General features: G+C 62.9%; 51 protein-coding genes and 1 tRNA gene (1 of these 52 running past the window's edge). 41 read left to right on the forward strand and 11 right to left on the reverse strand.

All coding sequences use genetic code 11. The features are described 5' to 3' along the window. The 15 genes from BGC09_RS13365 to BGC09_RS23545 all read left to right on the forward strand — a co-directional run. Positions 1–283, forward strand: a 283-nt coding sequence (locus tag BGC09_RS13365) for a hypothetical protein (RefSeq protein ID WP_218104048.1), incomplete at its 5' end; no start/stop codon positions are given. A 15-nt stretch (positions 284–298) separates the two neighbouring features. Continuing rightward, the gene (locus tag BGC09_RS13370) at positions 299–805 is read left to right on the forward strand and encodes a hypothetical protein (RefSeq protein ID WP_069804494.1); all 507 of its coding nucleotides are present in this window, start codon (positions 299–301) and stop codon (positions 803–805) included. Between the two features lie 206 nt (positions 806–1,011). Further along, the gene (locus tag BGC09_RS13375) at positions 1,012–1,227 is read left to right on the forward strand and encodes a hypothetical protein (RefSeq protein WP_141727780.1); all 216 of its coding nucleotides are present in this window, start codon (positions 1,012–1,014) and stop codon (positions 1,225–1,227) included. A gap of 40 nt (positions 1,228–1,267) precedes the next feature. After that, positions 1,268–1,867, forward strand: coding sequence for a glucosaminidase domain-containing protein (locus BGC09_RS13380; RefSeq protein ID WP_069804496.1), 600 nt, complete (start codon positions 1,268–1,270; stop codon positions 1,865–1,867). After that, complete coding sequence (locus BGC09_RS13385; protein ID WP_069804497.1) at positions 1,864–2,283, forward strand: hypothetical protein; 420 nt, start codon at positions 1,864–1,866, stop codon at positions 2,281–2,283. Before BGC09_RS13380 ends, BGC09_RS13385 begins: the two co-directional genes overlap by 4 nt. An 81-nt stretch (positions 2,284–2,364) precedes the next feature. Then, on the forward strand, positions 2,365–3,168 hold the full coding sequence (locus BGC09_RS13390) for a 3'-5' exonuclease (protein ID WP_069804498.1): 804 nt from the start codon (positions 2,365–2,367) through the stop codon (positions 3,166–3,168). Positions 3,169–3,251: 83 nt separating this feature from the next. Then, on the forward strand, positions 3,252–4,199 hold the full coding sequence (locus BGC09_RS13395) for a hypothetical protein (protein ID WP_069804499.1): 948 nt from the start codon (positions 3,252–3,254) through the stop codon (positions 4,197–4,199). Next, positions 4,183–5,955, forward strand: coding sequence for a DUF3987 domain-containing protein (locus BGC09_RS13400; RefSeq protein WP_069804500.1), 1,773 nt, complete (start codon positions 4,183–4,185; stop codon positions 5,953–5,955). Before BGC09_RS13395 ends, BGC09_RS13400 begins: the two co-directional genes overlap by 17 nt. Positions 5,956–6,477: 522 nt before the next feature. Then, positions 6,478–9,987, forward strand: a complete 3,510-nt coding sequence (locus BGC09_RS13405) for a DNA polymerase (protein ID WP_069804501.1) — start codon at positions 6,478–6,480, stop codon at positions 9,985–9,987. 123 nt (positions 9,988–10,110) lie between these two features. Beyond that, on the forward strand, positions 10,111–10,386 hold the full coding sequence (locus BGC09_RS13410; protein ID WP_069804502.1) for a hypothetical protein: 276 nt from the start codon (positions 10,111–10,113) through the stop codon (positions 10,384–10,386). Beyond that, positions 10,383–12,380, forward strand: coding sequence for a tRNA-guanine transglycosylase (locus BGC09_RS13415; protein WP_069804503.1), 1,998 nt, complete (start codon positions 10,383–10,385; stop codon positions 12,378–12,380). Before BGC09_RS13410 ends, BGC09_RS13415 begins: the two co-directional genes overlap by 4 nt. 849 nt (positions 12,381–13,229) lie before the next feature. After that, positions 13,230–13,730, forward strand: coding sequence for a DUF488 family protein (locus BGC09_RS13420; protein ID WP_069804504.1), 501 nt, complete (start codon positions 13,230–13,232; stop codon positions 13,728–13,730). Positions 13,731–13,835: 105 nt separating this feature from the next. Further along, positions 13,836–14,270 carry a hypothetical protein gene (locus tag BGC09_RS13425; RefSeq protein ID WP_069804505.1) on the forward strand — a complete coding sequence of 145 codons (435 nt, stop codon included), beginning with the start codon at positions 13,836–13,838 and terminating at the stop codon, positions 14,268–14,270. A 111-nt stretch (positions 14,271–14,381) separates the two neighbouring features. After that, entirely contained in the window at positions 14,382–14,705 is a 324-nt protein-coding gene (locus BGC09_RS13430; RefSeq protein WP_069804506.1) for a hypothetical protein, read from the forward strand. 426 nt (positions 14,706–15,131) lie between these two features. After that, entirely contained in the window at positions 15,132–16,694 is a 1,563-nt protein-coding gene (locus BGC09_RS23545) for a recombinase family protein (protein ID WP_369695688.1), read from the forward strand. Here BGC09_RS23545 and BGC09_RS13450 read toward each other — a convergent pair. The 4 genes from BGC09_RS13450 to BGC09_RS13465 all read right to left on the reverse strand — a co-directional run bounded on the left by BGC09_RS13450 (position 16,656) and on the right by BGC09_RS13465 (position 20,375). Then, positions 16,656–16,729, reverse strand: a tRNA-Asp gene (locus BGC09_RS13450). The two genes, BGC09_RS23545 and BGC09_RS13450, sit on opposite strands and share 39 nt — an antisense overlap. Before the next feature lie 587 nt (positions 16,730–17,316). Next, on the reverse strand, positions 17,317–18,177 hold the full coding sequence (gene panB / locus BGC09_RS13455) for a 3-methyl-2-oxobutanoate hydroxymethyltransferase (protein ID WP_069804510.1): 861 nt from the start codon (positions 18,175–18,177) through the stop codon (positions 17,317–17,319). A gap of 52 nt (positions 18,178–18,229) precedes the next feature. Then, entirely contained in the window at positions 18,230–19,123 is an 894-nt protein-coding gene (gene panC, locus BGC09_RS13460; protein WP_069804511.1) for a pantoate--beta-alanine ligase, read from the reverse strand. A 265-nt stretch (positions 19,124–19,388) separates the two neighbouring features. After that, entirely contained in the window at positions 19,389–20,375 is a 987-nt protein-coding gene (locus BGC09_RS13465; protein ID WP_069804512.1) for an aldo/keto reductase, read from the reverse strand. A 369-nt stretch (positions 20,376–20,744) separates the two neighbouring features. Between BGC09_RS13465 and BGC09_RS13470 the strand changes: the two genes are divergently transcribed. Together BGC09_RS13470 and BGC09_RS13475 are read left to right on the forward strand one after the other, a co-directional pair. Continuing rightward, complete coding sequence (locus BGC09_RS13470) at positions 20,745–21,521, forward strand: mechanosensitive ion channel family protein (protein ID WP_069804513.1); 777 nt, start codon at positions 20,745–20,747, stop codon at positions 21,519–21,521. A 318-nt stretch (positions 21,522–21,839) separates the two neighbouring features. Then, positions 21,840–24,005, forward strand: a complete 2,166-nt coding sequence (locus tag BGC09_RS13475; protein ID WP_069804514.1) for an SGNH/GDSL hydrolase family protein — start codon at positions 21,840–21,842, stop codon at positions 24,003–24,005. A gap of 234 nt (positions 24,006–24,239) precedes the next feature. Here BGC09_RS13475 and BGC09_RS13480 read toward each other — a convergent pair whose 3' ends face one another. Next, a complete protein-coding gene (locus BGC09_RS13480; RefSeq protein ID WP_069804515.1) occupies positions 24,240–26,054 on the reverse strand; it encodes a flippase in 1,815 nt (604 codons plus the stop codon). A gap of 510 nt (positions 26,055–26,564) precedes the next feature. On the opposite strand from BGC09_RS13480, the gene BGC09_RS13490 reads away from it, so the two are divergent. From BGC09_RS13490 to BGC09_RS13520, 7 genes are all read left to right on the forward strand, one after another. Next, positions 26,565–27,257: an RNA polymerase sigma factor gene (locus tag BGC09_RS13490; RefSeq protein ID WP_176728924.1), complete on the forward strand. Its 693-nt coding sequence runs from the start codon at positions 26,565–26,567 to the stop codon at positions 27,255–27,257. 8 nt (positions 27,258–27,265) lie between these two features. Continuing rightward, positions 27,266–27,628, forward strand: a complete 363-nt coding sequence (locus tag BGC09_RS13495) for an anti-sigma factor family protein (protein ID WP_069804518.1) — start codon at positions 27,266–27,268, stop codon at positions 27,626–27,628. 28 nt (positions 27,629–27,656) lie between these two features. Beyond that, the gene (locus BGC09_RS13500; protein ID WP_069804519.1) at positions 27,657–28,622 is read left to right on the forward strand and encodes a mechanosensitive ion channel family protein; all 966 of its coding nucleotides are present in this window, start codon (positions 27,657–27,659) and stop codon (positions 28,620–28,622) included. 114 nt (positions 28,623–28,736) lie between these two features. Next, positions 28,737–29,687, forward strand: coding sequence for an LLM class F420-dependent oxidoreductase (locus tag BGC09_RS13505; protein ID WP_069804520.1), 951 nt, complete (start codon positions 28,737–28,739; stop codon positions 29,685–29,687). Positions 29,688–30,138: 451 nt separating this feature from the next. After that, positions 30,139–30,651, forward strand: coding sequence for a hypothetical protein (locus BGC09_RS13510; RefSeq protein WP_069804521.1), 513 nt, complete (start codon positions 30,139–30,141; stop codon positions 30,649–30,651). Next, complete coding sequence (locus tag BGC09_RS13515) at positions 30,648–31,091, forward strand: hypothetical protein (RefSeq protein ID WP_069804522.1); 444 nt, start codon at positions 30,648–30,650, stop codon at positions 31,089–31,091. The genes BGC09_RS13510 and BGC09_RS13515 overlap by 4 nt, the downstream gene beginning before the upstream one ends. A gap of 107 nt (positions 31,092–31,198) precedes the next feature. Continuing rightward, a complete protein-coding gene (locus tag BGC09_RS13520; RefSeq protein WP_069804523.1) occupies positions 31,199–32,059 on the forward strand; it encodes a zinc ribbon domain-containing protein in 861 nt (286 codons plus the stop codon). A 62-nt stretch (positions 32,060–32,121) separates the two neighbouring features. Here BGC09_RS13520 and BGC09_RS13525 read toward each other — a convergent pair whose 3' ends face one another. Next, a complete protein-coding gene (locus tag BGC09_RS13525; protein ID WP_069804524.1) occupies positions 32,122–33,243 on the reverse strand; it encodes a winged helix DNA-binding domain-containing protein in 1,122 nt (373 codons plus the stop codon). 279 nt (positions 33,244–33,522) lie between these two features. On the opposite strand from BGC09_RS13525, the gene BGC09_RS13530 reads away from it, so the two are divergent. From BGC09_RS13530 to crcB (BGC09_RS13545), 4 genes are read left to right on the forward strand one after another with little or no spacing between them, the layout of a single operon-like run. After that, positions 33,523–34,890, forward strand: coding sequence for a DUF190 domain-containing protein (locus BGC09_RS13530; protein ID WP_069804525.1), 1,368 nt, complete (start codon positions 33,523–33,525; stop codon positions 34,888–34,890). Further along, positions 34,874–35,266 carry a DUF190 domain-containing protein gene (locus tag BGC09_RS13535; protein ID WP_176728925.1) on the forward strand — a complete coding sequence of 131 codons (393 nt, stop codon included), beginning with the start codon at positions 34,874–34,876 and terminating at the stop codon, positions 35,264–35,266. Before BGC09_RS13530 ends, BGC09_RS13535 begins: the two co-directional genes overlap by 17 nt. Next, the gene (crcB, locus tag BGC09_RS13540; RefSeq protein ID WP_069804526.1) at positions 35,263–35,649 is read left to right on the forward strand and encodes a fluoride efflux transporter CrcB; all 387 of its coding nucleotides are present in this window, start codon (positions 35,263–35,265) and stop codon (positions 35,647–35,649) included. The genes BGC09_RS13535 and crcB (BGC09_RS13540) overlap by 4 nt, the downstream gene beginning before the upstream one ends. Continuing rightward, the gene (crcB, locus tag BGC09_RS13545) at positions 35,649–36,233 is read left to right on the forward strand and encodes a fluoride efflux transporter CrcB (protein WP_069804527.1); all 585 of its coding nucleotides are present in this window, start codon (positions 35,649–35,651) and stop codon (positions 36,231–36,233) included. The genes crcB (BGC09_RS13540) and crcB (BGC09_RS13545) overlap by 1 nt, the downstream gene beginning before the upstream one ends. An 11-nt stretch (positions 36,234–36,244) precedes the next feature. On the opposite strand, the gene BGC09_RS13550 is transcribed toward crcB (BGC09_RS13545), so the two are convergent. Then, positions 36,245–38,089: a copper resistance CopC/CopD family protein gene (locus BGC09_RS13550; protein WP_069804528.1), complete on the reverse strand. Its 1,845-nt coding sequence runs from the start codon at positions 38,087–38,089 to the stop codon at positions 36,245–36,247. Positions 38,090–38,310: 221 nt separating this feature from the next. Continuing rightward, positions 38,311–39,057: a hypothetical protein gene (locus BGC09_RS13555; protein ID WP_069804529.1), complete on the reverse strand. Its 747-nt coding sequence runs from the start codon at positions 39,055–39,057 to the stop codon at positions 38,311–38,313. Between the two features lie 615 nt (positions 39,058–39,672). On the opposite strand from BGC09_RS13555, the gene BGC09_RS13560 reads away from it, so the two are divergent. From BGC09_RS13560 to BGC09_RS13575, 4 genes are all read left to right on the forward strand, one after another. Continuing rightward, a complete protein-coding gene (locus tag BGC09_RS13560; protein ID WP_069804556.1) occupies positions 39,673–40,140 on the forward strand; it encodes a Zn-ribbon domain-containing OB-fold protein in 468 nt (155 codons plus the stop codon). Positions 40,141–40,204: 64 nt separating this feature from the next. After that, positions 40,205–41,011: an enoyl-CoA hydratase-related protein gene (locus BGC09_RS13565; protein ID WP_069804530.1), complete on the forward strand. Its 807-nt coding sequence runs from the start codon at positions 40,205–40,207 to the stop codon at positions 41,009–41,011. A 79-nt stretch (positions 41,012–41,090) separates the two neighbouring features. Further along, positions 41,091–42,257, forward strand: a complete 1,167-nt coding sequence (locus BGC09_RS13570) for a thiolase family protein (protein ID WP_069804531.1) — start codon at positions 41,091–41,093, stop codon at positions 42,255–42,257. 246 nt (positions 42,258–42,503) lie between these two features. Beyond that, a complete protein-coding gene (locus BGC09_RS13575) occupies positions 42,504–43,493 on the forward strand; it encodes an alpha/beta hydrolase (protein WP_069804532.1) in 990 nt (329 codons plus the stop codon). Positions 43,494–43,514: 21 nt separating this feature from the next. Here BGC09_RS13575 and BGC09_RS13580 read toward each other — a convergent pair whose 3' ends face one another. Genes BGC09_RS13580 through BGC09_RS13590 form a run of 3 tightly spaced genes read right to left on the reverse strand, consistent with a single transcriptional unit; the run spans position 43,515 to position 45,973 of the window. Beyond that, on the reverse strand, positions 43,515–44,651 hold the full coding sequence (locus BGC09_RS13580) for a methyltransferase domain-containing protein (RefSeq protein ID WP_069804533.1): 1,137 nt from the start codon (positions 44,649–44,651) through the stop codon (positions 43,515–43,517). A 41-nt stretch (positions 44,652–44,692) separates the two neighbouring features. After that, entirely contained in the window at positions 44,693–45,709 is a 1,017-nt protein-coding gene (locus BGC09_RS22585; protein WP_069804534.1) for an MvdC/MvdD family ATP grasp protein, read from the reverse strand. Continuing rightward, entirely contained in the window at positions 45,710–45,973 is a 264-nt protein-coding gene (locus BGC09_RS13590) for a hypothetical protein (protein WP_069804535.1), read from the reverse strand. A 534-nt stretch (positions 45,974–46,507) separates the two neighbouring features. Here BGC09_RS13590 and BGC09_RS13595 point away from each other — a divergent pair. The 9 genes from BGC09_RS13595 to ureG form a co-directional block, all read left to right on the forward strand. Next, positions 46,508–48,844: a hypothetical protein gene (locus BGC09_RS13595; protein ID WP_069804536.1), complete on the forward strand. Its 2,337-nt coding sequence runs from the start codon at positions 46,508–46,510 to the stop codon at positions 48,842–48,844. Positions 48,845–49,440: 596 nt separating this feature from the next. Further along, on the forward strand, positions 49,441–50,367 hold the full coding sequence (locus tag BGC09_RS13600; RefSeq protein ID WP_084658788.1) for a class I SAM-dependent methyltransferase: 927 nt from the start codon (positions 49,441–49,443) through the stop codon (positions 50,365–50,367). A 538-nt stretch (positions 50,368–50,905) separates the two neighbouring features. Next, on the forward strand, positions 50,906–52,570 hold the full coding sequence (locus BGC09_RS13605) for a hypothetical protein (RefSeq protein ID WP_069804538.1): 1,665 nt from the start codon (positions 50,906–50,908) through the stop codon (positions 52,568–52,570). Positions 52,571–52,911: 341 nt separating this feature from the next. Then, positions 52,912–53,676 carry an urease accessory protein UreF gene (locus BGC09_RS13610; protein ID WP_069804539.1) on the forward strand — a complete coding sequence of 255 codons (765 nt, stop codon included), beginning with the start codon at positions 52,912–52,914 and terminating at the stop codon, positions 53,674–53,676. 122 nt (positions 53,677–53,798) lie between these two features. Beyond that, the gene (locus tag BGC09_RS13615) at positions 53,799–54,758 is read left to right on the forward strand and encodes an urease accessory protein UreD (protein WP_069804540.1); all 960 of its coding nucleotides are present in this window, start codon (positions 53,799–53,801) and stop codon (positions 54,756–54,758) included. Between the two features lie 89 nt (positions 54,759–54,847). Continuing rightward, positions 54,848–55,150 carry an urease subunit gamma gene (locus BGC09_RS13620; protein ID WP_069804541.1) on the forward strand — a complete coding sequence of 101 codons (303 nt, stop codon included), beginning with the start codon at positions 54,848–54,850 and terminating at the stop codon, positions 55,148–55,150. A 35-nt stretch (positions 55,151–55,185) separates the two neighbouring features. Then, positions 55,186–55,611: an urease subunit beta gene (locus tag BGC09_RS23615; protein WP_245688590.1), complete on the forward strand. Its 426-nt coding sequence runs from the start codon at positions 55,186–55,188 to the stop codon at positions 55,609–55,611. Then, positions 55,608–57,341: an urease subunit alpha gene (gene ureC / locus BGC09_RS13630; protein WP_069804542.1), complete on the forward strand. Its 1,734-nt coding sequence runs from the start codon at positions 55,608–55,610 to the stop codon at positions 57,339–57,341. Before BGC09_RS23615 ends, ureC begins: the two co-directional genes overlap by 4 nt. Before the next feature lie 101 nt (positions 57,342–57,442). Beyond that, a protein-coding gene (ureG, locus tag BGC09_RS13635) for an urease accessory protein UreG (protein WP_069804543.1) crosses the window boundary here: on the forward strand, positions 57,443–57,671 show its start. The gene runs 437 nt beyond the window's last position; 229 of the gene's 666 nt are visible here — the first part of the coding sequence; it begins with the start codon at positions 57,443–57,445; its stop codon lies off the right edge, out of view.

Genomic DNA, 57,671 nt, shown 5'->3' on the forward strand with positions numbered 1-57,671 from the left:
CAATCGCCAACGGGAGTATGAGGAGTACAGGCAGATGCGTGCGCGGAATGAGGAAGTGCTTCTGAAAATGCTGGAGATCCAGAGCCGCGGAGCTTTGGCAGCCATGGAGCGGCAGGTGAGAGTAATTGAGAGCGAAGCGTTCCAGCAGCCGACGCTCCCACCGGCTCAGATGCAGCAGACCGAGACGGAGGAGGTACCGCCGGTGAAAGCAGCGCCGTCCTGGCACCTGCTTACGAACCAGCAGGCCTGGAGAAGTCCGCATGGGCACCAGGCCCGCACCTAGGAGGGAGGCGAGAGGATGCAGGAGCGCACTCTTCGACGGCTGCTGGAGGCCCAGGAGCCGCGGCTCCCGTATACGCTCCTGGGGCAAGAGGAAATCCTCACCCCTCAGTGGGGACGTCGTCTCCTGCTCTTTCTGGCCACCTCTACCGAGTACTGGACGCTTCGCGCACGTCCCAACCCTGCCAGCAGCCTGGTGGTCTGTTGGGAGCATAATTCCTGCCTTCCCTGCCCGACCCTCTCTTTGCAAGAGGGGTACTGCTACGATGCCTATGAGCTTCCGAAGTGGTTTTCTCTGGAAGGGAAACTGACGCGCAAGAGCGCGCCGGTCTTCCGCGGCGCGCTTCTCGCAGGTCTCCAAGAGGCCTATCAACGGTTATCCGCACTCCCTCGATCGACCCGCCGCCGCTATGAGCGTGAGGTACAGACCATGCTCAGAGGGCGGGGCAGACCGCGGCGCTGCCCCAAGATGTGGCCAGAAGAGAGCCAAAAGTGGGCAGAAGTGGAGAGCCGCGGGCAGAAGTGAGCCTGGCCGTTGCAGGTACGGCAGCGTTTTTGCCCCGTTTTCGCCCAGATCTGGGAGTTCTTTTTCATTGCGATGCGAACAGAGGTGAAACGATGGCACTGCACACCTCGAGCCATGCCCCCATGCAGGGAGATCTCCAAGACCCCTCGAGCGCCCTCCCGCGGTACCGGTGGAACCAAGAGATCAGCATCAGCGGGAGCTGGTGCGTGGGCCTGTGGATGCTGGGGCTGCTCCTCAACGGGCTGGTGCTGACCAGGGGCTGGCAGCCGCCCCCGTCGTGGCTGGCCTGGGGTCTGGATGAACTGGTCGCCGGTGCCTTGCTGGGAGGCTGGCTGCTGCTGACCTGGTGGCGGCAGCAGCGGCTCTGGCTGATCGGAGCGCTGCTGTTGGTCGGGGCGCTCTGGCTCGCCTCCTGGCTGTGAGCCGGCGAGGCTCCCTCCAGCCCAAGGAAGGAGGCGTCCGATGAGACGTGTGATGCTGCTTTTGGGAAGCTTTGCCCTGCTGTGGGGGCTGCTGGCGCTGGCCATCTGTGCCGGGGCCAGCGTGCCGGCAGCGGGAACGCCATCGCCCGGGCCAGATCAGGTGCCGGGCCACCGAGCGCCCGCCGCCGGTGGCGGGCTGGATCGGGTCCAGGGGCCGCCCACCATCGACCGCGCACTGATCGATCGGCTGCTGTGTCAGGCGCACAGCCCGGCCTGCGGCACAGGGGAGGCCCTCTCTGCCGACATGGTACAGGCCGGCATCAATCCGGCCTTTGCCCTGGCGGTGTTCTGGCACGAGTCGCAGTTTGGCCGCCTGGGGGTGGCCCGCCTGACCCATTCTCTCGGCAATATTCGATGTACGCCAGGCTGGCAGCGTTGCCTGGGCGGGTACCGCTGGTATCCTGACTGGCCAGCCAGCTACGCGGATTTCGCCGCCTTACTGACGCGGGAGTATTTCCCGCGGGGGCTGCTGACCGTCGAGCAGATCCTGCCGGTGTATGCGCCGGCGGCAGACGGCAACGACCCGGCGGCCTACATCCATGATGTCCTGTCCCATATGAGGCAATGGAGGCTCGTATGACCGCTCGACACGAGGCCCAGCGGCCTCAGCAGCAGCAGCCTGCCGCCGAGGTGGGCTGGACGGCCTACGTACAGATGCGTCTCGTCAGCTCGCAGGTGAGCACGCTCCTGGAGCGGGAAGGCTTTCGGCTCACCTTCCGCCTGCCAGCCTGCCGGCGCCGCTGGGGATGGCTGCCGGCTCAGTATCATTACACGGACGCGGCAGGCACGGAAGTGATCTGGCTCTCGGGCCAGGACCCGGAGGCGCGCGAGCAGGACCCGACGGCCCCGGAGCACCGCAGTCGGTTCTGGGTGTATGCCGCCCGACGGGCGCCGGAGCGGGCTGAGCAGATCCGGGCGCGCCTGCGCCAGGTCTGGGGCCTGGACTGGTACCCCTTGCCGGCGCAGCAGGTCAATCCGCTGCGCCCCATCTTCTGAGGGCTTCCTCAGCCCACATCAAGTCACCCTTCTGCCACAGCGGACCATCGTGCCCATGCGATGGGTCGAGAAAGGAGCTCTATGGACCACCTCCAACACCTCACGACACTCCTGCGCCAGATCGAGCAGCTGGGTGCGACCGTCATGGAACCGCTGCCTCACCCGCTCTCCCTCGCCGAGGTGGAGCGTCGTCTAGCGCAGCGGCGCCACTTGCAAACCCTCCTGCAGACGCTCGAACAGACCATCAACGAGCTGCCGGCCTTGCCCGATCCCGAGCGCATGGCCTGGGCCCAGGCGCTGCTGGCTCTCCCCAGCAGCCGCATCTTGGAAGTAGACACGACGCGCCTGGGAAGCACCGCGGAGCTGCTCCGGCTGGTGCTGGTACGCCCCAGCGACGGACAGACGGTCTTCGACCAGCTGATCCGTCCCCAACAGGGGTACGACCAGGCGGCGCTGACCTACAATGGACTGACGCCCGCCCAGCTAGAGCAGGCCCCCGAGCTGGCAACGGTCTGGCCTGCCTTCGAGCAGCAGGTCCGGGGGCAGCTCCTGATCAGTTGGAACTGGGCATGGGATGAGGAGCAGCTGCGCCGGGCGAGCCGCCGGCTCGGGTTGGGGGTACCGGTCCTGTTGGGGATCGATCTGCAGGAACCGGCGCGGACCTTCTTCTCTCAGTCCTATGCGGGCTTGCCCACCCTCTGCCGGCTCATCGGTGCTCCCCTCCCGCAGCCAGCCACAGCCGTGGATCGCGCCCGGGGGCAGCGAGCCATCCTGCGCGCGATGGCGGAAGGGCGCCTCGGTCCCCTCCACGAGCGCGAGCAGGAGGAAGTAGACGAGGGCGACCTGGATGCGCTGGACGACCTGGACGATACCCAGCCGTTCTAGTCCTGGCCAGGTGAGGGGATGCGAAGAGCATCCCCTCGCTCTGGGGCACACGACGATCCTCATCAGCAGGAAAGGAGCATCCCATGAACATGAATGAGGAGCTAGAGGCGCTGGCCCAACGTGCCAGCGAGGTCTACGAAGAAGAGCAGCGCTCCTTCCGCGCCAGGCAAGCCGCCCAGGCTGCTGAGGAAGAAGCGGAGCGCCGCCAGGCCGAGCACCAGGCCCAGGAGCGCTTCGAGCAGGCGCTCACCCTCTTGGAGCGCAGTGGTCTCCCGTCTGTGATGCGTCCCTGGATGCGCAGGCTTCGTACGTATCCAGACTCCCTGACCATCCAGCTGCGGCTGCCCGAGCCTTTTGGCTGCAGCCAGTGTGACTGGCAGATCACTCTTCGTGATGAAGGCTGGTATGGGATCGCTGGCTGCGAGCGGGTCAATGCCGCCACTGCCCGCTCCGGCTGGCTCCCCCCCGAGTCTTTCGTCCGCTGGCTGCTCTTTGGACTCGAAGCGTCGCGCCGGGAACATGCCCGGTGGCAGGCACTGAAGGCCGAAGACGAGGTGGCCCGTGCCGAACTGGCAGAGCGGCAGGCAGAGGTCCTGGCGCGCGCCTGTCCCTGGCCCAAGGAGGCAACAGTCACGCTCTACCAGGTCCACTATGTCCGGGGCATGGTGGCGACAGAGGAAGGGGAGCTGCGCTGGTTGGAAGAGACGGGCTGGAGCCGGAGCGATCAGCCGGATGCGGAAGGGTACCTGACGTTGGAGCCGACGGCCACCTGTCCAGAGCGGCGCCTGCTCAAACTCGATCCCCTCCTGCATCGACCGCTCTTCCGCAAGCACGTGCTCTCGCTCAAGGAGTTGCCCCGGGAATTGACCGAGGAGCGCGAGGAGCAGATCCGTGGGTTCCGGCGGCAGAGGTGGGAAGAGGGGGGCTGGCTAGTCCGTGACCCGTCGGGGTCTGTCTCCTTCTCCTTCCGCGTCCCGTCTTTCTGGCTCCAAGAGCTGCTGCGGAACATCTCCTATGAGTCACCATCCTGAGCTTCCGTCTGCGGACCAGGTCATGCAGCGCTTCGTCCAGCAGCTGTGGGAGGGCCGGCACCCTGCCCTCCCACCGGCAGACCAGCTAGGTTCCTGGCAGCCACTGGCCTCCCTGCTGGCAGAGCAGGCCGTCCGCTTCCGTCAGCACCCTACCGTCCTCCAAACCACCCTGCGAGCGCTGGCAGTCCGCGAGCCGGCTTTGCAGCGCTGGCTTGGTCTGTCTGCTGCACCTTTGTCAGAGCCAGGGGCCGCGCCGTCTTCCCTGGCGCCCGAAGCGGAAGAAGCGGAAGAAGAAGAAGGCATGCCTCCGTTGCCGGAGGACCTCTCCTTTCCGCCAGAAGTGAGTGCAGGAGTCTGGCCCACGTTGGATGCGTATGTGGCCTACAGTCGGCAAGCCTCCCCCGAGGCATACGAGGACTTCCATGTGCTCGTCGGGCTGTGGGTCTTTTCCACCGTGGCCGCACGGCGGATCTATCTGCCGTTGCAGCACAAGCGGGTCTATCCCACTCTCCTGCTGGTGTTGGTCGCACGCCCGTCATTGTTTGCCAAGACCACCACCGCGCAGGCAGGCCGTGCGCTGTTACAGGCGGCGGGCCTGGACTGGTTGCTGCTCCCGGACCGGATCACGCCGCAGAAACTCCTGTCGGATCTGGCCCTGACGACCGTCCCCCCAGGCTATGATGAGCTCCCGCCCGAGCAACAAGCGCGCCTGCAGCACCGGCTGGCCATGCCTGGGCAACGCGGCTGGTACCTGGATGAATTCGGCAAATTCGTCCGGGCGGCGCTGCAACCGCGCAGCACGATGGCCGATTTTATTGAGCTGTTGCTGGTGCTCGAAAGCTGCCCGCCGTATTTCGAGCACGCGACCCTGTTGCGTGGGGGAGAGGTCATCGAGCGTCCTTCCCTGGCGGTGCTGGGGAGCATGACGCCGGCCAGTCTCCGACTCGTGGCCCAACCGGGGGCGGAGCTCTGGCATGATGGCTTTCTAGCGCGCTTCGCCTTCGCCGTAGCCCCCCTGCGTGAGGTTCAGCAACAGACCTTCACCCCAGGGGAGGCGGAGCCGCCGCGAGCACTGCTCGAGCGCCTGCGGTCCTGGCACGAGCGGCTGGGACTCCCAGAGCTGCGCCTGGAGCCGCAGGAAGGGGGCACCGGAGGAGGACCGAATCGCTACCGGCTCCAACGCGGGCCCCTGCCGGAGCGAGCCTGTCAGATCAGCCAGGAGGCGTATGTGGGCTATGACCGCTATCGCCGGGCGCTGCGGACCCTGTTGGCGAGCAGCCCCCTGGAAGATTTGGACGGGGCCTACGGGCGCCTGCCGGAGTTGGCGCTGAAACTAGCCCTGCTCAATGCCAGCCTCGAACAGCAGGATCGCCGGGAGCCGGCTCGCATCGAGCTGGCGCACTGGGCCAAAGCCCAGGAGCTGGCGGAACGCTTTCGGCTCCATCTTCATCGCCTCCATGCCCAGATGCGAGCCACGAGCAGCGAAGAGAGTATTGAAGATCACCTGGCCCGCTTCCTGCAGCGTCTCCCGCCAGGGGAGGCGGTGACCATTCGCGATATCCAGCGGAGAGCGCCGGCGATCCTGCGCCAGGTCCCCGCTGCCCGCTTGCGCGAGGCACTGCACCTGTTGCTGCAGGCTGGGGAAGTCGAGCAGCTGCAAAGTGGAAGCCGGCTGCTCTACCGCTTCCGTGGTCGGTCGGAAGAGGGCACGGGGCCGCTCACCAATTCATTCCAATCCCTAAGCGGGCTGACGTGACGTTTCGACGGCCCCCTCTCTAGAGGAGCATCAGGAGCGGCGTCCGTCAAGCGGGTTCGAGCATCCCAAAAACGCCTCGGGGTGAGCAGGTGTCACGAGTGTCGCATGACTGTCGCATCGATTTCGTGACACCTCTCAGTCCGCATGGCAAGCCGGATCAAGGGCATTTTTTGAGGGGGTGTCGCATGTGTCACGAGTGTCATAGAAGAGAAGGGGGAATGCTTTCCTCCGAAGTGTCGCCAGTCATACCCCCGTCTAAGTACCATAAGCTCAACAATATATGATAAAAATAGAGTCCCCCTTTTATCAGTATAGAATATATATAGTCCTCTGTCAACCCTGAAGGGGTTGAAGAGGGGATTGCTTCCCCCTCTCCTCTTATGACACTCGTGACACATGCGACACCCCCCCAAAAAAGGGCCTTCAGCCCGCTTCACAAGCCAGCGCAGGGGTGTCACGAACGTGATGCGACAGTCATGCGACACTCGTGACACCCTGCACAGGAGAGAGAAAGGAGACCCTATGTCTGCATCACCTGCAACTTTTGTCAGATCGACCTTTATGCGCTCATTGGCGGAGATTGACCTGGTGCACCTGATCCAGCAGGAAACAGGACTGCAGTTCTCGCACCCGGTGGGCAAGGATCGCGTCGCCAAGGGACCCTGTCCCTGGTGCGGGGGGCGTGATCGGTTCGGCATTGTGACGGCCACGCAGCCCCAGCGCTTCTACTGCGGCTGGCATGGGCAGGGATGCCTGCGCCACGGCGATGCCCTGACGTTTCTCGCTCTCTGGAAGGGCTGGAGTCGGGCAGAAGCGCGGGCCTGGCTGGGATGCTGGGAGGAAGAGAGAGGACTGCTGGCTGCTGCAGGGGCGGCGTCACAGGGGTCGGTAGCGGCGGACGCCCCCCCGCCCCAGCAGTGGCAGGAGGCAGGCCGGGCCTTGCTGGAGCAGGCGCAGCGATGGCTGTGGACAGAGCAGGGTGCCGTTGCACGGGCCTATCTGGCTCGACGCGGCTTGCGGGAGGAGACGGTGCGTCGACTCGGGTGGGGGTACCTTCCTGCCGGCGTGCCGCTTGGCCAGCTGGCACGTCCAGAGACCTGGGGGCTGACCGATCGCGAGCCAGATCGCCCACTGCGGCTGCCGGTGGGCCTGGTGATCCCGTGGGAAAGCGCGGGGGCGCTCTGGAAACTGGTCTTCCGCCGGGTGGAGCAAGGGCAGGTGGAGCACAGGCGGGTAGCCTCGGCCAGAGCTGGAAGATCCTGGCGCTACTGGACGCTGCCAGGGAGTCGACCCTGCCTGTATCGGCTGGACCGTCTGCAGGCAGGCCAGCCCGTGGTGCTGGTCGAGGGGGAGATAGATGTGGCGACGCTGGAGCAAGAGGTCGGGGAGCTAGTGGTCTGCGTGGGCACGGGAGGAGCGGCAGGGGCACGAAGCCCGACCTGGGTGGAGCGTCTGCACCAGGCCGCGTGCGTGCTGGTGGCCTTTGATCAGGACCCGCAGGGACAAGGCGCCATTGCAGCACGCTACTGGTTGGAAGCCCTGGGAGCGCGCGCCTGGCTGTGGCAGCCTATCAGCAAGGACGTCAATGAGATGCTTCAAGCGGGGCAGGATCTCCGCGCCTGGGTTCAGGCGGGTCTGGTACTCGCGCAGGCAGCGACAGCACTCCCAGCCGCTTCTGAACTGCAGCCATCGGAACAGGAGCCAGAGCAGGATCACCTGACCCGGGCGACTCGAGCGCCCGAAGACATGCCGGCCCTCGCCGCAGACGAAGAGAGGTCCGGGTCGCCTGTGGACAGCATGCCGCCACCGTTGCCCGAGGAAGAGGGCTGCCAGTGCTGTGGGAAACCGGCCCACTGGGTTGACCCTGATGATCGTCCCTGTTGTGAGGAGCATGTCCTCCCCTGGGATCTGACTCCGCTTGTGAGCAGGGGGCTGTTTGAGCGCCTCCGCAGCGCGGCATGGACCTGGGAACACCTGGTGCGTGCAGTCGCTCCTTCGGCTGCCCCCGAGGGGGCGGATGGGCACGGCCAGCCCGCCACGTCGCTGCCGGAGCAGGAGAGCAGCGCTGAGGACGCGGAGCAGTTGGAATACACCGCGCTGCTCCTCTACGAATTGGTGCTGCGTATCCGGTCAGGCTCGGCCTGGGTGGGCCTCGACTGTGAGACGACCGGGCTTTCCCCGCGACGCGACCGGTTGATCACCGTGACCTTTGGCCAGCCCGGCCTGGTCTTCCTGCTGGATCTGCGCTTGTTCTGGACCATCCCCGCCGAGGAGCAAGCGCGCTGGAAACGAGAGATCCAGGCGCTCTTTGCGCTGCTCGGGCAAGCGGCAGCGGAGGCGCAGACAGTGCTCACCTGGGTTGGGCATCACCTGAAGTTTGACTGGCAATTTCTGGCCCAGCAGCTGGGGGTCTTCCTGGTCCCGCCCGGTCCTTCCGTCTCCACGCGCCTCTACGATACCATGCTGGTGGAGCAGGTTCTCCGGAATGGAGACGACTGCTCCTGGTCGCTGGAAGCGACCGCGCAGCGCTACGGGGTGGCAGTGAGCAAAGTCGAGCGGCCCTGGTTTGTGGGCCTGGATCACCGCATGGCCTGGCAGGAGTCATTGCCGGAGCCACAGCTGCGCTACCTGGTGCAGGATGTTCTGGTGCCGCTCGCGATTGCCGCGCAGCAACAGGAGCGCATCCGTCGGGTGGGCGTCGAACGCATCGTTCAGCTGGAACACGATGCCCTGCCGATAGTGGCCGAGATGGAACGGCATGGGGTGCTCATTGACCAGGTCTCCTGGCAGCGGCTTGCCAGGCGCCAGCAGGAGCGACTGGAACGCATCGAGGCAGACCTGACAGCCACGCTGGGAACCATCTGGGCCGAGTGGAAGGAGCGTCAGGAGCCTCTCAGACAGCTGCACCTGCTGGAGGGATCGGCAGCCTCTCCAGCAGCCGTGCGCTTCTCTCTGCATATCCTCCAGCAGGTGCGGGAAGCATTAGAGGTCGTCTGTGGCGCGCCGCTGTCGGGCCTCAGTGAGGAAGCGCTGGCCCCCTTTGCAGACCGGGCAGAGGTGCAAGCCTATCTGGAATGGCGCAAGCTGCAGCATTGGTGCACGACCTTTGGGGAGTCCTTCTTGCGCTATGTGGAAGAGGATGGCCGCATCCATGCCGACTTTCGGCAGGTGGGGGCCCGGTCGGGCCGCATCATTTGCCAGACCCCGAACCTCCAGCAGATCCCGCGCCGCTCTGTGGGGGAGCCAGGCGACGCCGGGCCAGAGGAGGAGGACGAGATCCTGGTCGCAGGAGCACTGCGCCGCTGCTTCGTCGCCCCGCCGGGAGCGAAGCTGCTGACAGTGGATCTCGCCAATATTGAGTTACGCATCCTGGCCGAGTGCGCACACGATGAGCGCATGCTGACGGCCTTCGCTGCCGGTAAAGACCTGCATAGCGAAACGGCTCGCCTGGTATTTGGGCTGCCAGAGGAGGCTGATCCGCGGCGAGAGCGCTGGGGAATGCTCTCCATGCGCGAGGTGGCCAAGGCAGTCAACTTTGGCCTGCTCTATGGCATGGGACCGGCCAGCCTGGCGCGGCGGATCGGAGTCTCGCTAGAGGAAGCCCGACTGCTGATGGAACGCTTCTTTGCCGCCTACCCGCGGGTCAGCTCCTGGTTGCAGCGGGCCAGCCGGCAAGCCTTGCGGCGGGGAGAAGCGCGCACCCTGGGCGGGCGCGTGCGTTGGTTCAAACGGCAGCAGGCAGGAGCAGAGCCACCGGGCCTACTGGAGCGGGCAGCGCGTAATCATCCCATCCAGGGCACCAATGCCGATATCCTCAAGCAGGCGCTGGCCCTGCTCTGGCAACGGCTGCCCGTGGAGGTCCACGTGGTGCTGGTGGTCCATGACGAACTTGTGCTGGAATGCCCGAACGAGCGGGTGGAAGAGGCCATCTGTATGCTCCAGCAGTCCTTGATGGATGCGTGCCGGGAATGGTTACCGACAGTCGCCTTACCGGAGCCAGAGGTGTGCTGTGCTCCCTGGTGGAGGAAATGAGACCGGAGCCTCTCTGCGTCCATGCACCTTCCCAGCCGCTTCCCGCCTGCCTCCCATGCACTTCCCCCGTTCGTTCGTGCTGCGAAGCAAATGAAAGAGCCTATCAGGACGAAAGGAGCCAACATGCACGACGCTTTTTCCTTCACCATCCTTTGGGGACTGCTCGCGCTCTCCCTGGGCGTTTTCATCTGGTACGTGCTGGCCGCCTGGCGCCACTGGCGCCAGGTCGAGCAGGACTTTCAGGAAAGAGAGGAGCGGTATCGGCAGTGGGTGGAGGAGGACCGAGAAGCGGGGTTCCTTGATGATAACGATGCAGAGTTGCTCTTAGACAACTCTGCTCGGGCCTCTCGCTGGGTCGCGCGCCACTGGCGCCAGCGCCAGCAGGAGCAGCAGCCATGATGGTTCCTCCGATGTTTACCAGGGGTGCCCGGGGAGGTGGGCAGATCCTGACTCGAGAGGGGGTGGAGATCTCCACCCCGGCGCTCTTTCCCGTTGCCTCCCTGATCACGGGAGGCACGCCACGCGGAGGTGGGATCTGGAAATGGGTGCTCCATGCCCATCCACAGGGGCTGCTGCGCCAGCAGAGGCCCATCATGACCCAGGTCCTCCACTTCCTGGATTTCCCCCTCAGTCCTGGCGAACTTGCCCGGTGGCGGCAGCGTCCCTTGCGCGAGCACTATCAGGCCGCCTTTCCTGAGCTGCACTATCGGGCGCCTCTCTTCTGTGACTCTGGAGGCTTCCGGCTGCTGTGGAATAGTCAGCTCGACCTTTCGCGCTATGGACTGGAAGCCACGCCGCAGACCATTCTGCGCTTACAGCAGGATTTCGGGGCCAGTCTCCTTGCCACCCTCGATTATCCGCTCCCATCCGGGCTGGTGCGCGCAGAGGCCGAGGCGCGTATGGCGCGCAGTCTGGCCAATGTGGGGATCACCCTGCGCCTGCTGGCGGAGCAGTCTGGCCCTCCCCCGTTCGTGTATGCGGCGGTCCATGGGCAGACCCCCGACGACCTGCGCCACGCGGTGCAGCGCGTCTTTGCGCTGCGCGAGGCCGAGGGGCTGCAGCGCATCCCGCTGGGGATTGCCATCGGTTCGCTGGTGCCGTTGCGCCTGCGGGGGGCCGAGAAGCTGCTGACCATCATCGACCTGGTGCAGGCCGCCATCGAGGGCATTCCGGCAGCCGAGCGGCCCACGACCCCGGTGCACCTGTTTGGGGTCACAGGCACGCTCATCCCGCTGCTCGCCTATCTTGGAGTGGATACCTTTGACTCCAGTACCTACGTGCAGATGGCGCGGAGCTTCCGCTATCTCGATCCAGTCAGGCACCGCTTTGTGCCGGTGCTCGAACTCCAAGAGCTGGCCTGTAACTGCCCGGTGTGTCAGACCAGCTCGCTCGCGGAGCTGCAGGCGGGGCTGACGTCCCTCACCCCGGCGGGCCGCCCGTTAGAGACTGGCACCCAGAAGAGTCGGTATTATGCCGAGGTGGCGCTGCACAATCTCGAGCAAGATCTTCGCCTGGTGGAGGAGGTGCGCCAGGCGGTGGCAGCAGACGCCCTGGCGGACTTTCTGCTGCGCTGGGTGGAGGGGCATGAGCGCCTCCGAGAGGCTCTGGCCCGGCTTCAGCAGCGAGACGAGCGCTTGCGCCGGCTCGGCTCGAGGCGTTCGTTTGGTGGGACCAGTCAGCCCAGCTTGCCAGCGGGGACCGGTGGCCGTCGGGCCGTCTCCCTGGCCTACACCCCCGAGGCATTCAACATCGAAAGCCGGGGCTATGCTCCCCCGGCGGACAAGCGGGTGTTGCTGGTGTTGCCCTGCTCGGGAGAGAAACCCTATTCGCAGTCGCGCACGCACCGCTACGTCAGAGAGCGGCTGCAGGCGGCACTCGGTGACCGACTGCACAGCATTCACTGGGTGACGCTCTCGGGCCTGTATGGGCCGGTGCCCGAGGAGTGGGAGCAGGTCCCCGAGGTGCTGGGCTACGACTTCCGGTTGGAGGGAAGCAACCAGCAGCACATCGAGCTGGTGGCCGGGCGGCTGACCCGCTATCTGGAGCGCTGGGGAGAGCACTACGTGGCCTGCCTGGGGTATGCGACCAGTCGAGCCTACCGGCAGGCGATGGAGCTGGCGGCGCGCCGCACGGGCCGGCTGGAGGTGTTGCCCTGCAAACCGAAAGCCCGTCGACTGACCGCCTTCTTTCGCCAGGAGCATCTGGAGGAGCTGGTGGCACGTCTCCGACTTGAAACGAAAGGAAGGAAACAGGATGGCAGACCACGAGCGCCACATGGAGCCGCCGTCTCCCGAGCAGCTGGCGCGCGAGAGGACCCTCTTTGCCTCCTTGAGCGCCATCGAGCGCGGCGACTTCGCCACGATGGACGAGATCTTGCAAGAGGCCATGAATGATGCGCTCTTGGAACAGATGATTATTGATGCTCATGAATATTCCCTTGAAGAAGGGAACAAGTCCCCTTGCATGAGGCCGAGCTGGAGAGACTGCGCCAGCTCGTCTGGCAGGCGCTGGAAAAGGCCGGTCTGTCTCGATCTCTTTTGCGGAGCCGGGGGAGCCGCATGGGGCTATGCGCTGGCCGGGTTCGAGGTCATCGGGGTGGATTGCCGTCCGCAACCGCGCTATCCGTTTCGCTTCCTCCTGGGAGATGCCTTGACCTGGCTAGAACAGGTGCAGGACCAGGTGGATTTGATCCATGCGTCCCCTCCCTGTCAACGGTGGAGTCCACGGACCCCGGACCGGACCCGCCACCCGGATTGGGTCCATCCCACCCTGGCGCGACTGCAGGCGCTGGACAAGCCGTTCGTCCTGGAGAATGTGCCGGGTGCACACCCGGTGCTTCGCTCCGCCCTCCTGCTCTGTGGCTCCATGTTCGGTCTTCCCCTTCGGCGTCATCGACTTTTCCAGAGTAATCTCCTCCTCTTTGCGCCAGGTCCCTGCCACCACGAGGTCTGCCGATATGGCGTCTATGGGCATTCAGTGTGGGTGCTGCAGCGGCAGCGGCAGCGAGAGGAACGGGCCACCACCAGCGTGGCCCAGGGGCGGCGGGCGATGGGGCTTCCCTGGATGAGCCAGGCCGAGCTGGCGCAGGCCATTCCGCCGCACTACACCTGGTGGCTCGGCTGGCAGGTGCGCGCCGTGTTGGAAGGGGGTCGCTGCCCTAACCTGGCGCCTGACCTCGCTTCCCTGGTCACAGACAGGCCAGGGTTTCCAGACCCTGGGAGAGCAGATCAGGGAGGAGCTTCATGAAGCGAGAAACCCCACAGGAGAGCGTCCCCCTTCCCCTGGCACGGGTCCTGCTCCCCGTAGGCTATGGCGCCCCGCTGCATCGCACCTGCATCGACCAGGCGCTGGTATGCCTGCCCCGCGCGCTGCTGGTGGAGGTGCGCTGGTCATCGCGCTCGCGCCTCCCTGGGTGGGGAGGCGCGGCCCTCCGCCGGCGCTATGGAGCGCGCTATCTGGATGTGGGTCCCTTGCTGGGGAACAGCGCCTACCGGGAGCCGGGGCAGATCCGCATCGCCGCCCTGCCCCAAGGGGTAGAGGTCCTGCTCCAGCTCATGGAGCAGGGCCACACGCCCTTGCTGCTCCTGTGCGGCTGCGCGGAGTATCTGCGCTGTCACCGCCGCCAGATCTGTGAGGCCGTGCAGGCAGCCGATCCGTCAGTGACCATCTGGCAGCCGGAGCAGGTGCTGCTCTGGCTGGCGAGCCTGCCTCGACAGGAGGGACCTCACACATGTTCTGTGTGAGAAAGGAGCGCTGATACACCTGAGCATTCCTGGACCTGCAGGGAACAGCCTCCGTGTGTCCGGCAGGCCCCGTCAGCAGCAGGTAACCGAAAGGAGGAAGACAGGATGGAGCCACGTGAGCATAAAGGACAGCCAGTCTCCTCTCTCCCGCTTGACCAGGAACGGTGGATCGAGCGCGCCCGCACTGCCGGAGGCCCTCGCTTCGCCGAGCTGGTCGAGCGGCTCTGCGCCGTCGCTCCCGCAGCCTGGGTTGAGGAGCTGATCACCTGCGTGGAGGGGGTGCGCCAGGCTCTCCTGGAGGACCTCACCGCCGAGGAAGCCCTGCAGGCCCTGGCCAGGGCCACGGCACGGCTCCTGCAGGAACTGTCTCCAGCAGACCCGCGCATCGAGACCCTGCTGGCCTGGGTCGAGGGAGAGACGCCCCGATCCACCGGTTCCCGCCGGCCAGGGCACCTGCCCCGTGCGTCTGGCGCTGCGCGCGGAGGGCAGGGCCAGGTGGCCCCGGAGCAGCACGCGGCGGCTGCCACCCTCTGGGAGTGACCCCAGAGCGGACCAGTGGCCGGCAGGCTCTAGCTCCTGGTCCGAGCGCCATCAGGAACCCGCCCATCAGCCAGGCAGGAAGGCAAGACGCAAGAAAGGAGAGCGGCTGACATGACAGGATCACCACCTGGACCCGCGGCAGGGGTCTGCCCCTTTTGCGGGACATCACGGGAGCAGCTCCACGTCTGGGAACAATGGCTCGAGCGCACGCTGGCCCGCGAGCGGGCGTATCTCGACCGGCGCAAGCGTCGGGGCGTGCGCACGCCCACGGACGACGTCCTGGAAGAGGATCAACGGCAGCTGCAGACCCTCCTGCAGGTGATCCGCCGGGCGCGGGCGTGTGCCCCGCTGGCGGGAGCGTTCCCCCTGACACCAGCAGGGCAGCAGGAACCGCCCCTGCGCCCTTCCTGCTCCTCTCCCGAGGAAGGGGCCTGAGCTGGTCCTCTGGTTGTTCCGCTCACCCCCGCTGCTTCCCGCCTGGTTCCCGTGCCGTTCCCAGGGATCACCGTGAGTGATCCCTGGGTGTTCCTCTGCCTTCCCACTCCTTTCCGCCTATCATGGACTATTGTTGCTCTGAGACAAGGAATGATCGCTTCTTCTGAAGGAGAAGATGTATGGACCATCCGACGCATGAGCAGTATAATTCCCAAGAAGAACCTCTTCCCCCAGAGGTCCTCGCCTTTTGTCGACTGGTCGCTCGGATTATTCGACGTGCTTTACAGGATCAATTACTCGACGCAGAAAGAGGGTGCCCCGCAGGACTGTCGGTCTCCTCTCTGCAGGGAGAGAAGCCGGGGCAGAAGAAGTGAGCGCAGGGGGTGAACGGTGACTTCACCAGAGTCAGGTCTTGTCGCCGGCTACGTGCGCCGTTCCAGCGAAATGCAGAAAGACAACTATAGTCTCGAGGCCCAGAAGCGTGCCATTCGCGAGGCGGCGAAGCTGCACGGATTACCAGAGCCGGTCTTCTATGAGGACGACGAGCGTAGTGCGCGGGGAGAACACATTGCGAAACGTCCAGCTTTTAAGCGGCTCCTCGAGGACGTCCAGGCAAAGCGTATCCGGGTCGTGATCGTCCATACCCTGGACCGATGGTCCAGGAACGTGATGGTGACCTTGCAGAGCTTTCGCATTCTCTCCCAGGCAGGCACTGCGTTCCTTTCCCTTTCGGAGCACATCGATTATTCCTCTCCAGAAGGACAATTGCAGCTGACGATTCTCGCGGCCTTTGCGGCTTACTTTTCGGACAGCCTGGCAAGGCACACGAGCAAAGGGAAAAGGGAGCGGGCTGTCCAGGGACTGCATAACGGCGATATCCCTTTTGGATATCGCTCGGGAGGGCCAAAATCGCCGCTAGAGATTGACCCAGACAAATATCCAGGCGTCCGCTTGATAGGCGAGTTGCGCATGCAGGGAAAGACTGCCGAGGAAATTGCTACTGCCTTGAACGCGGCTGGCTACCGTACCAGCAGCAAGCGGTTTGGAGATCGACTCTTCACGAAGGATACGATTAATGCTATGTTACGGAACGAATTCTATGCGGCCTTTGCCCCCGGCGATGATCGGGGGACCATCCGCTACAAGGGGCAGCGGTTTCGAGGCCAGCATCCGGCGATCTTCACGTATGATGAGTGGCAACACATCCGTGCTCTCTCAAAATCCTTGTGCCACGTCCAAACCCGCACGGTTGTCGTCCGGAAGATCTACCCATTTGCGGGATACATTGCTTGCATTCATTGCGGCCTGACGCTGCGCTGTGATACGGGAAACACGCCTGCCAATCGGCGAAATTACTACCGGGACGCAGCCAAAACGCGCCGTATTCCTTGCTCCACCAGCGGCAACTTGATGGTGCGCACCAACCTGGTAGAGGAGCAGTTTGGCCACCTGCTCAAGCGTCTCCAGTTGCCTGAACACTGGCGTGAGCACATCCGCCAGGAAATGATGGCCCAGGCGGCATCAGGAACCACGTCTGAGGCAGTCGAGCGGGAGAAGGAGCGACTGCTGCTCAAGAAGGCGCGTACGCTCAAGGTGTATTGCGAGGGGTTTATTGATGAGAAGGAATTTCAGGCCGAAATGGCCGCAACAGAGCTGGCACTCAGGAAACTGGAGGTCCCCGAGGTCAACGGGGTGACGCTCGCAGAAGTGACCCAGGCGGGTGAACATCTGCCCGAGATGGCAGCCCTGTGGGAGATGGCCACGCCCGAGGAGAAACGGGAGATGGTGACGATGTTGCTGGAGCCAGGGGGACTGTACTACGATCTGGAGAATAAGATGATTGCGGCGCTGAAACCCCGTCCAGCCTTTCTGCCCATCTTGCGCATGCTGGACGGGGTAACTGAGTACGAGGAAACCAGAGGGCTGCTGTTGACAGCCCACTGGTGCGAGCGGAACCGACGGGATTCGAACCCGCGATCTCCTGCGTGACAGGCAGGCGTGTTAGGCCACTACACTACGGCTCCCCAACCAGCGAGGCTGAGTCTCTTCAGCCTCGCTCGTGGCAGTTGCTATCATACCAGAAGAGAGGGCAGTCTGTCAAGCATCTCTTTTGCGCTTCCTAACCCGCTGGCTTCACGAAGCAACACTCCCGCCAACATGGCAAGGACCAGTAACGCCAAACAACGAGGCCAGAGAAGGATTTTTACTACCCTAGTCGATGGAGGTCACAACAGTCAGGCATGCGCTGCTATCCTATCCTGCCTGGAACGCATTTGTATGCTAGATATCTCCAAAAACATGATAACAGCAGAGCAAAAGAACAGACGCCGAATCTTGCTTACCTCACCTCGTCTCGGCGTGTCACGCAGCAGTCTGTGAAGAACGGTGGCGAGAGCGGAACCGACGGGCATCGGTCTCTCCCACCACTGAGTGTGCCGGCCCAGCAGAGCTACCGACAGGCCTCGCTTTCCCTGCAAGGATCAAGTGCACGCCCTCTCCGCCCTCTCATACCCCCCCACGACCAGTCAGGGCCAGCCTCGGGCCTCGGGGACGCTCAATGTGAGCAGCAGGCAGAGCTGGATTGCTCTCTTCCCCCTCCCTCTCTTCCACCTCAACCGCCCTCCAGCTCGTTGAGCAGAGCCTCAAAGGCGCGCTCCTCCTCTTCCTCCATCCGATAACTTTCCCCCTCGCCCGGGAAAGCCCCAGAGCGCACATCAGTAAAGAAGCGCTGGAGCGCCGTCACGGCCTCCTCACCCAGACAGGCATACTGACGGACAAACCTGGGCGTGCGCTTGTTGAGATGCCAGCCTAACACATCATGAAAGACAAGAACCTGACCATCGCAGTGCGGTCCCGCCCCAATGCCAATGGTGGGCACAGGCACCAGCGCCGTAATGGCCCGGGCCACGATGGCTGGCACCCCCTCTAACACAAGAGCAAAGACACCAGCCCCCGCCAGCGCCCGCGCCTCCTCAACCAGGGCCCGCGCCGCTTCAAGACGTCGACCCTGCACCCGATACCCCCCCATGACACGCACCGACTGCGGCGTGAGACCTAGATGCCCCATCACCGGGATCTCCGCCGCCAACAAAGCCTCAACCACCGGCAGGCGCTTGCGCCCTCCCTCCAACTTGACAGCCTCAGCCCGCCCCTCGCGGATGAGGCGGCCCGCATTACGCACGCTCTCCTCCAGAGAGATATGGTAGCTCAACCAGGGCATGTCACCAACGATCAAAGCTCGTGGCCGGGCCCGCGCCACAGCAGCAGTGTGATGGATCATGATCTCCATCGTGGCAGCCAGCGTATCGGGCAAGCCAAGCACATTGTCCGCCACCGAGTCGCCAACGAGGATCAGGTCCGCCCCAGCCCGATCGGCTATAGTGGCCATAACAGTATCATAAGCAGTGACCATCGTCAGAGGCGGCCCACCCTTGCGAGCCTGTACAGTGGCAACGGTAATTTTGTCTCCCATCTTCCTCGCTCACTGCTCATTCGTGTCTGATGGACCCAACTCTCCGCCAGGATCAGGAGGCCAAAGGCGGAACAATGAGACCAGTCTCCCAACTGCCGTCAGCACGCAAAAGAACGTTGTCAATGAGGCGCGCCGCCTCAACAAAGGCCGCAATCAGTAAGAGCGCAGGCGCACGCAACGTCTCTAGCGGCTGGAAGGTCTCAGGGTCTCGCACGTCAGCATACTCCAGACGCGCTAAAGGCTCGCTGGCAACAATCTCCCGCATCACCCGTATCACGCCAGCAGGGCCATCGCTCTCTCCTCGCTCGTAGGCGGCCTTGCCCGCCAACAAGGCCCTGTAAAGAACGGTCGCCGCCCGCCGCCCCTCCGGCGAGAGATAGCTGTTGCGGCTACTCATGGCCAGCCCGTCTGGCTCACGTACTGTCGGCATGATGACCAGCTCAACCGGCAGATTGAGATCTGCCACCAGCGCTTTGATAACAGCAACCTGCTGGGCATCTTTCTGCCCAAAATAGGCCCGCTGCGGCTGCACAATATTGAAGAGCTTGAGGACAACAGTCGCCACGCCGCGAAAGTGCCCCGGACGACTGGCACCCTCCGCTTCGCTGGCCAACGGCCCAGTCGGCTCTACATAAGTGATGAAGGTCACAGGATACATCTCGCTCGCCGCCGGCACCAGAACCGCATCAACACCACTCTCTTCGAGGAGATGGAGATCTCGGGACAGATCACGAGGATAGCGCTCAAGATCCTCATGCGCTCCAAATTGAATCGGATTAACGAAGATACTGACGACTACTTTGTCGTTCTCGGCACGCGCGCGACGCACCAGCGAAAGATGCCCCTCGTGCAGATAACCCATTGTCGGTACAAGCCCAACGCTCGCCAGCGCCGGCCAGCCGCTACGCAGACGCCGCATCTCTCGCACTGTAGTGATGACGTCCATTGCCTCCCCCACCAGTGGTTTCTTTGCAACTACTGCAGCCTTCCGTAACACAAAGGCAGTGGAAGGTATTGATCGCTCCAAAAGCTACCAGGCGGTTTTTCGGTAGTATACCAGAGACTGGCTGTCAGCATCAAGCACGACCTACCGCTCTGACCTGACTCAGAGGGTCAGGCCAGAGCGGCAAGCCGTGGTTTGTCTGTCCACCACGCCAGGGCAGCATCCAGGTCGGTCGTCCTGCTGCCTGGCGCAGCAGCACTGTCCTCTCCTACCAGCGGTCATGGACCAGCGGCTTGATATGCCGCTCGTATAGCTCGCGCACGCGCTGCATGGTCTCGTCACTGAGCGGCGGCAGATCGGCAGCGCGGCTGTTCTCTTCGGCCTGCTCTGGATTCTTAGCACCGGGGATGACGGTGGATACCTGGGAGAACATCAGTATCCAGCGCAGGGCGAACTGGGTCATGGTCATCCCCGGAGGGACCAGGGGACGCAGCTCCTCAACCGCCTGCAGGCCAGTCTCATAGTCGACTCCCGCGAAGGTCTCGCCCTGATCGAACGCCTCTCCATGACGGTTGTAGTTCCGATGATCGTTGGGGGAGAACTGGCTATCGCGGCGCAATTTGCCAGTCAGCAGCCCACTGGCCAGGGGCACACGCACAATGATGCCTACTTGACGCTCCTGGGCCGCCGCAAAGAATTGTTCCGCAGGCTTGTGGCGAAAGAGATTGAAGATGATCTGGACGCTCTGCACATTGGGATAGCGAATGGCCTTGAGGGCCTCCTCAACCTTTTCGACGCTGACGCCATAGGAGCGGATCTTGCCCTGCTGCACGAGATCATCCAGAATGCCAAAGACTTCGGGCCGGTCGTAGACCTCAGTGGGGGGACAATGGAGCTGTAGCAGATCGATGGCCTCGGTCTCCAGATTGCGCAGGCTGCGCTCGACGAAGGCTGTCAGATTTTGACGGTTGTAGCCATCGGCAGTGTGGGGATTCAGACGCCGCCCGGCCTTGGTGGCAACGTAAAGTGGCTCACGTCGCTCTTTGCGCACACGGGCAATGAGCTGCTCGGAGTGCCCGTCGCCGTAGACGTCGGCAGTATCGATAAAGTTGACGCCCAGGTCAATGGCCCGATGGAGGGCCGCCAGCGCTTCACGATCATCGGTCGGCCCCCAGGCGTCTCCTCCAATAGCCCAGGCTCCAAAGCCTATGGCTGATACCCGCCAGCCAGTTCGTCCCAGCGGTCGATACTCCATCTTTCTCGCCTTACTCTCCTTCCTGATGAGGTCTCCTATGCCAAAAGTGTGTCGGTGGCACTGGCCTTTTGATTGTATCGCATGGACCGGGCCAGGCGCCATTGAAACGATGGCACTCAGCCTGGCCTCAATAGCGCTGAAGCCTTCGGCCTGCTGTTCGGCCTGCTGCTCACAAAGATCGGCTCAGCAGCCTGCGGAAGAGGGTGTGACTTTTTTGAACCCTTGCCGTCTAAGGGGACGTGTAGAGCAGTAGCCAACACCAGCCGGCGGCTAGTCCCCGCTGAAGCCAGGTGCGAGCTGCCCGCTGGTTAGATAGCCAAGCACAACACTCTGTCAGTCAGTCGCTGTCTGTGAAGGAGGGTATAACCTATGCCGGTTGTCAACAACATTGGTCAGGCTTTTCTGACCTCACTTGCCAATGCCCTGAATCTGGTGCTGACCTTCATTCCCAAGTTCCTCGGTTTTCTGGTCATCCTGCTCATTGGCTGGCTGATTGCCAGCGTGCTGAGGCGCACCGTGGTTTTCATCCTGCGGCGCATCGGCTTCGAACGCCTGGGAGCACGCATCGGCCTGGCGCGCCTGGAGCAGAATACGGGGATGCGCTTCGATGTGGTGGCCATCCTGGGCACGATCGTCTATTGGTTCATCTTCTTGATTTTCCTGGTGCCCGCCGTCGACGCTCTGGGACTGAGCACTGTCAGCAATATCCTCAATGAGCTGATCGCCTATATTCCGAATGTCTTCGTGGCGGTGCTGGTGCTCTTCCTGGGCCTGCTGGCCGCGAGCGTGGTCGGCGATATTGTGCGCGGTCTGATGGCTACGACACGTGTGGGCAATCCGGCCCTCTTCGCCTCGATAGCACGCTATGCCCTCATCGGCTTCGCCGGGCTGATCGCCCTTGAACAGCTGCAGATCGCTCCCTCGCTGCTCAATATTCTCTTTACGGCAGTGGTTGGTGGCACCGCTCTGGCCTTCGGTCTGGCCTTCGGCCTCGGCGGCCAGGAGGCAGCCCGCCGCCTGCTTAACCGCAGCGGCATGCTGGCGGTCCCGGCAAGCGAGAGCAGCCAGCCGCTCCCTGCCGGCGAGAGCGGTCAGGCTCCTCAGCCAACTCCGCCAACACAGCCACACCCTGAAGCCAGCAGGTAGCTCTGGATTGTGACCAGCAGGCCCGCTGACCTGGCAGAGGAGGGAAGACTTCAGCTCCCCCCCTCCTGGCCAGTGGGCCTGCTGGCTCTACTACGGTTTCGGCTCAAACGCTCGCTCTCTCCGCCGGCTCCTCCCTCACCCACACACACCCCTGCTCAGCTTGCACCTGACTCTCCCGGTCACCTCCACGATGGCAACCAGGTCACAACCACCGGCTACACGCCACTACCACAAAGCAATGATATAGTTGCATTGATTTCACTGAGAGAGAAACAGAGACTGATCCTAATCAGGGGAACACCGCAGAGAGGCAAGTGCATGACAAGGCACGCTGTCCCAGATCGTCGTCAGACAACTTCCCAAGCTCAATCGGTCCCGAGCCTCATCCTCTTCTTGCTCGTCCTCTTGCTGACTACACTCGCAGCCTGCACTCCTCCCCGGAGCACGACCACACCGTCTAATCCCGCTGTCCAGCCAACAACGCCTTCGTCGCCAACTCAACTGCCAGGCCAGCAGCGCTGGAAAGACGGGGTCTCGTCGCTGCTCTTTGGCACGAACGATACACAGGAGTGGAGCGAGAATAATATCGAGACGAATCCTACGTTTCAGGCAGCCCTGAAAACCGCCCACTTTACGCTCATGCGTACCTTTTTCTTTGACCGCAGCCTGGCCGATAACCATGCTACCAGCGATGCTGAGCTTGAGCAGCGCCTGCGCACGGTGGAGCAGAGTGGAATGACCTGCCTGGGGGTGCTGTTCAATATTTTCGATGTGGCTTTCCTGAAACATGTGGTGAGCTACGCCGGCTCTCGCTGCCTGCTCTATGAGTTCGGCAATGAGCCGGATTACAATGGGATCTCTAGCGCCAGCTATCTGAAACAATGGAATAGTGTGATCCCTCAGCTGCGCCAGCTAAATCCACGCGCCCGCTTCATTGGGCCGGTGATCAGCCAGCCCAGCGCCACGGACTTCTTGCGCGCCTTCCTGCAGGGAGCGCGCTCGTCGGGCGTGCTTCCCGACGCGATCAGTTTCCACTGGTATCCGTGCTGGCAGGATAGCGAGAGCAACTGTCTCAAGCTGGCCGACAGCGCAGCCGAGGCGGTCCAGAGCATGCGCTCCTTGACGCGCCAGCTGCTGGGACGCGACCTTCCCGTGGGGATTACGGAATGGAATTTCGATCCTGGCAATCCTCCCCCAGCCTACGGCGAGAAGAGCGACTTTATCTCGGCTTTTACGACCCGCGCCCTGCAGGCCATGATTCGCGCTGGCCTGACCTTCGCCTGCCAGTTCGACGCCGCCAGCTACGCAGGCTACGGCCACCTGGATTTGTTCGATGTGGATACCAACGCCCCGCGACCACAATACTACGCAATGAAGAGTTTCATTGCTCAGTATTATCCCGGCTCCTTGGGGTCACAACCAACACTTTCCCCGGCGCGCGCCAGTCCGCTGATCTCGCCCGGCAAGCCAGTCTTCTGCTCGGCCAACAACGATGGCCCAGGCGGACCAGCAGCCATTGTCGATGGCCACTACGGAAACTGGGCCTTTTGGCACGGAACACAGCGCTCCCTCCCTTCCTGGTGCGCAATCCATGTGGGCAGTGGCCCCTCGCGCTTGCTGCTCGTCTGGGCCAGCGATTACGTCTTCGACTACCTCAGCGATAACGGCTCCGCTCCTCGCTCCTATACCCTCGCCGTCTCTGCCAATAGCACCAACGGCTCCGACGGTTCCTGGAAAACACTGGTAACCGTCAGCGCTAATCGGGCTCGCAACCGCGAGCACTTGCTCCCTTTTACCGGGATGTCGTGGGTCAAGATGACGGTGACTGGCGTTCAGCCGGGCAATAGCGAGCACGAGTTTCTGGTCGATGAGATCGATCTCTTCGATGCCTCCAGCCAGGCCACTCTCAACGATACCTTCTTCTGTATGGGAACATCGATCACAGCCCTGGCCTTCAATCGCTTCAATGAGAATCGGCCTGCTCTCCCCGATCTGGTCCACGCTGCTTATCCTGACGATTTCCCCGCCCTGGTCAACGGGGGCATCGGCGGACAGACAAGCGATGGGATGCTTCAGCAACTGGATACATTGCTGGCGCTCAATCCCGACATGCACTATTGGCTCATCGAAGTAGGGACCAACGATGCCTTCGGTCAGGTTGATCCGGCCACCTATCGCCTGACGCTGCAGCGCCTGGTGGCACGCATTCAACAGGCCGGCCATGTGCCGATTCTGGCGCTGGCCCCGGCCAGCAACAGGCCCAGTGATGGCGACGCTCTGAATGCAGAGATCCAGCGGTTGAATAGCATTGTTCTGGAGATTACGCAGAGCGCTGGACTGATGAGGGGGCCAGACCTTTACACCCTTTTCCGCACCCATCCGGCCTATTTCAGCGAGGACGGCGTTCACCCCAACGCCGCCGGCATCGTCGCCATCAATCGCGCCTGGTTCGAGGCCCTGCGTTCCGACGGCCTCTGGCGCTAGTCGCGGCTTTGGCGCACCCGCTCCAGGCTCCCCTTCGTCCTGCACTCTTTTGCTTTGCAGGGAAGGGAAAAGAGCTGACCGGGGCCAGTCGGGCTGGCAGACCCAGGAGAGACGGCAGGGCCAGAGGGCAAGCGCCCCCCTCGCTCACCCTCTACCAGGATGCCGCGCCTCGTCCCGTTCGCCTCCTTCCTTAGCGCAGGCTGTTCTTGCTCGCTCGTAGTCAGGTCACCTGGTTCAGCTCAGCAGATTCAGCGAAGCCTGGCCGGCCTCCGCTCCCTTCGCCAGGCGCCGAACCACGGGCAGTCGATCCGTCTCTTCATCATCCTGGGCCGGAACCACGGCCTCGCTGGCACCGGCCACTGCCTCACCCTGATTCTGCCGTTCACTCTCGGCCTCTACCACAGCCTTCAGCGAAGCCTGGCCGGCCTCCGCTCCCTTCGCCAGGCGCCGGCGCCGAACCACGGGCAGTCGATCCGTCTCTTCATCATCCTGGGCCGGAACCACGGCCTCGCCGGCGCCGGCCACTGCCTCACTCTGATTCTGCCGTTCACTCTCGGCCCCTACCACAGCCTCTGGAGCCAGCAGCGCCTCCGCCGCCGGCTCGTCCCCACTCCTACCGCGGCGACGGAGCACCGCGTCAACCAGGCTCCTCAGATCGGAGCGAGGAATTGTGCGCAGCACGGTTGCCGCCGCCAGATAGACAACGATCGCCACGGGCACAAGCGCCAGAATCGACCAGGAGCGCAAGAGCCAGACCACCAGAGCCATGATCAGGCTGGCCCCCAGAGCTTTCAGAGCCACGGCCAGGCTCGCCCGCGGCCACAAGGTGCGGGGGATAAAGCCAAGGAAGGGACCGATAAAGAGCAGCTCCGTCAGCGAGGTCACCAGGGCCGCCCCATTCTGTTGGTAGAGAGGGATCAGCACCAGATTCAGGGAGAGATTAAAGACCAGGGCCACTCCGGCCATCAGCGTCATCTTGCGCTCCTGATGGATGCTCACCAGGACCGTGCTGAGAACCATATTCACGTAGAGGAAGACCAGACCGGGGGCCAGCAGCTGGAGGACAGCAAACGAGTGGATAAACTCAGGGCGATGATAGAGAAAGCCAATAATGTTAGGAGCCGCCACCACCATCAGCACCGCGGTCGGAATACTACAGAAGAGGAGAAAATTCAGCGACTTCTCGATCGCCAGGCGCAGAGCATCCTGCGCCTGCACAGCCAGCTTCGAAAAAACGGGGTACATAATGGCGGCAATTACCAGACTGGGCAGGAAATTCAAGGTATCGAAGAGGCGATAGCCAGCCCCATACCAGCCGACCATAGCGTCGTTGCCCAGGAGCGAGAGCAGGACCACGTCGAGGCGATAGTAGAGCACCCCCAGCACGCCGTAGATCAGGAAAGGCAGGCTAGAGCGCAACAGCAGGCGAATCGTTGCCCCATCCCAGAGCGGACGGAAGCCAACCCAGCGAAAGAAGCAGAGGGCCTGCCAGAGCATATTCAAGAGCGCGCCGCCGCAGAGAACCCAGGCCATCGCTATCACCCCGGCCCCATGCTTCAGGAGGAGGTAGCCCAGGAAGGCCGAAGAAGCCTTCTCCAAAATCGTGCCCACCACCGGCGCCACATTGCGCTCAAAGGCATAGTGCGCAGCAGCAAAAGCCGTCCCCACGCCCGTCCAGAGCAACGTCAGTCCGCTGATCATGACCAGTAGACGTACCTCACCATCATAGTGCAGTAGCCAGGGGATCAGCAGGAGCAAAGCATAGAGCAAGCCCCAGACAACCACCTTGATGAGCAGAGTATTCGCCAGATAGCGTATAGCCCGCCCCGGTTCCTGAGCAACATCGCGCGTCAACTGCTGGTTAAAGCCCTGCTCCATAGGGAAACCAACCAGAAGGGCGAGCGTCGTTGCAAAATAGAGTTCCCCAAACTTCACATCGCCCAGGAAGCGCCCATAGGCAATCGTCAACAGCAAGGTTGAGGTCCAGGTAATAGCCTGGCCCCCCAGGGAGATCAGGGTATTATAGACCACACGGCGCAAGCGCTGCATACCCAAGCACCTTTCAACGCCTGTCTTCAGATAGAGACTCTGACCTGACCACGCGAGCGGCGCGCTCTCGGCACGGCCCTCTTAAGGTATAGCAGCCCAGGGTGATGATGAGATAACGATGAGGGTAGAGAAGGAGTGATCTTCGGCCTCCTGCTCCTGAACGGCGAACCAGGCAACAAGCGGCAGCAGAACCAGGCTGCGTCGAGCCGGGCTGGTCAGGGTCAGCCTCGCCCAAGCGCATTACTGGACAGGAGCGCAGCAGCTCTCTATAATGAAGCACGCCCGGTAGAAGAGCAGCCGGCCAGAGCAGGGGCTGCCGAGCACCAGGATAGCCAGGGAGAGAAGGACTGACCGGCCCAATTGCCTGGCGTCGATAAGAGAGCAGTACGGGAGATGAAACTGCCAGCAGCCCTACTGCACGCCAGAAGTGACAGGGGCTGCTCTGTCACCGTGGTGAATGACCTCGCCTGGAGTGCCTTTGCTAGTCTGCTTTTGCTTGAGTGCCAAACGATGCCTATCGATGTTTTGGAGCGAGAGACAACGCTCTCGGATGAGGCGCTGGTGCGGCGCTGCAAGGAGGAACTTCCCCAGATCACCAGCAGCTTTGAGCTGCTGGTCGCTCGTCATATGCAGCGCGTCTATACGCTTGTCTATAAGATCATCAACAACAATGAGGAAGCCGAGGACCTGACGCAGGAGGTCTTTCTCAAGGTCTATCGCGCGCTGCCGCGCTTCGACATGCAATGCGCCTTTACAACCTGGCTCTACCGCATCGCTACCAATACGGCGCTGGATGCCCTGGAGCGTACTCAGCGGCAGCGGCAGCAGACGATCCAGATCAGTCGCGCTCGCACTCGCTCGCAAGCCCCTGGCGAGCCAGGCGAGTTGAACCTCAGCGAGCTACCAGCGCCAGGGCCAGCGCCCGAGGAGCTGGTGCTGCGGCGCGAGCTGCGCGACTGTATCAACCGTGTGCTGCGCCGCCTGGATCGCGAGCAGGTGCGGGTTCTGCTGCTGCGCGATCTGGAGGATATGAGCTATGAGGAGCTGTCTCAGGTTCTACAGGCCAGGTTGAGCGCAGTGAAGATGCGCGTCCACCGCGCGCGTCTGGCTTTTAAGGAACTCTTCGGCGAATTCTGTGGAAAGATCTATCAGGTTCTATCTTCTTCATCTCAGAAGAATCGTCACCAAAAGCGAGAGGAGTAACGCCTGTCATGAATTGTGAAGAGCTGTCGCGGTTGCTGCCGGACCTCGTGGAGGGGACCCTACCGCCAGCGTTGCAGGCTGAGGCTGAGGCAGCATTGCCTGGCTGCCCAGAATGCCAGCGAGAGCTAGAGCTGGCGCGTCAGGTGCGAACCTTGCTGAACGAGCTGCAGGCACAATACGCTGGCCTGCGCCTTCCTCCAGACTTCGAGCGGCGCCTGCTGGCTCGCATCCACACCGAGCAGAGCAGCCTGGAGTTGCTCGATCTCTCTTCTCAGACGCTGCTGCAGTGGCTGATCGATTTACTCAACTTGATTGGGGCCTTGCTCGATCCAACCACGGGCGCCCTGCGCCTGCAGACTCAACCCGTCTGATGGTGCACAGTAGAGGTGGTGGTCTTCTATGAGCTTGCAACCGTTACTGCAGTCGCTGCTGAGTGTAGGCACCAGCCTGCTGGCCTTCGTTCCTCGCCTGGTGAACGGTCTCATTGTTTTGTTGGTCGGCTACCTGCTGAGCTGGCTGGTGCGCTGGCTCCTGCGCTTCCTGTTCCGCCAGATGCGCCTGGAATTGCTCTTTGAACGTATCGGGCTGAGGCGCTCGCTGGCAGCACTTGGCATCCGCATTCCTCTGAGCGAGCTGCTGGCCCAGCTGGTCTTTTTCTTTTTGTTGCTGAGCTTCTCGATCCAGGCCGTGGAGCTGATGGGGCTGACCCCGGTGGCGGCCCTCCTCCAGGCCGTTCTGCTCTTCTTGCCCCGGGCTATCAGCGCCGCCCTCTTGCTCTTGCTCGGCTCGCTCCTGGCTCGCTTGCTGGGGAATACAGTAACCGCGGTGGCCCGCAATGTGAATATCGCTTACGCTGGCGCGCTGGGCAGGTTGATCGAGTATACGGTGGTGGCCTTCCTGTGCGTGCTGGCTCTGGCGACTCTCGGTGTTGAGACGACGCTGCTGACGACGAGCCTGACCATCATTGTGGCCGCGGCGGGCCTGGCCATTGCACTGACCTTCGCCTTTGGAACGCGCGAGGTAGCTCGCCATGTGATCGCCGGCTACTATGTGCGCCAGCAGTTCCGACGCGGTCAGCGGCTGACACTGGGCGATTATAGCGGTACGCTGCAGACGACGAGCGGGGCCTATACGACGCTAGAGATCCAGGCCGAGGATGGCAGCCGTCGCCTGCTCGCTTTGCCCAATGCCTTGCTGCTGCAGGGAGTGACCATCAGCGAGGAGCCTCCTCCTGCCCGCACCACTACAGCGGAGACGCCAGGCCCGGGCGAGGCTCCGGCTGCAGGTCAGGCACCCTCTGCTCCCGCGGGTGAACAAGGCACCGAGCCAGCATCTGGGCCAGGGCCTGGCCCTGGCCAGAGCTGAGCGGAGCGGACCGGACCGCTCGACAGGCTCGGCCTTCGCGTGCGCAGCGGAGCTGTCGAGCGCGCGGTCATCGTGAGCGTCCCATGAAAGGAAGAAAGGAGAGACAAGCAAACTATGCACTTCGGGGTAATTGTCCCACAGGGTTGGCGCCTGGACCTGGTGGCTGTCCCTGATCCCGTGGAGGCCTATGAGGCGATGACCCGCGTCGCTCGTGAGGCGGAAACCCTCGGTTTTCGCTCGGTCTGGCTCTACGACCACTTTCATACAGTACCTGTTCCCACGCAAGAGGTGACCTTCGAAGCGTGGATGTCTACCGCCGCCCTGGCACGCGATACACAGCGCGTGCGTATCGGGCAGATCGTGACGTGCAATAGCTATCGCCATCCAGCCGTACTGGCCAAGATGGCCAGTACGGTCGATGTGCTGAGCCACGGTCGCTTGATCCTGGGGATCGGCGCCGGCTGGTATGAGCAGGAGTATCGCGCTTACGGTTACGAGTTCCCTTCCACTGCGGAGCGCCTGGCACGCCTGGGCGAGGCGCTCCAGGTATTGCTGGCTATGTGGACCCAGGAGGAGGCCTATTTCGAGGGCCGCTATTATCAGGTGCGCGGGGCCATTAATCAGCCCAAGGGCCTGCAGCGTCCGCATATCCCGATCTTGATCGGCGGCAGCGGCGAGAAGGTGACGCTGCGCCTGGTGGCCCTCTATGGCGATGCCTGCAATTTGGGCGGCGACGTCGAAACAGTTCGCCATAAGCTGGCGGTGCTGCGTCAACACTGCGAGGCCGTGGGCCGCGATTATGAGAGTATCTGGCGCACGGTGATTATCGATGAGTGCGCCATCGCTGAGAGTGAGGCGGAGGCGGTGGCCAAGTTGCGCCCCGAGCAGCGCGCTAATTTGGAGCACCTGCGCCGTACCCAACTGATCGGTACTCCGGAGACCATCCGCTCCCGTATCGCTGAATATGAGGCTTTGGGTATCCAGGAGTTGATTATTCATTTTGTTGATGCCGCCACCAATCTCGAAGGGCTGCGGCTCTTTGCCCGTACTTGCCTGTCCGTCTGATCAGATATTAGATCTGATCGACTTATTCCGCTTCCCGAAAGCTACCCACCGACTCTTTGGGAGCATATCTATGTCGCCGAGTCTTCTTGCTTCCACACGGAACATAGGTGGATTCGGCCTTCTACTGGGATGCCTGGTCCGATCAATGGGACGGGTGGTATCAGGCCCAGCATAGCAATGGATACTATTGGGGTTCTAACTACACCAGTATAACCGCCTGGACTGATGCGGTCCACGAGAACGATGTGTTCTGCGCGCTCCAAAGCACATACGTGACCTACAGCGATAACAATTTGGTCGCGCACGGGCCAGGAAGCGTCGGCGGGTATGTGTCAACGTGGGACAGCGGAGGCTGCTCTTCCTGGCTACACTACGACTCATTCGTTAGTGGCGGCGCGTAGGTGCAGGCGCAGACACTGCCTCACTCTGGCTTGGGAAAGGGAACACTCTTATGTACAGGCAAAGTATCATGCGGGCATGTGGGGCCGCGCTCGCGCTCATGGCCCTTGTTCTTGGCGCAGGAGTCGCCCAGGCAGCCCCAGCTACTCCTACGTGTGGCATGACTCGCAGCGTCCCAATGATCGTCGGTCCAGTTCACTGCATCACGTCTCCGCAGGTCTATCGGACACCGAATGCCCAGTTCTTCGATCTCACGCGCTTGCCGCTCCACCTTCTCGCACCGGGCTACTACGTTGTAGACGGCCAGGCCGTCGGCAGCCACTACGAATACGCTTATGACTTGCACGCATCCCACGGGTCAGCGGTCGCAGCCATCGAAGTGGCAATTGATCCTGTTGCGCATACCGAGCTGATCGAGGTTGGCGTACCGGCGGCAGACTCATCAACCGCTCCACAAGCGCCCGCGACAGGCGGATCTGCGCGGAATGAGAAACAGGTGCAACCATCGAATCTCATCTGGTACAGCTCTGAAAGGCGCTGTTTCATCAGGAGGTCTGCAACATGAGAACACTCCAGCGGATCGAGGGTCTGAGCGGTGCATTTGCCAGCCTCCTGGGGCTGGCGGGCCTCCTCGTCGTGATCTTTGCACCACTTGGCACGTATGGCCGCACCAGCACCATAGTGGTCACCCCTGGATCGGGACCAGGCACGGCTGGCCCGACGACCACTCGGTCGGTCAGTCTGGTAGCAACAGGCATCTCGGCAACGGCGGCATACTTCCTTGCCTTCATCGCGCTCGTGATCCTTGGCATTGGCATCAGCGCAATCGTGCACAGCCAGACCCATTCTAACGCATGGCGGGCGATCCTGTGGCTCACCACTGCTTTGCTCCTGGCTGGTGTCGTCGTCGCGATACTGAGTGTCGGCCCCTTCCTCTTGCCAAGTCTGCTCCTGGCTTTAGTAGCGTCGGTGCTGGCCGGCCTCAATCGGCCCACGGCAGCCTAGCAGGGGGGAGACTGCTCCTCTGCCGAGTTTTTCTAGCTTTTCCTTCCTCAGCTGACAAGTTGCAGGAATAGAGAGATGCAGACAATGCTTACCAGGGAAGTGTGATCATGTTCTGTACTCACTGTGGCGCCGTTAATGTCGAGGAAGCCTCTTGCTGTCAGCAGTGTGGTCAGCCCTTGCCTGCCGCCACGCCAGCTTCAACCACTACTCCCCCCCTCGCTGTGGCCAGCGAGAGTGAGCAGACCTCATCATCGTCCGCCGGCCAGGAGGCAGCGAATCAGGCAGATCGGAAACTGGCCTCAGAGGCGACGCTCTCTCATCAGTTGCAGCCCCCTGCTTCGCACACGAGTGGCATTGGCATTTCCAAGCCGCCAGCCGGGTCTGCGACTACCGCCAGGAGCCAGATGGTCTCTGGTCCCGCTCGTACACAGCCGGAGTGGCCACTCAGGACTCTGGTTGCCCACGGCATCATGCCTTTGCGGCGAGATCAGGCGAGTATGGTGATGCTGATCGGCTGCGCTGCCGGCGTGGTGGGCTTCTTTTTGCCGTGGATTCAGCTGGATGGCTTTGATCCTCTCCTGCCAGCGCATTTCTCTATCAGCGGCCCCAATTTCGGGTTGATGACCTGGCTGCTGCTGCTGGCGCTGGTGTTGCAGGCTGCTCTGGCAGCAGGAGAGTCCTGGTTTCTGAAGAATAATCCGCGGCTGGTGGTCTGGCTACCGGCCCTTCCCTTGATCATTGGCTCATTCGTTCTGGCAATCGCAGTCTATACGCTCGGCATTGGCTTCCGCTTAGAGGGTTTGCTGGACCTGGTCAGGCCTCCTGCAGGGTCGATGCCAACTGAGGCGGGACCCAATATCGGAATCGGGCCAGGCACTTACCTGACGTTGCTCGGGAGCCTTATTGTGCTGGGGAGTGGCGCCTATCGCCTGGCTCGCTTACTGCTGCAGGCCCGTTTCCCGCAATAATGGTCCCCGACCGGGACAGGACCAGGCTACAGAATCTGCCTGAAGCGGGCCGGGTCGCCTGGTCAGGGAGGCTTCAGGATCTCTACCTCAGCCCGCTCAGCCTCAGCTTCAGGGGAGAGAAAGGTCAGCAGGCGCTCCCCTTCGGCGAGGAGTTCATCGCACTGGTCCGCCGATAGCGTGGCGAAGGGCGTGATGAGGAGCTTGCTGTGCCCGTGCTGTCGCTGGATGGTCCAGGTGCCGGCAACGAAGCCGTCGACAAGAATGGTTGACAGCACGCGCCCAGGTGGCAGCAGGACAGCTTGACGGTAGCTGGCTGGTAGGATACGCTCGCGCCTGGCATAGGCAAGGAGCACGTTGTCGAAGTCGGGGAGAAAGCGCACCGGCGCAGGCATGTCTGCCGGTGGCAAAGGTTGATCAGGGAGATCAAATAGCTCTTGACCTTGCTCATCGCGATAGAGGTGCAGCTCAGCGCGCATTGAGCGCAGAACCGGCTTCAGGTTGCCCAGGCCCGACCAGGTCTGCAGGTCCTTGAGGCTGGCTGGTCCAAAGGCCGCCAGGTAGCGCCGTACCAGCAGGCGTAGACCCTCCTCGGGCGGCCACGGCTCTCCTTCTTCACGAAGCCAATCGAAGGCAGTAGCATAGTGCGGGTTGTGGCTGAAGCCCCAGGCACCTTGATCGGGGACCTGGACCAGAGGAAGCTGCATGCGCACGAGATAGGCGATGTGGGCCGGCTCCAGCTCAGGAAAACGCTCGGCCAGACGCTGACGGAGGACTGCGAAGGTAGCAGGACCTTCCCGCAGCAGGCTTCGCGCCTCCTCCACGACAGCAGCCTGGATGGCAGGATCTCCTCCGCGACGAAAGAAGGACTGGAGCGAGCGAGTGAGAGCCGGCTGTAGAGCCAGACGGAAGCGCAAATAGTCGGCAGCGCTCACCAGATGCAGAGTGGCGCGCATCAGGGTGGCGCGGACGATCTTCCGCTGCTGAAGAAGATGAAGCAGCTCCTGATGATGAAAATGGCGCAGACGTGTCCAGAGTCCTATAAACGGCGGTGCAGGCAACTGAGCCTGCAGGCCAACCAGGTGCTCACTGGCCTCCAACGGAGACACCTCAACCCGCTCCAGGAGCCACTGGCGGGCCAGCGTGGCGCGATTGAGCTGACGCCGATTCAGGACAGGCTTGGTCATTGACCGACAAGATCCTCCCCTTTTCCTTCTTTCTTCCTGAGATTATTCTTTCTCATTCTCTTCCAGGTGGAAAGCGTGCATCAGGCCAGGCCGGCTCTTGAGGCCCGCTGGGAGAGCATTGCCTCCGACCTTCGCTCTATGCTATCCTGCAAACAAGACCTGGCATGCGGGGCGACGAGTGCTGATGCATTCCTCACCCCGCTCAGGCTAGCAAGTAACACAACGATTAGAGAGAGGATACGCAGGCAGCAGAGAGAGCGAGGCCGGAGAGGGAAAACTGTGCGTCCTGAAAAAGCCCACGTTCTTACCATTTACCTCGGCGAATCGGATCAATGGCACGGGCAGCCGCTCTACGTCGCCATGCTGCAGTTGCTACGCGAGGAGGGCTGCGCTGGGGCCACAGCCATGCGGGCGATAGCTGGCTACGGTGCAAGCGCGCGACTGCATGCGAGTCAGGGACTACGCTGGTCTTCGGATGCGAGCATCGTCATCCAGGTCATCGATCAACCAGCGCGCATCGAGCGTCTGCTCCCGCGCCTGAGCGCCATGCTGCGCGGCGGTCTGATCACCCTGCACGAGACCGAGGTGGTTCATGTAACACCTCCCCTGCTCGCGGGCTTGCCGGCTCGTCGTCCGGTGCGTCAGGCGATGGTCACCGGTCTGATTACCGTCGAACCGGAAACGCCATTGGCCCAGGTGCTCGCGCTCTTATTGAGGGCGCCTTTCCGCGCTCTGCCAGTAGTCGACCGGGAGCGGCATCTCCTCGGCCTCATTACCACCGGCGACCTGATCAGGTCGGGTGCTCTGCCGCTGCGTCGCGGTTTGGTGCGCACGGCGCTCGCCCTCGACGAGGCAACTGCCCAGCAGATGCGTACCCCTTTGACGCAGGCCGAGCAGAGTGCGCGTACTGCAGCAGACGTCATGAATCGGCAGGTGCGTACGGTGCGCCCTGAGCAATCGCTGCGTGAGGCGGCTCGGCTCATGGTGGAGACAGGCTTGCGTCGCTTGCCGGTCGTAGACCGCGATCAGCACCTGGTTGGCATGCTTTCACGCACAGACCTGCTGCGCGCAGCGGCCACCAGTCCCCTGGCAAGCGAAGCCGAGGAGAGGGAGTCAGCGCCAACGGGCGGCGTTACGAGGCAGGCCAACAGCTCCGCCGCCTCGGCGCCGGTCAGGGACTATCTGCGCTCCGAGGTAGCTACCGTGCACGAGGATGCGCCGCTGACGGAGGTGTTTGAGGCCCTCCTGCAGTCGCCGCTGAAGCGCGTGGTGGTCATTGACGATGGGCAGCATGTTCGGGGGATCATCAGCGATGTCGATCTGCTGGCGAGCTTGCAGGAGGAGCTGCGTCCCCGTCTCTTGTCCTGGTTGAGCGGACTGGCACGGGGTCGGGAGCAGCACGTCTCTGGAGCCAGCACCTCTTTAGGCCCTCAGCTGCATCGCGCCGGGCGCGCGGGCGAAGTTATGAACCGCACAGTGGTGACCGTGCCTGCCACAGCGACGGTCTCAGAAGCGATTGCCCTGATGATGAGAACGGGCCGGAAGGTGTTGCCAGTGGTGGACGATGATGGGCACCTCGCTGGGATCGTTGGACGCTCTGATCTGTTGCGTGTCCTTCTGGAAGATGGTGATGATGCTTCATACTAACGGTTCTGGTCACGGAATAACTCAGCAGCAGCCGCTTTCCCGCCCTGGGAAACGGCTGCGGATCTTTGTGGGTGAGGCTGAGGAGTGGCAGGGCCGGTCTCTCTATCGAGCCATCCTGGAAGCAGCCCAGCGCCACCAGATAGCTGGGGCTACGGTCTTGCGCGGGATTGAGGGCTTCGGTCCAGATCTTCACCTGGCCAGCGAGCGCTTGCCCGATATTGCCGATAACCTGCCTTTGTTAATAGAGCTGGTTGACAGTGAGGAGCAGATAGGGCGCTTCCTGCCCGTGGTGCAGAGGATGGTGAGTCACGGTCTGATTACCGTGACGCCGGTGACGATGGTGTCCCTGTCAACCTGGCAGGAGTGGCCACGATGACGCTGCTGGCATTCGGGCAGTTGCTGGCCACAGGACTGGCGGGAGCTTTCGGCGCGTTGAGCCGTTATGTGCTCGGGCGCTTTATTGCGGAGCGGGTGACGACGGCCTTTCCGCTGGGAACGCTGGTGATCAATCTGACCGGGGCTTTCGCTATTGGGCTGGTGTTCGGGCTGACGACGGAACATGTGCTTAATGCGGCGCTCCAGGGCGTGCTGGCCACCGGCTTTCTGGGAGGCTACACGACCTTCAGTACGATGAGCTGGGAAGGGGTTGAGCTGCTGCGCGGTGGCAGTAGCTGGTTGGGCCTGCTCTACCTGGCCGGCAGTGTGCTGCTGGGCTTGCTGGCCGCGGCCTGTGGTCTGGCCCTGGGGAGGTGGCTCTAGTGGCTCAGGGACTTTCGGCACGGCGGCGTCTGGGGGCGGTCGCCCTGGGCGGCTTCTGCGGGACGCTGGCGCGGGCTTCGCTCAGTCCCCTCTTGCAAGCCTGGTTTGGCAAGAGTTGGCCGTACGATATTTTGCTGATCAATCTCAGCGGTGCTTTTGCTCTGGCACTGGTCACGGTCCTGGCGGAGGCCACTTTTCTGATTGGGCCTACCCGCCGCCTGTTGATGGCGGTTGGCTTTTTGGGGGCTTATACGACTTTCAGCAGCCTGGCTCTGGGGGATGTCTTGCTTTTGGCCGCCGGGCGCTGGCTGGCGGCGGTGCTTTACCTGCTCCTGAGCCTGGGTGGTGGCATAGCGGCGGTGCTGCTCGGCACCTGGCTGGGAGAGCGCTGTCTGGCCCTGCGGCGTTGGTGGCACGGGCGCCGTGCGCGCCAATCACGGCCCCGGACCAGGTCCTCGCCGGGCCGGCTGTCGGTGGCCGGTCAGACGCAGGCTGGGCGGGCGACAGCCAGGACCTCAGCCGGTCCGGCTGCGCCGCCGTCAACGATCCAGTCCAACCCCGGCCCGCGGGACGAGCCTTCGTAAGCGGGGCCAGCTCAGGATCTTCCTGGGGCCGCGATGGTCAGATTGAAGGTAGCGCTAACGTCGTCGAAGCCGAGGCGTCTGACAATCAGCGTGAGCTGCCAGTGGCCACTCATGCTGATGACGCTGGCGACAGCGCGGTAGCGGCCCGGTTGGCCCGCGATCGGACGAAGAGGGATCTCCTGGATGCCCATCGTCATATCGGTCATGGTGCAACGCAGAATGAGGCTGTCGTTCGGTCCGAGCCTGAGCGGGCGACCTGTGCTATCACGCAGGTCGACGGCGAACGTGTTGGTACCCACCTGGCCAGGATTGATGATGAAGCTGTAGTTGAGGTCGCCCATGTGCCCCTGATAGAGTGCAGGCCCCTGGCTGGAGCCAGAGCCAGCGGTCACGCTGGCCACAGGCGGGCTGAGGCTGGTCAGGACGCCTACGACGATTAGGAGTAGCACGGCCAGTGTGCCTTCCCAGCGTAGGGCGCGTACAAAGAGGCGCTGCAGACGCCCGGCAGCCAGCGAGGCGGCCCCACGTTCACGGTCGGGCTGACGAGCCAGACGCCGCAGGCGAGGCCCGATGAAGAGACCATTGAGTCCCCCCAACAGGAGAAGCAAGGCGAAAGCCAGCGTCTTGCCCAGCAAAGCCCGCCCGTAGTCGCTGCCGAAGAGGGCCGCCGGCGAGGGCAGGAGCAAGAGAGCCTCCAGTCCGCTAGCCAGAGCCAGCAACAGCACCGCTGGTATCGCCAGCCGGGTAAAGCGACCGATCAGACCAGCCAGCAGGCGTGTGCGGTCTCCGGTGCCTGGTCTGAGCTTGCCCAGGGCCGGGGGCAGCAGGATCATCAGCCCCAGTAGCGGGCCGATCCAGATGGCACTTGCCGCCAGATGGAGCAGGTTGAGCGGCAACAAGAGCAGCGCCTGGCGGCTGGCAGCAGCGTGTGAGTTGAGGATCTCGGTGAGCATGAGCAGACCGGCCAGCGGTAGCAGTCCTTTGAGTGGCCAGCTGCGCCACCAGCCATACCGACGGCGCAGCAGCACGATCCAACAGCCCCAGACGAGCAGCAGCGGCCCCAGACGGGCGAGCCAGAGGGTGCCGAAACGACTGCGGACGATCTCGCCGAGCATGCCCCCATTGCTGAGCAGTTGCCAGGGAGGCAGGCCGCTGAAGATCCAGCCTTGATAGCACCAGAAAGCCAGCCAGCCGAGGCTGAGGGCGAGCAGGATCGCCAGCAGGTAGATCTTGCTGAGGCGCTGCATCAGCTGCTCAGCTGCCGCCAGTTCTGGCCCGACCTCTTTCCTGATTCGGATAACGGTAGGGCGCCAGATGAGGAGCAGCGAGAGAGGAAGACCGGCCAGGGCACAGAGGCCGAGGATATTGAGCCAGCGGATGCCCACGCTCCAGAGAGTAAGGTTGGCACTGGTGGGAGCGAACTGGTTGAGCAGGGCATCGGTATTGGGAGACAGCGGGCCAGCCCCGACAACGAAGCTGAAGCTGCCTGTGACCTCGTGACCGTCTTCGGCAGAGACGTTATGGAAGAGGACGGTATAGGCCCCGTCGGATAGATGTGGAGGGAGGTCAACGACCAGAGCGTAAGGATCACCAGGTACTGCCCGGCTGTCGCGGAGGTCGACACGCTGCCGCTGCTGGTTCCAGACCTGCAGCTCGCTGAAGGCAGGTTCGATACGCTCCGTAAACCAGACCCTGATCTGGCGTGGGGCCTGCCCACTGGGTAGGCGGGCATTGGCGGCTGGAATGCTGTGATCATACTGGGCATGCAGAGGGCGCAGGGCATGTGCCTGGGCGTTACCCGGCCCAAAGGCCAGGCCCAGGACCAGTACGCAGAGCGCTCCCCACCACAAGAGCAAGCGCTGTACCCTTGTTCGCCAGGAGTAGAGCCTCCTGCCTGAGTGACGTCCTCGCTGGTGCATCGTATTTGCTCACCCAAGAGGGCTCAGGCGCTCCAGACCTTGGCTCAGCGGGGGAGCCGTAGTCAAGCAAGACTGGAGCGCCTGAGCCATACGACAACGTCAGAGAGAGGGAAAGGGGATATGTGGGTCGTGCGTCAGAGATCAGAGAGCGGCCTGGCTTAGCCGCGCAGGCGTTCCTCTAGCGCTGGGGACGCCTCGCTGCTGCAACCCGTGACCGCAGAGGGCACAGTGCGGCGCCAGGCAATGAGTGCGAACAGGAGTCCCCCCAACCCCAAGAGCGTCCCGGCCACTCCCAGGCCAGTGGCCAGCGTGGCGCGGCTCTCCGCCGCCTGGAGCTGGTTGGGGCCACGCTCTGTAGAGGTGGCTGCACTGCTGCTGGCCTGCTCCGGATAGGCTGGAATGACCTTCACGTCGCTAAAGGTGTTGGGGCCACTGGTGAAGGTTTCGTCTATCTTGAGGCCCTCCAAAGTGCCAAAGATATGGAATGTATAGGTGCCGGGCTGGCTGGGCATGAAATAGGCAACGTATTTGCCTGGCTGGCCCCAGCGCGCTTGAATGGGAACACTGAGCGGGCTGGAGGAGCCAAAGCGCACCTCGAATTTAAGGGTCTTCTCGGCCCCAACGACAGGATTGGCCAACGTTGGGCCAGTGCTCATGCTCATGTTTCCCATGCCGTTCTGCTGGTTGGTAGTGTAGGTGCATTCGTTGCCCTTACAGATGGTGAGATCCAGGCTATTCTGCTGCTGTGCATAGGCCGGCTCGTTGAGGAAGCCGACAATGAAGGTATAAGGGCCAACGTGGCGGCGCTCGTGGGCCGCCGCCACGCTTGTAGTCAAGAGCAAGCAGACAAGGGCCAGACTGAGAGCCAGCGCTCCTATGCGTAGCAGTCTCCTAATGAAAGCCATGAGACGATACTCCTTCCTTCCCTGCCGGGCTGATGATCTTCCGCTGGCTGAGCACGCACTTAAAGAGACACCGGCACTGATACGCTCATGGTGCCCGTGTTCTTCAGTTCAGCAGGTAAGAGAGAAGCGGCTGGCAGCAGAACGACGCTACCATCCCTGCCCTCTGAGCGATCTCCCTGGCCTATGGCCGCTGGCCAGAGAGATCGCCAGACCGCCTCAGTTTTTGGTTGGAGGGTCGCCGCCAGGCCAGGGGTCAACCTGTGGGGATCGCGCTTACCTGCCATCTCTATCTGTTGACAGAGAAGAGCATAGGGCAAAGGCAGAGATTTGTGTATTGGGAGTATGCCCTATTCTGGCCAGCAGCAGGCCCTACGGCTTTTTCCCAGGGAGTAAGCGCTTTGAGGGGATGCCCTCGGCCCTTCTTCGGCATTCTACCGGAAGGAAGGCAACCGAGGCGGTCTTTGCCAGGCCGAAGATGGCAAAAATGACAGCAGAAAAGCAGGGCGAGCAGGTGACAACTCAGGCTCAGTCACGCTTTAGAGGACCTGGCCCAGCCTTCCACAGGCGGCCATCTTCCGGTTATACTGAGAAAGCAAGGAAGGAGGTTCCATGAAGATGGCCGACAGCAGCCGCTCTAGCTCAGAGCACCCCTTTCCCCCCCCGAAGCCCGTTCCCACCCCTGACGAGGCCTCGCGCCCCTTCTTCGCCGGGGCCAGAGAGCGACAGCTGATGCTGCAGCGCTGCAGCGCCTGTGGTCGCTGGCTCTGGCCGGTCAAGGCGCGCTGCCCCGAGTGCTGGAGTCCGGCCCTGAACTGGACGCCAGCCAGCGGCAAAGGCACCCTCTACAGCTTCGCCCTCATGCACCAGCTCTATCATCCCGCCTTCGCCAGCGAGCTGCCCTACATCATCGCCGCCATCGACCTGGCCGAGGGCGTGCGCATCACCAGCACCATCGTCGGCTGCTCGCCAGACGAGCTGCGCATCGGCATGCCTCTGGAGGTTACCTTTGAACAGCTCAGTGAGGAGATCACGCTTCCCAAGTTCCGGCCCGCTGCCAGACCGGGCGGGGACAGCGACCAGTGAAGTGAGCAGGGTAGTCCGGTCGGTCGATAGGTCCGTCAACTGTTTTTGATGCGAGGAGGCACCAGTGACGAACTATCAATATGTGCTCTACGAGAAGAAAGATCATGTCGCCTATGTAACCATCAATCGCCCCGAGGTGATGAACGCCCTCCACGCCGCGGCCAACCAGGAGCTGACGGCGGTCTTCCGCGACTTTGTGGCCGATGAAGCGGCCTGGGTGGCCATCCTGACCGGAGCGGGCGAGCGCGCTTTCTGCGCCGGCAACGACCTGAAGGCAACGGCAGAGGCGACCGCCCGTGGCGAGGCACCCCTGACGAGTCGCCAGCAGCAGGATGGGGAGCCGGTCTATTTCGGCGGACTGATCGGGCTGCACTGCCCGAAGCCGATCATTGCCGCCGTCAATGGCGTCGCCGCCGGCGGCGGTTTCGAGCTGGCCCTGGCTTGCGACCTGATCATCGCTGCCGAGCAGGCCCGCTTTGCCTTGCCGGAGCCGCGCGTTGGCCTGATCGCCGCCGCCGGTGGCATGCACCGCCTGCCGCAGCAGCTTCCGCTCAAGATCGCGATGGGCCTGCTTCTGACGGGCAAGTGGCTCTCCGCCCAGGAGGCCGCTCACTACGGCCTGGTGAATGAGGTGGTGCCGCTGGAACGCCTGCGCGAAACGGCGGAGCGCTGGGCCGCTGAGATCCTGGAGTGCTCTCCTTTGAGCGTGCGCCTGACCAAAGAGTCGGTGCTGGCCGGCCTGGGACGCCCAATCGAGGAGGCGATGGCTGCCGACCAGGAACGGCTGCGCCTCCTGCTGGCCTCCGAGGACTTCCGCGAGGGGCCGCGCGCCTTCGTCGAGAAGCGGAAGCCTCAATGGAAGGGACGCTAGGAGCCAGCCAGTGACCAGAACTGGCTGAGAGCAACGCTTCTGACCACGCAAGCAGAAAGAGGCTGGAGCATATCCCCTGATGAGCATCAAAGGCAAATGTGCCATTGCCGGCCTGGGCATGACGGCAATGGGCAAAATCTACGGGCGCAGCGCCAGCGACTTCGCCATTGAGGCCGTTGAGCTGGCCCTGCAGGATGCCGGTCTGACGAAGGCCGAGGTCGATGGCCTTCTGATCAACGCCAATCTCTCACGCGAGATGCAGCTCGGACTACAGACGGCGCTGGGCCTGGAGAATCTGCGCCTGCTCAACGTTATGAGCGCCTACGGAGCCACCGCGGGTACGCTGATCCAGTATGCGACGATGGCCATCATCCACGGCCTGGCCAATGTTGTGGTGCTGGTTTTTGCCGACGCCCCTCTCAAGCCAACGCGGGGCGCTGGCGCCGCCTACGGGGCCGATCTGCTCTCGTTGCAGGGCATGGAGGGTCTGCTGGCGGCCTACGGCATCTTCGGTCCCATTCCTGGCTACGCCCTGGCCGCGCGGCGCCACATGCACCTCTTTGGCACTACCAGCGAACAGCTTGGCGCGATCGCCATTGCTCAACGGCGTTGGGCCCAGATGAATCCTGCCGCCCAGATGCGAACGCCGCTGACAATGGAGGAGTATCTGGCCTCGCGCTATGTCGTCGAGCCATTGCGCCTCTACGACTGCTGTCTGGTCTCTAACGGCGGCATCGCCGTGGTGATCACCTCTGCCGAACGCGCCCGCCAGCTGCGCCAGCCGCCGGTCTACATTCTCGGTCTGGGGCAGGCCGCCCCCGGCGGCGATGAGCGCACCGACCGGGAGCCTGGCATCTATACGGGAGCAAAGCAGTCGGGCGAGATAGCCCTGCGCATGGCCGGTATCGAGCTGAAGGATATCGATATCTGCGAGATCTACGATTGCTACACCTATACGGTGCTGGTGACGCTGGAGGACTACGGCTTCTGCGCCAAAGGCGAGGGCGGGGCCTTTGTGGCCGACGGCAAGCTGGGGCCTGGCGGATCGCTGCCGACCAATACGGGCGGCGGCCAGCTCTCGGCGTACTATATGTGGGGCTTTACGCCGCTCTCAGAGGCGATCATCCAGGCGCGGGGCCAGGCTGGCGAGCGCCAGGTACCCAAACACGACCTGATCCTGGTGAGCGGCAACGGCGGCATCTTGCAATATCACTCGACGACGATCCTGGGAACGCAGCCCGGCTGAGTGGAACGGCTGCGTGAGCCGGTCCAGACGCCGGTGTACCAGTGAGACGACCCCCTGATCGTCCAGCGCTGTGCGGGGTAGAGCGCACTCTTTCCTTTAGCTCATGCCCGCCCAGAGACGACTTCCGGCCAGTCAGTGGTGATTGGCCAGCTTTTCCTTGATCTCAGTCAGGGCCCGCCCTGCGTCAAGCCAGCGCGGGGCCAATCACTCCCTCAGCGAGGATCGCTAGAAAGAGGAGAGCCGAAGATGGATCTGACCCGTGTCTACGACCCTGAATTGCTGCCTCCCCTGGAGATCTTCCTCTCTCAGCCGCAACTGAACTGGGAGAACCTGCCGGCCTCGCGCGCGCTGCTGCAGGAGGCGATGCAGCAGGTTAAGGCCAGCTTCCCCGATTCGCCCAATATTCTGAAAGAAGACCACCAGGTCCCAGGCCCAGAGGGGGCGCCCGCGGTACCCGTGCGCCTCTACCGCCCCAAGGGCGAGCCGGCTCCTCTGCCTGGCCTGCTCTGGATTCATGGCGGTGGCTACGTGATCGGCAGCGTCGAGCAGGATGACTTGCTGGCCCAGCACCTGGCCGAGAGCGTCGGCTGCCTGGTGGCTTCGGTCGACTATCGCCTGGCCCCCGAGCGTCCTTTCCCGGCAGGAGTAGAGGACTGCTATGCGGCGCTGAAATGGCTGGCCACGCACGCCGATGAGCTGGCGGTCGATCGCACGCGCCTGGCCATCGCTGGCGCCAGCGCCGGCGGCGGCCTGACCGCGGCCCTGGCTCTGCTCACCCGTGATCGCGGCGAGGTGCCGCTGGTCTTCCAACTGCTGATTTACCCGATGCTCGACGATCGCGATGCGACGCGCTCGACGGAGCTGTTCGCGGAGGCCCCGATCTGGAACCGCGAGGATAACCGCCGCGGCTGGAGGGCCTACCTGGGCGAGGCAGCAGGCGGTCCCACAGTCTCACCCTACGCGGCGGCGGCCCGGGCCCAGGATCTGCGCGGTCTGCCTCCGGCGTTTATGGCCGTCGGCGCGGCAGAGATCTTCCTCGACGAGGACGTCGACTACGCGCTGCGTCTGGCGCACGCCGGCGTGCCCGTCGAGCTGCAGGTCTACCCACGCGCTTATCACGCCTGGGATGGTATCGCCCCCGCTTCGCGCCTGGCCCAGCAGTTCGTGGCCAACCGCGATCGGGCCTTGCGCGAGGCCCTGCATCCACGCAACCAGGCCCGCGCTCAGCAAGGTTAAGCAGGCAGCGCACAGCGCTCTTTAGCTGTTGAGCTGGAGCTGGCAGGTACCATCAGCGGCCACTTCGAGCGTGTAGTCCTCCAGAGAGGGCTCGCCGGCGGCCAGCCACTGCTCGCGCAGTCGCAGGACCTGCGACCAGAGAGGGTGCGCCCCGTAGACTTCGACGCGCCAGTGTACAGGTCGCGGTCCCTCGGCGGCAGGCACCAGAAGCAGGAGGCTCTCTTGCCAGTGCAGGCCCGTTCCGAGACCTCGCCCGGGCACCGGGTAGAGACGGCGCTCAACGCCCGGTAGATGGCGCTCCAGCCAGAGGGCGAAGGCCGACTCGTAGAGCAGCTCGTAGCTCTCTAGATCGGTCTCAGCCTCCTCCCGGCGCGGCTGTTCGCGCCAGGAGGCTAGCTCTCTGATGCGGTGGACCGTGGTGGGCGCTGCTGGCTCTTCTTCTCGCAGCTGCATAAAGAAGGCTGGCGTTCGCAGCAGGCGGCCCTCCAGGCGATCCGGCGCCACTTTCACCAGGCGGAAGAGCGGCGTCGTTAGTGGACGAAGCAGGTCGCCCACGATGATCCCTTGCGGGGCCAGTTGCTCGCGCCAGGCCGGCGGGATGCGCGGATAGCTGCCGGTCGCGATGATGCGATCATAGGGGGCCGCCGGGCCGTAGCCCTGAAGCCCGTCAGCGGTTACCACCTGGACGCGCTCGCCGTAGCCGGCCAGCCGCAGGCGCTCGGCAGCCAGGGCCGTGATCTCCTCATCAATATCGAGCGTCACCACCTGGCCGCCGGGGGCCACCAGCTCGGCCAGCAGGGCAGCGTTGTAGCCGGTGCCGGTCCCAATCTCCAGGACGCGCATACCCGGCTGTAGCGCCAGGGCTTCCAGCATGGCGGCCATAATCGATGGCATGCTGGAGGAGGAGATCGGGCGTCCCAGCTCGTCGACCTTGGTCACCAGGGCCTGATCACGGTAGACAAGAGACCGCGCCTCCTGCCGCGTCCAAACGCCGGGCTGCTCTTGCCGACAGTAGAGCGGCACAAAGTGGGCCCGCGAGACCTTGAGGAGCGCGCGGCGCACGGCTGGCGCCAGAGGATAGCCGCGCGTCTCCTCAATGCTGTTCACTAGCTCTCGACGCTCCTCGTCTTCAGTCGTTGCCGCCATAAGATCATCCACCAGAAAACTCCTTCCATCCGTATCTGCTACGACGGGTCTGCTCATTGTAACTGCACCAGTGGCCCCTCGCAGGGAAGGGCAAGGCCCTCCTTGCCAGAGCTGAGCACCTGGGCAATGGTTGCCGCAAAAGGCAGGCCCGTCTCCACCTCCAGCCATTCCCACTGCCCACCCGGATTACACTCCAGAAAGACGTAGTCGCCCTCGGGGGTCACGATCAGGTCGAGCGCCCCAAAGACCAGGCCCAGCCGCTGCACGAGCGCGACACAGCGCCTGGCCACGGCCTCGGGCAGGCTATAAGGCCGATAGCGTACCTGATAGCAGGCTGCTCGCCAGTCAAGGCGTGCCGCCTCCAGCTCTTGCGAGTCAATGCGGACAGCCAGCAGCGCCTGGCCGATAACAGTGGCGCGCACCTCGTAGGCTTTCTCGATGAGCGGCTGGAAGAGATGGGCCGTCAGGCGCACCTGCTCCAGTTCGGCCAGCCGCTCGCGCCCGACCCGACTGGTAAAAATCAGATGATAGCGGTCGCCGCCGCCGGGCAGAAAGTTGCCATGCAGGGTCTTGTAGATCATCTGCTCATGGCAGACCTCGAAGAAGAAGCTGCGCACGGCGCCGGGGTCGTTGGTAATGAGGGTTGCCGGTACGCGCAGGCCGACCTCCTGGGCGAGCTTGAGCTGAAGGGGTTTGAAACTGGCGCGCCGCTGGGCGTCCAGGGAGTTGACCCACAGGCAGTCAAGGCTGCGTAGCACGCCTCCGAAGCCACGATAGGCTTCATTCTCAAGGAAGAGCTGGATCAGCTCAGGAAAGTCCTCACGCACCTGATAGTGATGGGGGCGACGCACATAGATGCTACGAATGGCCTCCAGGTCATAGCGCTTGCCCTGGTAGCAAAAGGAGCCGCTCCAGCTGGCATCACGCAAGAGGGCAGCCAGGGTGACCGCCTGGGGGAAGGCCGCCGTATCGAGCACAAGGGCCGCGCAGCCGCAGCGCTGTAAAGCATGTTGGACGCGCCGGGCAGTGCTGTCGCCTGGGTAGCTAAGGATAAGGACGTATGGTTCCATCTAGTCGTCGTACTCCATGTCGAACTCCTCGTTGTGTAAGGGATTGGGCGACGAGGAGTCATGACCGGTCGTGTGGTAGAAGGTGATCGATGGCTCGGGCTTTCCCCCTTTGCCACCTTCATCCTCCTCGCCCCCGCCGTTGCCGACGAGGGGAATGCGACGCTCCTGGGCAAAGAAGAAGGCAAAGGGGCCGTTGGCTGGCAGGGCCAGCGCTTCAGCAGGAAGGGGCAGCTGTCTGGAGGCTTCAAGTGGTCGTTTCAGCATCCTGGATTTGCCTGCCTTTCGTCTCGTTGCCGCTCCGGCACGAGTACACGAATGCCTACGCAGTACCCAGTACCAGTCAGCCGGTGCATTCTGACCAGCCAGCCGACTGCCCCGTCCCGGTGGAACAGGGCAAGGATGGCCTGGCTCGCTCCGCGAGGTACCGGGCTGGTCAACTTACTATGTTTCCTGCATTCTATTGTAGCATAACGGCAGGGACGTTCTTTCGCACCCGAAGCCTGATATAGAGCCACATTATGAAGCAAGCTCTATTTCCGAGATTGGATAAGAAGTGTGCCAGAAATTCACACTGGACAGGCAGAGAGCTAGGGATGAGGCGTACGCAGGACGACCCGCTCAGGGGAGGCACATTGACAGCAGAGGAGTGTGATCCAACTATAATCAAGGTCACAACCACGCGCAGGCCTGGTTTTCTCTTCGAGACTGTGCACATCACCCGGAGTCCAAGGGCCGGCTCAGAAGAGAGAAAGAGAGATCCGCCCGATAGCAATACCAACTATCAAAGGCACTGAGGATATGGCAGCGATTGAACAGCAGTTTCCCTCGGAGCAGCTGAGTCTCCTGGCCGAACTGGAGAGTTGGCGCAAGGAGATCAACCGCCCGACTTACCACATGCACAAATGGTGGGCCACACGGTTGGGATCGGTTTTCCGCGCCATCTTGATCGGCGCTTTGAGCGAGGACGAACAAGATATCTGGGAAAGCTTCTATCAAGCGCTGCGTTTCCCCGGCAAGGTGGTCTTTGACCCTTTCATGGGAGCGGGAACGATCGTCGGCGAAGCGCTCAAGCTTGGCTGCTACGCCATTGGGGCTGACATCAATCCTGTCAGTGTTTTCCAGGTGCGCAAAGCTCTTGAGCCAGTCTCTCATGAGGAGCTGCTCGCCGCCTTCGAGCGGGTAGCAGCCAAAGTAGTGCAGCCGATCGGCCAGCTCTACCAAACCAGAGATCCAGAGAGCAAGCTTCCTCTTCCTCTCCTCTACGCCTTCTGGGTTATGAGCGTCCCCTGTCCTGCCTGTGGCACTCCGGTGCACCTCTTCGATACCACGATTTTCGCCAGGCACGCCTACCCGCAGCGCGTTCCCACCTGCCAATCTGTTTGTCTGGACTGCGGAACGATCAATGAGATCCGTTACGATGCCAGCCTTGTCCGCTGTCGTGGTTGCCAAACAAACTATGATCCTCACCGAGGGCCGGCGCGACATAGCCAGGCCACGTGCCCCTCTTGCCAGCACACCTTTGTGATTGTGCAGGCCCTGGCGCAAGAAGGTCGCCCTCCAGGTTACTACCTCTATGCCCTGCTGGCCCTGCGCCCAGATGGCAGCAAGGTCTATCTGCCCGCCACTGAGGACGATCGGCGACAGGTCGCGCTCGCAGGGGAACGACTGCGCTCACACTCAGGCCCCCTTCCAGCAACGCCTATTTTGGCGGGCCACAATACTGATCAGATCCGACGCTATCAGTTCACCTCATGGCGACAGCTCTTCAATGAGCGACAGCTGTACTGCCTCTCGCTGCTCCTTGAGGCGATCCTCGCAGAGCCTGATGAGGCTTGCCGTGAACTGCTGCTGTTGCTGTTCTCCGGCACCCTTGAATTCAACAATATGCTGTGCTCCTATAAGGGGGAGGGCACAGGAGCGGTGCGCCATCTGTTCTACCATCATATTCTGAAGCCAGAACGGATGGCCCTTGAAAATTCGGTGTGGGGCACACCGAAAAGCTCTGGCTGCTTCTCTACGCTGTTCCACTCGCGGCTGCTTCCCGCCCTGCGCTACCGCCAGCGCCCCTTCGAGCTGGCGCTGACTGAGGAAAAAGGGCGGCTGACAGGAAAAAAGATCTATGGTTTGAGCGCCTCGCCCGTAACCCCTCTTGCTTCCCACTTCACTGAGCTGAGCGAGCAGCGGCGCGCCCTCCTGCTGTGCACCGACTCCGCTCAGGTTCCTTTGCCCGATGGCTCCGTGGATGCCATCATTACCGACCCCCCTTATTTCGACTTCGTCCACTACTCCGAGCTGGCGGATTTTTTCTACGCCTGGCTGCGTCCAGCTCTGCGAGAGCGCTATCCCGAGTTCGCTCCCGAGACCACACGCTCGCCATACGAGGTGCAGCAGCGGCAAGCCGAGGCGTTTTCCGCAGCGCTCTGCCGCGTGTTTCGCGAATGTCGGCGCGTGCTCAAAGCAGAGGGTTTGCTCGTCTTTAGCTTCCACCACTCGCGTACGGAGGGCTGGGCTGCCGTCGGCGAGGCCCTCCTGCAAGCCGGTCTGGCTATCGCGGCAGTTCACCCAATCAAGGCCGAGCTGGCTCTGGCAACCCCGAAAAGTCAGACACGCTCTCCCATCAACTACGATGCCATCCTGGTCTGTAAGCATCAGGCCGCCAGGAGAGAGCCGCTCTCTTGCGCAGAGGCCCTGGCCACGGTGGTGCAAGAGACAGTCGCGCGCCTGCGTTCCTTGCAGATGGCCGCCGGTCAGCAGCTGCCCGCCCTCTCACGCAACGATTGCTTTGTCCTGGCTCAAGCCCAGGCGCTGCGCCTCTTTTCGCGCTTTCGCTGCCTGCTGAGAACAACCCCAGCCCCGGCAGAGCCGGAGGTTTCGCTAGAGGTGAGCCTGGCGACTTTCCTTGAGTTGGTGGCCCAAGAGGTCGAGTCAATCTGGCAGCAGGTCAGCGCCAGCGGGCCAGCCACCGCCACAGCCTGCACGCCCTCTCTTACCCCCGCTACAGCAAATTCATCTGCGGCTGGTCAACCTTGCTCGTCCCGCTCCTCCCTTCTACGGACGGGTGCCCAGCCGCAGCCACTTCCCTGGTCTCTCCAGGAGATTTTCGACAGTCTGGACGGTAAAGCGGGAAATTCCTGACCCCGAACTGATATCAAACGGGGTTCTCGTTCGTTCTATATATAGACCCGAAAGGAAGCGGGGGTGGCCGCGAGCAAGCAGATCCACCTCGACGAGCAGCTTGTAGCGCTACCCGTTTCCTGTGCAGCCTTCTCCCCATGAGGTTGCACCCGCCCTTTCAGGGATCTCCCGGTAGCAGAAGCTCCTGGGTAATAAGGGGGAGACGAGCTGGCACCCCGTCTTCCCCTTATTCTTTTGCCCGGCCCTGGCTTTCCCTCCCCTGTCGACCACCAGGCACCAGACACGCCGCCTCGCCACCATCATCCTCCCCCTCTCTACCCTCCTGGTTTTACCGCTCTAAAAGTTCACTTTTCACAAAACAAAAGAGCAATTGTGCAAGAAGTATCAGGTGCCAGCCATGCGCGATCTCTTCCCTTCAATGACGCCGTACGCTATACTCTCTGCGAGGCGATGAGCCGCAGCCTTTCTCGATCGCTCCCTTCATCGAGAGAGAAACCAGGTCTCGATTCACTGATGCAGCAGTGAGCGAGCAAACGAGCGAGACAGCACAGCGACTCATCCGCAACAACTCATGACCCGATCGAACAAAGGAGGCCATGATGCCATTTTGGGGTCTATTGCGTCGCAAGCAGCGTACGACGGCGGCCCATGCTCCCCTCTCTCCGGCGCAGGCGCAGTCTGAGCCGCCGTCGGAGCAGGAGCGCGTCGCCCGGCTCCAGCGCCGCTATCTAGAAGACGTCCCCTACCTGCTGCCTAAGGATGAGGCAGAGATCGATCGTCTCAACTTTCAGCACTATGCCCTGATGAGCGTCCAGAAGGTCCACATCGTCGTACCCCTGGAAAACTATCCCCAGGCCATCCTCGATGTCGGCTGCGGCACCGGCCTCTGGGCGCGCGAAGTCGGCCATCGCTTTCCCAGTTGCCGCGTCGTGGGGGTGGATGTAGAGCCACCGGAGCGACTGCCCACCACGCCAGTCAACGTGCAGTTTCTCTACAGCGATGTGCTCAAGGGGCTGCCCTTTGACGACAACTCGTTCGATCTGGTGCATCAGCGCTTGCTGATCTCGGCCATCCCCGTGCGCTCGTGGCCGGCGGTGGTGCGCGAGCTGGTGCGCGTGACCAGACCGGGCGGCTGGCTACAGCTCACCGAGACCGGCGGCTACTATCATCGTCCAGGCCCGCTCTCGCTGCGGGTTAGCGCTCTCCTGGACCGCGCCTTTGAGCGCTGGGGCTTTGATCCCTATATTGCCGAGCATTTGCCGATGTACCTGCAACAGGCCGGGGTGGTCGAAGTAGAGAAGTATGTCTACAGCGTTGTCTTGGGCGAAGGAGGTGGCCAGGGTGGGCGCCTCCTGCAGAAGGACCTGCTGGCGCTGCTCCATGCGTTGAGTGAGCGTATGGCCTCTCTCATCGCGCGCGAGGAGTGGCAACGGATGCTTGAGGCTCTTCCGGCTGAGTGGGCCGCCTCTCAGACCGCTTTCCAGTTCCATGTGACCGTCGGTCGCAAGCCGCCGGCTTTTTAACAGCGGCTGCTGCGCAATGCCCTGGTCCAGTCCGAGGGGAAAGAACTGGGGGCACACGCCTGGCCTGGTCTGGCTCCGCTTCACCCTCTTTCCCCTCCCACACAGCTTCATGCATCCTGCACAAAACCCTCGTCTCCTTATGCGTTAAATTGGCCATAGATTCCCCTGTGCTTGGGCATTATACTGATCTGCAGAGGCCGCAAAGAGGCGACTTCTGTGCACTTTATATGAAGCCACGCGAAGCGCTTCCCCTCCGGTGGCTCGCGGTAACCAGGGATGGTGCGAGCTGGTGCGGCGTCGCGTCGAGACTCCACTCATAGGCGAGGTCGCTGCTTCTGTCCGCTGCCGCTCTGACGGCGCGGCACCTGCGAGGCTGCGGGCCGTGCGCTGCACCGCGCGCGCAGCGCTCTCCGGGCGCCCAGGTCGTTAGCCAGTTGGTCGATTGGTCAGATTACCCAGCCATCGCTCTGGCTTGTTGATCGCGCGCCCGCTGTCGACCCGTTATGTCAGCTGCCAGCAGATGAGGAGGCTTCTGCGCATGCTTGAAGAAACGGAAGCAACACCAGTCGCCGCTACCGCTCTCTCCACCACTGATCAACCGAAGCGTCGCTTCAATTTGTTAGTGAACAATCCAGTCCTGGAGGACTATTCGCTGCGCTATGCACCACGCTCCTTCCGTAAGTGGGGAACGCTGGCGGTGGCGAGCGCTGCACTGGGAGGGATCGCTTACCTGGCCGACTTTGCCATCGGGGCCGACATTATTATCGCCCACGGCTTCAGTAACGCGGTGGCCGCTATCTTGCTGGCCGCTGTGGTGATTTTCTTGACGGGCATCCCGATCGCTTATTATTCGGCTCGCTATAACATCGATATGGATCTGCTGACGCGCGGGGCCGGTTTCGGCTATCTTGGCTCAACCCTGACGTCGCTGATCTATGCGAGCTTTACCTTTATCTTTTTCGCCCTGGAAGGCTCGATTATGGCCCAGGCCCTCCATCTCTACACGGGCCTGCCGCTGCCGTGGGCCTACCTGGTGTGCGCGCTGCTGATTATTCCGCTGGTGGTCTTCGGCATGACTTTGCTGGCGAAGCTGCAGACCTGGACGCAGCCGCTGTGGCTGGTGCTCTATGTGCTGCCCTTCCTGGCGATCCTATGGAAGGACCCCGGCGCCTTTGCAAGCTGGACGCACTTCGGCGGACTCTCCCCAACGGGGGCGAGCCTGGTGCCGCTGGAAGTGGGAGCTGGCGCCGGCGTGGCGCTCTCGTTGATTGCCCAGATCGGGGAGCAGGCCGATTATCTGCGCTTTATGCCCGACAAGACGCGCGAGAATAGTGGTCGTTGGTGGCTGGCCGTGTTGAGCGCTGGCCCGGGCTGGGTGATCCTGGGGGCGTTGAAGCAGCTGGCCGGGGCCTTTCTGGCCTTCTATATCTTCGCCGAGGTGGGGGCCCAACTGGCCGATCAGCCGATTCAGCAGCTGCTGAAGGGCTTCAGTGTGCTGATCCCCAATCCGTGGCTGGCGCTGACGGTGGCGACCTTCTTCGTGCTGCTCTCCCAGGTGAAGATCAACGTGACGAATGCTTATTCCGGCTCGCTCTCGTGGTCGAATTTCTTTTCGCGAATGCTGCACCGCCATCCTGGGCGCGTGGTCTGGCTCTTTCTCAATGTGGGCATCGCCCTCTTGCTGATGGAGCTGAATATGTTCGCGTTCTTGAATACGATCCTGGGCTTCTATTCGAATGTGGCCATCGCCTGGATCGGGGCCGTGGTGGCGGACCTGGTGATTAATAAGCCGCTGCTGAAGCTGAGTCCTCCCTATATCGAGTTTAAGCGCGCGCACCTGTATACGATTAATCCGGTGGGCTTCGGGTCGACGCTGGTGGCTTCGGTGCTGTCGGTGCTGGCCTTCTTCGGGCTGTTCGGGCCGGTGGCGCAGGCATTCTCGCCGTTCCTGGCTCTGGTGATCGCTTTCGTGCTCTCGCCGCTGCTGGCGGTGCTGACGCGCGGGAAGTACTATATCGCGCGCGAGAATGTCGTGGCCCATACGAGCGGTCAAGGGGAGCTGCCGCTGCTGCAGTGCTCGGTCTGCGCCGATGCCTATGAGGCTCCCGATACGACGTTCTGTCCGTTCCATGAGGGGACGATCTGTTCGCTGTGTTGCACTTTGGAGAAGGATTGTCACGATCTGTGTAAGGCGACGGCCTAGCTTCGCTATTCCGCGGGAGGGAAAGCAAAGGGCTGGTACGACGGTCAGTCAGTCGGTCGGTCAGTCGGTCATCTGGTTGGTCTTTCGGTCGTTGCGTTGGCTGCCAGGACTGCCAGGCCGACTGGACTGGCTGACCGCCTGCCAGTGGGTCGGTTTTTGGGGGACTGGCGTAGCATAGAAGAGAGGTGGGATGTGCTTGCTGTGAGGCCGCGTGGTGAACCGCGCTGAACTGACCTGCCCACTCCTCCCCAATGGCATGCTCCGACCGCATCCCGCCTCTCTTTTTGTTAGCCCGCTCTGCGTTGTGGTCCTGATATGAGGAAACGAAAGGAGGTGTGTCAATGGCCGCTTTGCTGGGTGAGCCGCCGCTAGCGGGGCCGCCCCGCGATGGGTTGTGCCTGGACCTGGAGCCGTTGCAGGTCTTGCAGTTGCTGCAGCTGTGCGATAGCGCGCTGCCTGTGGGGGGCAGCGCGCACTCGTTTGGTCTGGAGACCCTGGTGGCTGAGGAGCTGCTGACGGTGGAGACGCTGGAGGAGTTTTTGCGTGCCTATTTGACGGAGGCGGGCCTGCTGGAAGGGGTCTTTTTTGGCCGTGGCTGGCGTCTGGCCGCGCTATCCTCTCCGGAGGAGCTAGTGCTGCGCTGGCGGGCGCTGAACGCGGAGCTGAGCGCGCTCAAGCTGGCTCGCGAGAGCCGTCAGGCCAGCATCATGATGGGGCGCCGCCTGCTGCATTTGGTGCAGGGCTGGTTCAGCGACGAGCGTCTGACCTCGGTGCAGCAGGTGGCCCTGCGCGAGGACGGGGCCAGCCATTATGCACTGGCCGCCGGCCTGCTCTGCGGCCTGCTGGGGATCGAGGAACGCGCGGCGCTGGCGGCCTTTCTGCATCAGCAGTTAGCGGCTGTGCTGGCGGCCTGCCAGCGCCTGTTACCGCTGGGCCAGCGGCGGGCGATGCTCTTGCTCTGGCAGTTGAAACCGGTCCTTCTCGCGGTGACAGAGCAGGCGCGGGACTGCCTGGAGCGCGGTGAGGAGCCGTGGCAGTGGACTCCGCTGGTGGAGCTGGGTAGTCTGCGTCATCCGTATTTGGAGACGCGCCTCTTTATCAGCTAGGGGCGTCATCCCGCCTGGCCGGCGCGTGCAGCCGGACCGGGCATTGAGCGATGCAGCGGGTTGAGGAGGGAGAGGTTGGCAGGCACGGCAATGGTCAAGGCCAGGAAGGAGCGAGTATCTGGATGCAGGCGCTGGGAAGTGAGCCGCGCGAGGAGACGACTGAGGAGGAGACGGCAGCAGGATCTGATGAGCGAGAGCGCCAGGAGCAGCCTGACGCGCCAGGCTCTCGCCCGACGGTGGCTGGCTGGCTGCGGCTGGGGTTCGGCTATGAGAGGGCGACGGGCCGGACGCGGCTGCTTGTTCAGGAGCAGCGGCCCCCGCTGCAGGTGGTGCGCGCTTTCTCGACAGACGAGGGTGGGGCACTGGTACATGTGCACAATCTTTCGGGCGGTGTGTTGGGCGGCGATCGCTGCGAGCTGGTGATCGAGGTCGGGGCTGGGGCGCGGGCAATGCTCACCTCGACGGGAGCGACGCGCCTCTATCGTCCGCGCGCCGAGGATCGCCCGGCTCTGCAGCGCTGGCAGGTGCACGTCGGCGCCGGGGCTTTATTGGAGCATCTGCCCGATACGTTGATCCCCTTTGCGGGGGCGCGCTACCGCCAGGAGGTGCTGATCTCTTTGGAGGAGGATGCCGGCCTGTTCTGGTGGGAGATCGTGGCACCGGGTCGGGCGGCGCGCGGCGAGTGCTTTGCTTATGAGTGGCTTGAGCTGCTGCTGACAATCACGAGCGCCGGGTGTCCGCTGGCGATCGAGCGTTTCCGTCTGGAGCCGCATGGGCGGTCTCCGTTCTCGCTGGCACGCCTGGGACCATATCGCTACTGCGCCAGCTTGTACGTTTGTCGCACGGGCCTGCCACGGCAGCGCTGGGCCGACCTGGAAGCAGAGCTGGCGGGGCTGGCACAGGAGCTGAGCCGGCCCGACGGCTGTGTCTGGGGCGTGGGCCGCTTGCCGGCGGACGGGCTGGTGGTGCGCGGCCTGGCTCAGGAGGGGCTGCCGCTCAGTGCTGGCTTGCCGGAGTTCTGGCGCCGGGCGCGGCTGCGCCTCTATGGGCGGATGCTGCCGCTGCCGCGCAAGATCAATTGATCGATCTTGCTGGATGCGCTTTTTGAGGCAACGATGCACTGCTGTCTGACTGAGCTGAGCAAGGAGGAAGAAAGGAGGTTTATCGGGCGATGTATTTGACGCTGCGTGAACAGGAGAAGCTCTTGATTGTGGTGGCGGCTGAGCTGGCGCGCAAGCGGCGGGCGCGGGGCCTGAAGCTCAACTATCCCGAGGCGGTGGCTCTGTTGGCCGCCGAGATGATGGAGGCGGCGCGCGATGGGCGCAGCGTGGCCGAGATTATGACCCTGGGGACGACGCTGCTGACGCGCGAGGATGTGATGGAGGGCGTGCCCGAGATGATCCAGGAGGTGCAGATCGAGGCCACTTTTCCCGACGGCACCAAGCTGGTGACCGTCCACGATCCGATTCGCTAGCGTTCGCTGCCTGCCAGGAGAAAGGAGGTCTTGTCATGGGAGCTGCAGAGGAAGGCGAGGTTTCGTCAGGGCTGGAGGAGCTGCCTCCTGGGGCCTATCTGTTGGCCGAGGGGGAGATCGTGCTCAACGCTGGTCGACGGACGGCGCGCCTGCGGGTGCGCAATCGGGGCGATCGTCCGGTGCAGGTTGGCAGCCACTATCACTTTTTCGAGGTTAATCCGGCGTTGCAGTTTGAGCGGGCCGCCGCCTATGGCATGCGCCTCAACATCGCCGCGGGGACGGCGGTGCGCTTCGAGCCGGGCGAGGAGAAAGAGGTGACGCTGGTGGCCTTCGGCGGCAGGCAGGCGATCTATGGCCACCGCGGCCAGGTCAACGGGCCGCTGCAGGCGAGGCCGCCGGAGCCGGCGGGGGAGGCCGCCGACGCTGAGAGCGAGCGGTCTGGCGAGGAGGGCAAGCTATGAGCTTCTCGTTGCCACGTCGTACCTATGCCGATCTCTATGGACCGACGGTCGGCGACCGCGTACGCCTGGCCGATACGGCCCTGCTGATCGAGATCGAGCATGATTACACGGTCTATGGCGATGAGGTGACCTTTGGCGGCGGGAAGGTGATCCGCGATGGGATGGGGCAGAACAGCCAGGCGCTGCGCGAGGGGAAGGCAGGCGAGCTGCGAGCTTTGGATCTGGTGATCACCAATGCCATTGTGCTCGACCATTGGGGGATCGTCAAGGGCGATATTGGCATCAGAAATGGGCGCATTGTGAAGGTGGGGAAGGCGGGCAATCCCGATACGATGGAGGGGGTCGATCCCGAGCTGGTGATCGGGGCCAGTACCGAGGTGATCGCCGGCGAGCATTTGATTGTGACGCCGGGCGGCATCGATAGCCATATTCATTTCATTTCGCCGCAGCAGGTCTATGAGGCGCTGGCCAATGGGATTACGACGATGATCGGCGGCGGAACGGGACCGGCGACGGGGACGAATGCGACGACCTGTACGCCCGGGGCCTGGTATCTGGCGCGCATGCTGCAGGCGGCGGAGCATTGGCCGCTGAACTTTGGTTTTCTGGGCAAGGGGAACGCCGCCGCGGAGGAGCCGCTGCTGGAGCAGATTCAGGCCGGAGCCTGCGGGATGAAGCTGCATGAGGATTGGGGCAGTACGCCGGCGGCCATCGATGCTTGTCTGCGGGTGGCTGAGATCTGCGATGTGCAGGTGGCGATCCATACGGATACGATGAATGAGAGCGGCTTTGTAGAAGAGACGATCGCGGCCATCGCCGGGCGGACCATCCATACCTACCATACGGAAGGGGCTGGCGGCGGCCATGCGCCCGATATTATTCGCGTGGCCGGGCTGCCCAATGTGCTGCCCTCGTCAACGAACCCGACGCGGCCCTATACGGTCAATACGCTGGCTGAGCATCTGGATATGTTGATGGTCTGCCATCATCTCAATCCGCAGGTGCCGGAGGATGTGGCCTTTGCGGAGAGCCGCATCCGCCCGGAGACGATTGCAGCGGAGGATATTCTGCACGATCTGGGCGTGATCAGTATGATGTCGAGCGATTCGCAGGCGATGGGGCGCATCGGTGAGGTGGTTCTGCGCACCTGGCAGACGGCCCATAAGATGAAGGTGCAGCGCGGCCCGCTGCCCGAGGATTCGGGGCGCAACGATAATGTTCGGGTCAAGCGTTATCTGGCCAAGTATACGATCAATCCGGCGATTACGCACGGGGTGGCGCATGAGATCGGGTCGATCGAGCCGGGGAAGCTGGCCGATCTGGTGCTGTGGAAGCCGGCCTTCTTCGGGGTGCGGCCCGAGATGGTCATCAAGGGGGGCTTCATCGCCTGGAGTGTGATGGGCGATCCCAACGCTTCGATTCCGACGCCGCAGCCGGCGCTCTATCGCCCGATGTTCGGTTCGTTCGGGGCGGCGGTGGCGGAGACCAGTCTGACCTTTGTGTCGCGGGCGGCGCTGGAGGCCGAGGTGCCGCAGCGCCTGGGCCTGCGCAAGCGGGCGGTGGCCGTCGAGAACTGCCGCACGATTGGCAAGCGGGATCTGGTGCATAATACGGCGACGCCGCTGATCGAGGTCGATCCTGAGACCTATGAGGTGCGTGCCGATGGGGTGCTGTTGACCTGCGAGCCGGCGCGGGTGTTGCCCCTGGCCCAGCGTTACTTTTTGTTCTGATTGTATCGATTATTGTGCTATGTGTTACTTTTTGTATCTCTACTCCATTACAAGTGCGGGAGAGTTCAGGATGGCTCTCCTGCCTGAAGGAGGGCGAGGCTATGTCTGAGGTGTATCAGCAGCAACAGCAGCAGGAGCGGCGAGCTTTTCGGGTGGGCATTGCGGGGCCGGTGGGCAGTGGCAAGACGGCGCTGGTGGATTGTCTGAGTCGGCGTCTACGCGATCGCTATAATCTGGCGGTGGTGACGAACGATATTTATACGCGCGAGGATGCGGAGTTTTTGCTGCGGCAGGGGACGCTGCCGGCGGAGCGGGTGCGGGGGGTGGAGA

The sequence above is a fragment of the Thermogemmatispora onikobensis genome (genome assembly GCF_001748285.1).
In the GTDB taxonomy this organism is placed as follows: Bacteria; Chloroflexota; Ktedonobacteria; order Ktedonobacterales; family Ktedonobacteraceae; genus Thermogemmatispora; species Thermogemmatispora onikobensis.

Coding starts and splice junctions, on each gene's coding strand:
- BGC09_RS13535 (WP_176728925.1), top strand. CDS start 34,874: ATGATGCTTCATACTAACGGTTCTGGTCACGGAATAACTCAGCAGCAG.
- BGC09_RS13400 (WP_069804500.1), top strand. CDS start 4,183: ATGAGTCACCATCCTGAGCTTCCGTCTGCGGACCAGGTCATGCAGCGC.
- BGC09_RS13385 (WP_069804497.1), top strand. CDS start 1,864: ATGACCGCTCGACACGAGGCCCAGCGGCCTCAGCAGCAGCAGCCTGCC.
- BGC09_RS13525 (WP_069804524.1), bottom strand. CDS start 33,243: ATGACCAAGCCTGTCCTGAATCGGCGTCAGCTCAATCGCGCCACGCTG.
- BGC09_RS13515 (WP_069804522.1), top strand. CDS start 30,648: ATGAGAACACTCCAGCGGATCGAGGGTCTGAGCGGTGCATTTGCCAGC.
- panB (WP_069804510.1), bottom strand. CDS start 18,177: ATGGGAGACAAAATTACCGTTGCCACTGTACAGGCTCGCAAGGGTGGG.
- BGC09_RS13520 (WP_069804523.1), top strand. CDS start 31,199: ATGTTCTGTACTCACTGTGGCGCCGTTAATGTCGAGGAAGCCTCTTGC.
- ureC (WP_069804542.1), top strand. CDS start 55,608: ATGAGCTTCTCGTTGCCACGTCGTACCTATGCCGATCTCTATGGACCG.
- BGC09_RS13475 (WP_069804514.1), top strand. CDS start 21,840: ATGACAAGGCACGCTGTCCCAGATCGTCGTCAGACAACTTCCCAAGCT.
- BGC09_RS13480 (WP_069804515.1), bottom strand. CDS start 26,054: ATGCAGCGCTTGCGCCGTGTGGTCTATAATACCCTGATCTCCCTGGGG.
- BGC09_RS13610 (WP_069804539.1), top strand. CDS start 52,912: ATGGCCGCTTTGCTGGGTGAGCCGCCGCTAGCGGGGCCGCCCCGCGAT.
- BGC09_RS13380 (WP_069804496.1), top strand. CDS start 1,268: ATGAGACGTGTGATGCTGCTTTTGGGAAGCTTTGCCCTGCTGTGGGGG.
- BGC09_RS13600 (WP_084658788.1), top strand. CDS start 49,441: ATGATGCCATTTTGGGGTCTATTGCGTCGCAAGCAGCGTACGACGGCG.
- BGC09_RS13465 (WP_069804512.1), bottom strand. CDS start 20,375: ATGGAGTATCGACCGCTGGGACGAACTGGCTGGCGGGTATCAGCCATA.
- BGC09_RS13390 (WP_069804498.1), top strand. CDS start 2,365: ATGGACCACCTCCAACACCTCACGACACTCCTGCGCCAGATCGAGCAG.
- BGC09_RS13595 (WP_069804536.1), top strand. CDS start 46,508: ATGGCAGCGATTGAACAGCAGTTTCCCTCGGAGCAGCTGAGTCTCCTG.
- BGC09_RS13620 (WP_069804541.1), top strand. CDS start 54,848: ATGTATTTGACGCTGCGTGAACAGGAGAAGCTCTTGATTGTGGTGGCG.
- BGC09_RS13500 (WP_069804519.1), top strand. CDS start 27,657: ATGAGCTTGCAACCGTTACTGCAGTCGCTGCTGAGTGTAGGCACCAGC.
- BGC09_RS23615 (WP_245688590.1), top strand. CDS start 55,186: ATGGGAGCTGCAGAGGAAGGCGAGGTTTCGTCAGGGCTGGAGGAGCTG.
- BGC09_RS13555 (WP_069804529.1), bottom strand. CDS start 39,057: ATGGCTTTCATTAGGAGACTGCTACGCATAGGAGCGCTGGCTCTCAGT.
- BGC09_RS13505 (WP_069804520.1), top strand. CDS start 28,737: ATGCACTTCGGGGTAATTGTCCCACAGGGTTGGCGCCTGGACCTGGTG.
- BGC09_RS13495 (WP_069804518.1), top strand. CDS start 27,266: ATGAATTGTGAAGAGCTGTCGCGGTTGCTGCCGGACCTCGTGGAGGGG.
- BGC09_RS13470 (WP_069804513.1), top strand. CDS start 20,745: ATGCCGGTTGTCAACAACATTGGTCAGGCTTTTCTGACCTCACTTGCC.
- BGC09_RS13415 (WP_069804503.1), top strand. CDS start 10,383: ATGATGGTTCCTCCGATGTTTACCAGGGGTGCCCGGGGAGGTGGGCAG.
- BGC09_RS13420 (WP_069804504.1), top strand. CDS start 13,230: ATGAAGCGAGAAACCCCACAGGAGAGCGTCCCCCTTCCCCTGGCACGG.
- BGC09_RS22585 (WP_069804534.1), bottom strand. CDS start 45,709: ATGGAACCATACGTCCTTATCCTTAGCTACCCAGGCGACAGCACTGCC.
- BGC09_RS13395 (WP_069804499.1), top strand. CDS start 3,252: ATGAACATGAATGAGGAGCTAGAGGCGCTGGCCCAACGTGCCAGCGAG.
- BGC09_RS13605 (WP_069804538.1), top strand. CDS start 50,906: ATGCTTGAAGAAACGGAAGCAACACCAGTCGCCGCTACCGCTCTCTCC.
- BGC09_RS13425 (WP_069804505.1), top strand. CDS start 13,836: ATGGAGCCACGTGAGCATAAAGGACAGCCAGTCTCCTCTCTCCCGCTT.
- BGC09_RS13405 (WP_069804501.1), top strand. CDS start 6,478: ATGTCTGCATCACCTGCAACTTTTGTCAGATCGACCTTTATGCGCTCA.
- BGC09_RS13510 (WP_069804521.1), top strand. CDS start 30,139: ATGTACAGGCAAAGTATCATGCGGGCATGTGGGGCCGCGCTCGCGCTC.
- BGC09_RS13590 (WP_069804535.1), bottom strand. CDS start 45,973: ATGCTGAAACGACCACTTGAAGCCTCCAGACAGCTGCCCCTTCCTGCT.
- BGC09_RS13370 (WP_069804494.1), top strand. CDS start 299: ATGCAGGAGCGCACTCTTCGACGGCTGCTGGAGGCCCAGGAGCCGCGG.
- BGC09_RS13615 (WP_069804540.1), top strand. CDS start 53,799: ATGCAGGCGCTGGGAAGTGAGCCGCGCGAGGAGACGACTGAGGAGGAG.
- BGC09_RS13570 (WP_069804531.1), top strand. CDS start 41,091: ATGAGCATCAAAGGCAAATGTGCCATTGCCGGCCTGGGCATGACGGCA.
- BGC09_RS13430 (WP_069804506.1), top strand. CDS start 14,382: ATGACAGGATCACCACCTGGACCCGCGGCAGGGGTCTGCCCCTTTTGC.
- crcB (WP_069804526.1), top strand. CDS start 35,263: ATGACGCTGCTGGCATTCGGGCAGTTGCTGGCCACAGGACTGGCGGGA.
- panC (WP_069804511.1), bottom strand. CDS start 19,123: ATGGACGTCATCACTACAGTGCGAGAGATGCGGCGTCTGCGTAGCGGC.
- BGC09_RS13560 (WP_069804556.1), top strand. CDS start 39,673: ATGGCCGACAGCAGCCGCTCTAGCTCAGAGCACCCCTTTCCCCCCCCG.
- BGC09_RS13490 (WP_176728924.1), top strand. CDS start 26,565: ATGCCTATCGATGTTTTGGAGCGAGAGACAACGCTCTCGGATGAGGCG.
- BGC09_RS13410 (WP_069804502.1), top strand. CDS start 10,111: ATGCACGACGCTTTTTCCTTCACCATCCTTTGGGGACTGCTCGCGCTC.
- BGC09_RS13575 (WP_069804532.1), top strand. CDS start 42,504: ATGGATCTGACCCGTGTCTACGACCCTGAATTGCTGCCTCCCCTGGAG.